The sequence below is a fragment of the Aurantibacter crassamenti genome, from assembly GCF_016811105.1.
Lineage (GTDB): Bacteria > Bacteroidota > Bacteroidia > Flavobacteriales > Flavobacteriaceae > Aurantibacter_A > Aurantibacter_A crassamenti.
In genome coordinates this window covers 1,117,812-1,175,482 of sequence record NZ_JAFBGM010000001.1, presented here as the reverse complement: position 1 = coordinate 1,175,482, position 57,671 = coordinate 1,117,812, and the positions used below count along the sequence as shown (strand labels likewise).

The 57,671-nt window shown below is 34.1% G+C and carries 41 protein-coding genes and 1 tRNA gene (2 of these 42 cut by a window edge); 18 read left to right on the top strand and 24 right to left on the bottom strand.

Annotated features, from left to right (window positions below):
* The 4 genes from JQC67_RS04855 to JQC67_RS04840 form a co-directional block, all read right to left on the bottom strand.
* On the bottom strand, positions 1-1,693 hold the 5' portion of the coding sequence (locus JQC67_RS04855) for a PVC-type heme-binding CxxCH protein (RefSeq protein ID WP_203251730.1). The gene continues 1,343 nt to the left of window position 1, outside the view; 1,693 of the gene's 3,036 nt are visible here — the first part of the coding sequence; it begins with the start codon at positions 1,691-1,693; its stop codon lies off the left edge, out of view.
* A 181-nt stretch (positions 1,694-1,874) separates the two neighbouring features.
* Positions 1,875-3,404: a RagB/SusD family nutrient uptake outer membrane protein gene (locus tag JQC67_RS04850; RefSeq protein ID WP_203251729.1), complete on the bottom strand. Its 1,530-nt coding sequence runs from the start codon at positions 3,402-3,404 to the stop codon at positions 1,875-1,877.
* Between the two features lie 40 nt (positions 3,405-3,444).
* Positions 3,445-7,065 (bottom strand): TonB-dependent receptor, encoded by a 3,621-nt coding sequence (locus JQC67_RS04845; protein ID WP_203251728.1) that lies wholly within the window; start codon positions 7,063-7,065, stop codon positions 3,445-3,447.
* 160 nt (positions 7,066-7,225) lie between these two features.
* Positions 7,226-8,359, bottom strand: coding sequence for a FecR family protein (locus JQC67_RS04840; RefSeq protein WP_203251727.1), 1,134 nt, complete (start codon positions 8,357-8,359; stop codon positions 7,226-7,228).
* Between the two features lie 285 nt (positions 8,360-8,644).
* On the opposite strand from JQC67_RS04840, the gene JQC67_RS04835 reads away from it, so the two are divergent.
* Positions 8,645-9,493, top strand: a complete 849-nt coding sequence (locus JQC67_RS04835; RefSeq protein WP_203251726.1) for a polysaccharide deacetylase family protein — start codon at positions 8,645-8,647, stop codon at positions 9,491-9,493.
* 196 nt (positions 9,494-9,689) lie between these two features.
* Positions 9,690-11,987, top strand: a complete 2,298-nt coding sequence (locus JQC67_RS04830) for a hypothetical protein (protein WP_203251725.1) — start codon at positions 9,690-9,692, stop codon at positions 11,985-11,987.
* A gap of 116 nt (positions 11,988-12,103) precedes the next feature.
* Here the strand turns inward: JQC67_RS04830 and JQC67_RS04825 are convergent.
* Positions 12,104-12,177: transfer RNA gene (locus tag JQC67_RS04825), tRNA-Asn, on the bottom strand.
* A gap of 77 nt (positions 12,178-12,254) precedes the next feature.
* Positions 12,255-13,613 carry an RIP metalloprotease RseP gene (rseP, locus tag JQC67_RS04820; protein WP_203251724.1) on the bottom strand — a complete coding sequence of 453 codons (1,359 nt, stop codon included), beginning with the start codon at positions 13,611-13,613 and terminating at the stop codon, positions 12,255-12,257.
* A gap of 157 nt (positions 13,614-13,770) precedes the next feature.
* On the opposite strand from rseP, the gene JQC67_RS04815 reads away from it, so the two are divergent.
* The 4 genes from JQC67_RS04815 to JQC67_RS04800 all read left to right on the top strand — a co-directional run bounded on the left by JQC67_RS04815 (position 13,771) and on the right by JQC67_RS04800 (position 18,962).
* Positions 13,771-14,457: an SCO family protein gene (locus JQC67_RS04815; protein ID WP_203251723.1), complete on the top strand. Its 687-nt coding sequence runs from the start codon at positions 13,771-13,773 to the stop codon at positions 14,455-14,457.
* Positions 14,458-14,581: 124 nt separating this feature from the next.
* Positions 14,582-14,824: a FeoA family protein gene (locus JQC67_RS04810; protein WP_203251722.1), complete on the top strand. Its 243-nt coding sequence runs from the start codon at positions 14,582-14,584 to the stop codon at positions 14,822-14,824.
* Positions 14,821-17,058 carry a ferrous iron transport protein B gene (feoB, locus tag JQC67_RS04805; protein WP_203251721.1) on the top strand — a complete coding sequence of 746 codons (2,238 nt, stop codon included), beginning with the start codon at positions 14,821-14,823 and terminating at the stop codon, positions 17,056-17,058. The genes JQC67_RS04810 and feoB overlap by 4 nt, the downstream gene beginning before the upstream one ends.
* Before the next feature lie 371 nt (positions 17,059-17,429).
* Entirely contained in the window at positions 17,430-18,962 is a 1,533-nt protein-coding gene (locus JQC67_RS04800; RefSeq protein ID WP_203251720.1) for a carboxypeptidase-like regulatory domain-containing protein, read from the top strand.
* A 104-nt stretch (positions 18,963-19,066) separates the two neighbouring features.
* Here JQC67_RS04800 and JQC67_RS04795 read toward each other — a convergent pair whose 3' ends face one another.
* Positions 19,067-20,971: a sensor histidine kinase gene (locus tag JQC67_RS04795; RefSeq protein ID WP_203251719.1), complete on the bottom strand. Its 1,905-nt coding sequence runs from the start codon at positions 20,969-20,971 to the stop codon at positions 19,067-19,069.
* Between the two features lie 221 nt (positions 20,972-21,192).
* A complete protein-coding gene (locus tag JQC67_RS04790; protein WP_203251718.1) occupies positions 21,193-21,579 on the bottom strand; it encodes a DUF423 domain-containing protein in 387 nt (128 codons plus the stop codon).
* A 140-nt stretch (positions 21,580-21,719) separates the two neighbouring features.
* Here JQC67_RS04790 and JQC67_RS04785 point away from each other — a divergent pair, with 140 nt between their 5' ends.
* Positions 21,720-22,109 carry a hypothetical protein gene (locus JQC67_RS04785; protein WP_203251717.1) on the top strand — a complete coding sequence of 130 codons (390 nt, stop codon included), beginning with the start codon at positions 21,720-21,722 and terminating at the stop codon, positions 22,107-22,109.
* 3 nt (positions 22,110-22,112) lie between these two features.
* Here JQC67_RS04785 and JQC67_RS04780 read toward each other — a convergent pair whose 3' ends face one another.
* From JQC67_RS04780 to JQC67_RS04765, 4 genes are all read right to left on the bottom strand, one after another.
* Positions 22,113-22,478: a nuclear transport factor 2 family protein gene (locus JQC67_RS04780; protein ID WP_203251716.1), complete on the bottom strand. Its 366-nt coding sequence runs from the start codon at positions 22,476-22,478 to the stop codon at positions 22,113-22,115.
* A gap of 139 nt (positions 22,479-22,617) precedes the next feature.
* On the bottom strand, positions 22,618-23,058 hold the full coding sequence (locus JQC67_RS04775; RefSeq protein WP_203251715.1) for a hypothetical protein: 441 nt from the start codon (positions 23,056-23,058) through the stop codon (positions 22,618-22,620).
* Positions 23,059-23,153: 95 nt separating this feature from the next.
* A complete protein-coding gene (locus JQC67_RS04770; protein ID WP_203251714.1) occupies positions 23,154-23,975 on the bottom strand; it encodes a ZIP family metal transporter in 822 nt (273 codons plus the stop codon).
* A gap of 2 nt (positions 23,976-23,977) precedes the next feature.
* Positions 23,978-24,634: a metal-dependent transcriptional regulator gene (locus JQC67_RS04765; protein WP_203251713.1), complete on the bottom strand. Its 657-nt coding sequence runs from the start codon at positions 24,632-24,634 to the stop codon at positions 23,978-23,980.
* A gap of 128 nt (positions 24,635-24,762) precedes the next feature.
* Between JQC67_RS04765 and JQC67_RS04760 the strand changes: the two genes are divergently transcribed.
* Positions 24,763-27,033 (top strand): TonB-dependent receptor, encoded by a 2,271-nt coding sequence (locus JQC67_RS04760; RefSeq protein WP_203251712.1) that lies wholly within the window; start codon positions 24,763-24,765, stop codon positions 27,031-27,033.
* On the opposite strand, the gene JQC67_RS04755 is transcribed toward JQC67_RS04760, so the two are convergent.
* A complete protein-coding gene (locus JQC67_RS04755; RefSeq protein ID WP_203251711.1) occupies positions 27,030-28,004 on the bottom strand; it encodes a polyprenyl synthetase family protein in 975 nt (324 codons plus the stop codon). The two genes, JQC67_RS04760 and JQC67_RS04755, sit on opposite strands and share 4 nt — an antisense overlap.
* A 150-nt stretch (positions 28,005-28,154) precedes the next feature.
* On the opposite strand from JQC67_RS04755, the gene JQC67_RS04750 reads away from it, so the two are divergent.
* The 6 genes from JQC67_RS04750 to JQC67_RS04725 all read left to right on the top strand — a co-directional run bounded on the left by JQC67_RS04750 (position 28,155) and on the right by JQC67_RS04725 (position 35,895).
* The gene (locus JQC67_RS04750) at positions 28,155-28,712 is read left to right on the top strand and encodes an RNA polymerase sigma factor (RefSeq protein WP_203251710.1); all 558 of its coding nucleotides are present in this window, start codon (positions 28,155-28,157) and stop codon (positions 28,710-28,712) included.
* A gap of 16 nt (positions 28,713-28,728) precedes the next feature.
* Entirely contained in the window at positions 28,729-29,136 is a 408-nt protein-coding gene (locus JQC67_RS04745) for a hypothetical protein (protein WP_203251709.1), read from the top strand.
* Positions 29,137-29,224: 88 nt separating this feature from the next.
* Positions 29,225-29,830: a TetR/AcrR family transcriptional regulator gene (locus JQC67_RS04740; protein ID WP_203251708.1), complete on the top strand. Its 606-nt coding sequence runs from the start codon at positions 29,225-29,227 to the stop codon at positions 29,828-29,830.
* Complete coding sequence (locus JQC67_RS04735; RefSeq protein WP_203251707.1) at positions 29,830-31,173, top strand: TolC family protein; 1,344 nt, start codon at positions 29,830-29,832, stop codon at positions 31,171-31,173. Before JQC67_RS04740 ends, JQC67_RS04735 begins: the two co-directional genes overlap by 1 nt.
* Positions 31,174-31,214: 41 nt before the next feature.
* Entirely contained in the window at positions 31,215-32,399 is a 1,185-nt protein-coding gene (locus JQC67_RS04730) for an efflux RND transporter periplasmic adaptor subunit (protein ID WP_203251706.1), read from the top strand.
* Positions 32,392-35,895: an efflux RND transporter permease subunit gene (locus JQC67_RS04725; protein ID WP_203251705.1), complete on the top strand. Its 3,504-nt coding sequence runs from the start codon at positions 32,392-32,394 to the stop codon at positions 35,893-35,895. Before JQC67_RS04730 ends, JQC67_RS04725 begins: the two co-directional genes overlap by 8 nt.
* A 60-nt stretch (positions 35,896-35,955) precedes the next feature.
* Here JQC67_RS04725 and JQC67_RS04720 read toward each other — a convergent pair whose 3' ends face one another.
* The gene (locus tag JQC67_RS04720) at positions 35,956-36,699 is read right to left on the bottom strand and encodes a DUF4184 family protein (RefSeq protein ID WP_203251704.1); all 744 of its coding nucleotides are present in this window, start codon (positions 36,697-36,699) and stop codon (positions 35,956-35,958) included.
* A 257-nt stretch (positions 36,700-36,956) separates the two neighbouring features.
* Between JQC67_RS04720 and aspS the strand changes: the two genes are divergently transcribed.
* The 3 genes from aspS (at position 36,957) to JQC67_RS04705 (ending at position 40,855) form a co-directional block, all read left to right on the top strand.
* Positions 36,957-38,711 (top strand): aspartate--tRNA ligase, encoded by a 1,755-nt coding sequence (aspS, locus tag JQC67_RS04715; protein ID WP_203251703.1) that lies wholly within the window; start codon positions 36,957-36,959, stop codon positions 38,709-38,711.
* Positions 38,712-38,772: 61 nt separating this feature from the next.
* Entirely contained in the window at positions 38,773-40,554 is a 1,782-nt protein-coding gene (locus JQC67_RS04710) for a chloride channel protein (protein WP_203251702.1), read from the top strand.
* A gap of 49 nt (positions 40,555-40,603) precedes the next feature.
* The gene (locus tag JQC67_RS04705) at positions 40,604-40,855 is read left to right on the top strand and encodes a hypothetical protein (protein WP_203251701.1); all 252 of its coding nucleotides are present in this window, start codon (positions 40,604-40,606) and stop codon (positions 40,853-40,855) included.
* Here JQC67_RS04705 and JQC67_RS04700 read toward each other — a convergent pair.
* The 10 genes from JQC67_RS04700 to JQC67_RS04655 all read right to left on the bottom strand — a co-directional run bounded on the left by JQC67_RS04700 (position 40,852) and on the right by JQC67_RS04655 (position 55,890).
* Positions 40,852-41,301 carry a nucleoside deaminase gene (locus JQC67_RS04700; RefSeq protein WP_203251700.1) on the bottom strand — a complete coding sequence of 150 codons (450 nt, stop codon included), beginning with the start codon at positions 41,299-41,301 and terminating at the stop codon, positions 40,852-40,854. The two genes, JQC67_RS04705 and JQC67_RS04700, sit on opposite strands and share 4 nt — an antisense overlap.
* Positions 41,302-41,410: 109 nt before the next feature.
* Entirely contained in the window at positions 41,411-42,778 is a 1,368-nt protein-coding gene (locus JQC67_RS04695) for a DUF5723 family protein (protein ID WP_238934474.1), read from the bottom strand.
* Between the two features lie 342 nt (positions 42,779-43,120).
* Positions 43,121-43,786, bottom strand: a complete 666-nt coding sequence (locus JQC67_RS04690) for a fibronectin type III domain-containing protein (protein WP_203251699.1) — start codon at positions 43,784-43,786, stop codon at positions 43,121-43,123.
* A 3-nt stretch (positions 43,787-43,789) separates the two neighbouring features.
* On the bottom strand, positions 43,790-48,790 hold the full coding sequence (locus tag JQC67_RS19135; protein ID WP_203251698.1) for a Calx-beta domain-containing protein: 5,001 nt from the start codon (positions 48,788-48,790) through the stop codon (positions 43,790-43,792).
* Between the two features lie 65 nt (positions 48,791-48,855).
* Positions 48,856-49,854: a hypothetical protein gene (locus JQC67_RS04680; RefSeq protein WP_238934473.1), complete on the bottom strand. Its 999-nt coding sequence runs from the start codon at positions 49,852-49,854 to the stop codon at positions 48,856-48,858.
* A 31-nt stretch (positions 49,855-49,885) separates the two neighbouring features.
* Positions 49,886-51,241, bottom strand: coding sequence for a DUF5723 family protein (locus tag JQC67_RS04675; protein WP_203251696.1), 1,356 nt, complete (start codon positions 51,239-51,241; stop codon positions 49,886-49,888).
* A 164-nt stretch (positions 51,242-51,405) separates the two neighbouring features.
* Positions 51,406-53,124 (bottom strand): hypothetical protein, encoded by a 1,719-nt coding sequence (locus JQC67_RS04670; RefSeq protein ID WP_203251695.1) that lies wholly within the window; start codon positions 53,122-53,124, stop codon positions 51,406-51,408.
* 296 nt (positions 53,125-53,420) lie between these two features.
* A complete protein-coding gene (locus JQC67_RS04665) occupies positions 53,421-54,185 on the bottom strand; it encodes a LuxR C-terminal-related transcriptional regulator (RefSeq protein ID WP_203251694.1) in 765 nt (254 codons plus the stop codon).
* Positions 54,186-54,361: 176 nt separating this feature from the next.
* Positions 54,362-55,105, bottom strand: a complete 744-nt coding sequence (locus JQC67_RS04660) for a LuxR C-terminal-related transcriptional regulator (protein ID WP_203251693.1) — start codon at positions 55,103-55,105, stop codon at positions 54,362-54,364.
* A complete protein-coding gene (locus JQC67_RS04655) occupies positions 55,105-55,890 on the bottom strand; it encodes an alpha/beta fold hydrolase (protein ID WP_203251692.1) in 786 nt (261 codons plus the stop codon). The genes JQC67_RS04660 and JQC67_RS04655 overlap by 1 nt, the downstream gene beginning before the upstream one ends.
* Positions 55,891-56,030: 140 nt before the next feature.
* Here JQC67_RS04655 and JQC67_RS04650 point away from each other — a divergent pair, with 140 nt between their 5' ends.
* On the top strand, positions 56,031-57,671 hold the 5' portion of the coding sequence (locus tag JQC67_RS04650) for a 1-deoxy-D-xylulose-5-phosphate synthase (protein ID WP_203251691.1). The gene runs 132 nt beyond the window's last position; 1,641 of the gene's 1,773 nt are visible here — the first part of the coding sequence; it begins with the start codon at positions 56,031-56,033; its stop codon lies beyond the right edge, outside the window.

Here is a 57,671-nt window from a genome sequence, read left to right as displayed (position 1 = left end):
CAAGCTTTGCCCATAATTCTGCAGCTTTACTATTATCTATGCCATGCAATCCTATTGCCAATTCTCTACATACTGCAATGCTCATATCGTTTGTAAGACCAGATGCAAAATTTAAAAAATTGACATTTGCTTGCTTAGCGGCCCTAATAGCAGTTATTCGGATATTTACATTTTTGTCTTTTGAAGCTAATCTTAAATAATGTTCTTCTTTACCTTTAATCTTTGACAACAACCATAAAGATCTTGCCCTTAGAATTTGATTTTTAGAATTGTACAAATCTAACAAAGCGGATTCCGCTGCCGCTCCCATAGAATGAAGCTTATTCCAACCTAAGTATCGAGTAGAAATATTTGGACTTTCTAGAGCCTGAATTGCTCCATCTATTGAGTTTATATCGATATTTATTACTGGATAATTTAAACTATGATTGGTAGCAGAAACTCTAAAAATTCTTCCTTTTGAAAAATCTGCAGCAGCCGCTCCACCAACTCCAGGATCATACCAATCTGCAACAAAAACTGAACCATCTGGGGCAGTGGCAACATCAACAGGTCTAAACCATTGATCGGCAATACTCTTTACTAGTTCCTTTGCATCTGCAGTAAAACCTGCACCATTTTTTTTGGGACTATATACTCTAACAACATTGGGGCCGGCATCTGCATGAAAAATTTTACCTTGAAAATTATTTGGTAATTGTACTCCTTCATACACCATTATACCTGCTGGGGAACCAGCACCTGTTACCAATAAATTTGGCACTACACCAGGATCATTTTGATGCCAATGACGGTCCTCAATTTTTTCTTCCATATTGGTTCTATAAATAGCCCAACTTTCTCTAGTCATTTCGTCTAAATATCCATAATTCCCTTGTTCTATAATATAATTTAATCTACAGGACTGATTGCCATCATCATCGTTATCCGATTGCCATATATTACCATAAGAATCTACTGCAACTTCATAATTATTTCTAAAATTATGTCCCAAAACTTCAAAATCACTACCATCTACGTTACATCTAAATATCATTCCACCAATATACTTATCACCATCAGGAATTACAGGATTTCCTAATTTGTCGTAAACTTGCTTGCCATATTTATCTTTTACTGGACCTCCATAATTTCCCATATTCCAATAGAGTTTACCATCGGGGCCAAATGTAATAGCATGAGCCGAATGATCACCGGGGTTACCTAACCCCGTAAACAATTTTTCTATTTTATCGTATTTATCATCCTCATTGTCATCTGTAAAAACTAGAATATCAGGACTCCTAGTGACATACACTCTGTTTCCTAAAACAGCAATACCAATAGCACTATGAATATCTTCTCCTTCATAATATACTGTACTTGAATCCGATTTACCATCAAAATCTGTGTCTTCTAAAATTGTAATTCTGCCCTTTGGAGGAGCTCCATTTACTACTTTCTTTGAATAATTTGGCGATTCTAAAACCCATATTCGTCCCTTATGATCAATATCTATATTAGTAGGATTTATAATAGAAGGCTCTGATGCAAATAGTGTAGATGAGACGCCATTTGGAGTAACAAATGACATTGATGCATTTATAGGATTTCTCCTTTCCTCAATTGACATTTCTACATATCTCTTTTTAATTGACTCCTCAGTTTCGGTACTTCGATTTTTATTTGTGTCGCAAGAACAAAAAATTGTCATTACAATAAATACAACAACTAGGAATATATTTCTAAACATGAAATTACAAGTATCTAAATGTTTAAAGAAGTAAATAAATATGATAGTTGTTAATATGAAAAGATTATTTCATTAGGTTAAGAGGAAAGTATTTTAAAGAACTTCCCTCTTTTGAACTAACTAATTACTCAACTTATCAACTTTAATAACCTGGATTATTTTCAGTAATCTCTAAATTTCTTTCAACTTCTGCCTGTGGTAATGGAAATAACAAATGTTTATTAACATCAAATTGAACTGGTGAAGCCAATTCTGTACTAAAATAATTTTCACTACCGTCCCATCCGGTAAGATCAACATCCGCTGATACATGCCAACGTTTTAAATCCCACCATCGTTGACCTTCTCCTGCTAACTCAACAAATCTTTCATCCATAATCCATTGCATAATTTGAGATGAATTAGTTTCCGAAATATCGTGGTCTGAAAGCATTGAGACATCTAAACTTTCGGATTGAGCCCATAATCTTGCTCTGGTTCTTATTTTATTTACATGATTTATAGCTTCAACAGTATTACTGGTTTTAAGATACGATTCGGCCACTAATAATTCTATATCCGCCATTCTAAGTACTCTCTCATTATTTAATGACCCTGTAAAAGGGTCGGTACTTTGATCTAATTCTTGCAATGTGTATTTCTGAAAAATTCGACCTTCAAATCCGTCATCCGCCTTTAGAAAATAACTAATTCTTGGATCCGTACCGAACAAGTTAAAAAGCTTATTTGTGATTACAAAACGCGTAAATGCCAACGACGCAAAACCACCATCTGGCCTACTCATTCCTCGAAATACAGATAAGTTGTCTGCACCCCTCCAAGGACCGTCATTATATAGAAAAATATTATCTTGATTACCATTGGTGCTTGCTTGAAACTCAAATAAAGATTCTGCATTATTTTCAGTAGCCGAATCAAAATTATCCAAAAACCGCTCTTGTAAACCTACTGAAATTGAATTGTACACCGAAATAGCTTCATTAAAATCATTGGCATCTCCAGTATAATTAGCCCTAAAAACTAAAGCTTTAATTAGCATTCCACGTGCAGAATTTTTAGTAATTCTGCCAGCATAATTTGATGGCCAAGCATCTGGCAAAATACCAATTGCTAGTCTCATATCATCAACTACCTGTGTTAGCACTTCTATTTTATCACTTTTTGGTATATTGGTTTTTTCTATTCCAAGTCTTGTGGTTATAATTGGAGTATCTCCAAACATATTAAATAGATTAAAATATGCATAGCCTCGTAAAAAAAGGGCCTCACCCTCCATAAATGATATTTCTTCTGCACCTTCATAAGCTGAATAATCTACAGTATGTACTTTTTCAATAAGGACATTCGCTTTCTGAATTATTTCATAAGTATTGTCATATACCCATTCAATTCTACCATTAGTTGGATTTAAACCACCATCAAATAATTCTTCTGGAGTACGAACGCCTTGTGTTTCCGATAAATCATCACCCGGTAAAAGCCATAAACTGGAAACCCAATTTCCAAAACCAGGTACATTAAAGAAATAGTAATCATGCAGCTTAGCATAAACACCTGTTAAAACTGTTCTAAATTCAGTTACATTAGAAAAATAAATTGCTTCGGTTGCTCCTAAGGGTTCTGTATCCACTCTTTCTGGATCACAACAAATTGCCAATGATAATGTTATCATTAAAACAAAAATTTTATATAATTTTTTCATCTTTTCTTAATTATAGTGAAACTTTTAAACCAAGCATGTAAGTTCTCGGTAAAGGAAAATCATCATTTACAGGATCCAGTCCCGACCATTTATTAATGTAGATATTATTTTGACCTCCAATGTATATTCTTAATGACTGAATTGCATTATCTAATCGGTCTATTAAACTATTTGGAAATGAATAGCCAAGTTGCCAATTATTTAATCTAAAAAATGCGGCACTTTCAACAAAACGATCTGAATATCTATTATTACCTGCTGGATCACCAACAATAGCTCTAGGAATATTGGTTTGCATATTAGAAGGTGTCCATCTATTTAACACGGATGTACTAAAATTACTTGGACCAGCTAAACTTTCTAATGCAGCTCTAGCAGCATTATAACGTTGTACATCACCCTCTCCATAAAATCCCAAGTTAAGATCAATACCTTTATAACTAGTATTTAAATTAATACCATAGGTGTAACCTGGAATTGTATTTCCAATATCCGTTTGATCAAAAGAATTAACTTGTCCATCTGGAGTAGATGAATAAAATGGCTCATCCTCAGTTGGGTCTCCTTGAACATCTTGAAAATACATATCTCCAGGTGCGACAAAATCTACATTGGAAACTATATTATCAGGAGTACTTGAATATGTGTCGGTAACTTGTTGTGGTGTTTGAAAAATACCACCTACTTTATATCCCCATATCGTACCTAATGGCCTTCCTTCTTCTACCCGATAAACCCTGCCGAATTGATTAGATGCAAACAAAGGTTGATTATTGTATAATTCAATTACCTCGTTTTCAAGGAAACTCAAATTAGAGTTTAAACTGATTTTCAAATCACCAAAATTACCCGTATATCCAAGTGATAAATCAATTCCTCTATTTTCTAAAACACCAATATTTCTTAAGGGATCGTCAGTACCTACACTTAAGGGTAATTGCACAAATTGTTGAATTCCATTTTGTCTTCTTCTATATACTTCCACAGCCGCATTTATTGAATAATCAAAAAGTGATGCGTCAAGACCAACATATGTGGTTTCTGCTACTTCCCATACCAATTGTGGGTTTGGCAATGCTGTAAGGGTGCTTGCAATAGTGTAATTGCCAATTGCATTCCCATTGCCAGATCCATAGCTATAAGAACCCAAATCAGAAACAGTAGATAAATATGCAAAATTACCCGCTGCTACTTCATCATTTCCTGCTTCACCATATCCACCTCTTAATTTTAAATCATTTATAAAACCAACATTTTTCATAAAAGGCTCACTGCTTATTCGCCAGGCACCTGCGACGGAATAAAAATTACCCCAACGGTAATCTTTTGCAAGCCCAGCACTTGCATCTCTTCTATAGGATGCATCTATATAATATTTACTATTAAAATTATAGCTTGCCCGACCAACATATCCAAACCAAAAACGCTGACCATAACCAAGAATTGAAGAGTTATTTGCCAAATCATTTGAAAAACCAACTTTTTTAAGGTTACTTAGGTTAGTTATGTTACTACCAGTCATATCCCTAAATTGTGTAGTTTGATATTGATCTTGCAATGCTACGGTTAGATTTAGATTATGATTCCCAAAGCTTTTATCATAGGTAGCTGTAAAATCATATTGGTAGTTATATATATTATTAACTCTAGTATTATGGCTTCCTAAACTATTTGGAGCAGCAGGTGAAGAAATAGCCGGATCTTGTCCATCAATTTTAAATATATTAGATCTATAAGTATCTGTTGTAATTCTATCTTGACTCACGAAATCCAAATTAACACTGGCTCTAAGCAACATCCCCTTAAAAGGTGTAACTTCAGCATAAATCTGCCCTAAATGTCGCATGTTTTGAAATAATCTTCTATTTAAATCCATAATAGCCAAAGGGTTTCCTTGTGAACCTTGACCATATCTCTTAACGGGTTGCCAGTTACCAGCAGTTGGATCTAGGACGGACTGAAAACCATATTGATTATTTAAATCATATAGTGGCTGCCAAGGGGTTACACTGGCAAGCTGCGTTAAGTTTGCATAATCTTCTAAACTCTGCTCTTGATAAGCAAACTTATAATTAACCCCAGTTTTAAGCCATTTTGCGACCTGTGAATTTACATTTATTGATGCTCTATAAGTCTTAAGCTCATTGCCCACTAAATTACTTTCTTGTTCATCATACCCAAGGCCTATATAAAAATCAGATTTTTCGCCTCCGCCAGAAAACCTTACATCATGTGACAATGTAAGTGCACTTTGTTTAACTAGTTCTTTTTGCCAATTATATGTTGCATTCGACCCAATGTAAAATTGACTTTCCGGATCATGTTGCGGTGAAAAATTAATTCTTCTAACATCATCGTCTGGGGCATTTCTACCATACAATTCATCTTCAATTGATATATCTGGATTACTATTATTTCTATATATTTCACTTACAACCTCTTTAAACTGTTGTGTGTTTAATACATCCCATGTATTTATACTTTGGAAACCAACTCTTGAATTATATTCAATAGTTGGCTTGCCTCGACCGGATTTAGTTGTAATTAAAATAACACCATTTGCACCTCGGCTCCCATAGATGGCTGCAGAAGAAGCGTCTTTAAGAACCGTTATAGACTGAATATCGTCTGGATTAATAAGGGTAAATAAATTGGGAGGTGGGGTTGCGCCATCCCTACTAATAACGTCAAGGTTACCAGCAGATGGTGGAGTAATAATCTGACCATCTATTACATACAAAGGTTGCGCATTGCCTTGCCAACTTCCAATACCTCTAATATAAATTTCTGGTGGTGCGTTTGGATCACCACTACTATTTATTACACGTACTCCAGAGGTATTACCTTGAAGTGCAAATTGAGGAGATGCAAAAGTTGAATTCTCAAGTTGTTCCGAATTTACAACTCCAACAGACCCTGTTAAATCTTTTTTTCTTTTTTCACCAAATCCAACAACAATAACCTCATCTAAATTAGAAGCAGATTCAACTAAAATCACATTTATATTTGATTCGTTTTTAACATCTATTTCTACAGTAGTATAGCCTATATACGACACAACTAATATTGCATTCTCATCATTGATAGATATAGTAAAATTCCCGTCAAAGTCAGCAGTAACACCATTTATAGTTCCTTTCTCTACAATGTTTGCCCCGGGTAGAGGGGCATTATTCTCATCCAAAATTCTACCAGTAATTGTTTGAACTTGATTTTTGCGATCTATTGATGTCTCTTTGTTTGAATCTTGAAAGATTGGTTTTTTTTGATGTACTTTTTTAAGAGTTATATGTTTACCCCGGATATGATAAACAATATTTGTATTATAAAACAATCTCTTTAATACGTTCTGAATACGCTCTTCCTTAAACCTTAACGTTAATGCTCTTTCTAGATTTACATCTTTGGTTTTATAAATAAATTTAAATTCAGTTGAGGTCTCTATATTATCTATAATTTCAATTAAAGTGGCATCTTCAACTTCCAAATTAATTTTGGCGCGTTGAGAATAGCTATCATTGGCTTTCAAGCCAAAAACTGCAATTATCAAAAGCAGCGTTGTTAGTTTCATTTTTAAATCATATTTCAACAAAGGCCTGCCCAATCCCCGTTGGTTCCATAGTTTTTTCATATTTTTGATTGTTTAGTTGTGGTTAGCGAATACAAGCAAAATCACATCTTATTGCCGGAAAATGCGCCAACATTTTCCGGTTTTTTATTGAATGTAATTTGCTCAATTATCAATAATTTATTCTTCTCATATACTATGTTTTTTATTAGACATCATTACACTATTTAATTAACACTTTATTATTTTCTATTACATACGCTATGGCATGGGTATCATTAAAAAAACTTAGAACTTTTTCGATTTCTACATTATGAAAACTTGCATTGAAAATTTCTTTACCCAATTCGGCATTTGCATTTTCAATTTCAACATTGTAATGTCTTTCTAATCTTTCCGTTATCTCATCAAAAGTTAAATTTCTAAATATCAAATAGCCATCTATCCATGATGTATAGATTTCTGTATTTACCATCTCTACAGCTATGTTTTTGGCTTGCGAATAAGAACCTTTTTCCCCTGGCTTAAGATTTACAGATTTTCCACTGGACAGATTACCGTTGTTTAGGTTTACACTTCCCTCAACTAATACAACATCAATATTTGATTCATTATCGTAAGCAGATACATTAAATTCTGTACCCAGAACTTTAACATTTAAACTATCACATTTAACAATAAACGGTCTTGATGAGTTCTTAGCCACTTTAAAATACCCTTCGCCCGACAGTTGAACTAATCTATTTGGGAAAGAAGAAAAATCTACTGGATACCTTAAAGAACTACCTGAATTTAAATATACCTGGGTACCATCGGAAAGCTCTATTTCTAATTTCTTACCATAAGGGATATGAATTTTATTATACACCAAACTACTCTTCCCTGTTGTAGTCTTAGAATATTTTAATCGATTTTTGTTTTGCTCTACTATAAGCCTACCATTACTATCCTTAACTTTTGTAGATTTAGAAATATCTATTTTTTTAATACTACCGTTGTCCAATTCTAAAGTTATGGCATCGTTTTTCGGAACAATCTTATTTGATGATTTTTCAAAGAAAAGACCATTTCGTAATATGTACCCAAAACCAATTATTAAAGCAATAGTTGCGGCATATTTTAACCAATTTGGAATTAATTTCTTTTTTGGTTTTTGTTGTAAATCAATTTCATTTAATACTTTAGAATAAGCCTTCTCCTCATCATTTTTCAATGTAGTAAGATTTAAATCATAATATATTCGGATATAGGATTCTAATTGACTTTGATTGTTAGGTTTATTCAACCAATTATGGAGTTCCAGAAGTTCTTTTTCCGAAATTGTACCTAATATAAGTTTGGTGATATTTTCTTTCATTAATTATTGTCCAATTTATAATGGTTTACAATCTATATTTTGAATATAAATTAGAATTCTACATATATTATACTTTCAAAAAATGGTAAACCCTTAAAAAAAATTATTATTTATTACGAAATTTTCATTTTAATAGTTTTTGGAAAGATTATCTTAAACATTTAAGTCTCAAAAATTGTAAATGATTAAAAGAACTCAAACATTTGCTGAACCACCACCTCTGACAAACATCTATTAATTAAAATAGTTTATTTATTACCTTACATTTTTCTAAAAGAAAACAGTATGAAAACAAAACTTTTTTTCTTCTTTATTATAGTCCATTTTTCTCTTTTAAATGCGCAGAAGAATGGACCTAAACTCATTGTTAGAGGTGATGATATGGGCTATTCACATTCGGGCAACTTAGCCTTATTAAAAAGTTATAAAGAAGGCATAGAGACTTCCATTGAAGTCATAGTTCCTGCACCTTGGTTTCCTGAAGCTGTAAAAATGTTGAATGACAACCCAAATGTTGACGTCGGTATTCATTTGGCACTAACTAGTGAATGGGACAATGTTAAATGGCGACCAGTTTCTGATTGCCCAAGTATAAAAAATGCCGATGGTTATTTCTACCCCATGGTGTTTCCTAATCCTAATTATCCAAAGGAGTCAATAAAAGAAAACCAATGGAATATTGAAGATGTTGAAAAAGAATTTAGAGCTCAAATCGAGCTTGGACTAAAATACATTCCTCGTATAAGTCATCTTTCTGCGCACATGGGCTGTGCTCATCTAAGCGAAGAAGTAAATGCAATGACAAAAAGGTTAGCAAAAGAGTATGGCCTGTTTTATGACATGAGTGAGTACAATGTTGAAAGACCATCATATGACGCCTCGCCCAAAACCTATGAGGGTAGATTGAAAAGTTTTATAACCATGCTAGAGTCTTTGCAACCCAATAAAACATACCTTTTTGTAGAGCATCCCGGACTCGACAACGAAGAGCTACAAGCTATTTCACATATTGGATATGAAGATGTAGCTGCTCATAGACAAGATGTTACCAATCTTTTTACCGATCAAAAAGTGAAGGATAAAATCTTAGAAAAAGGAATACAATTGGTCAATTACAAAGATGTATCTAAATAAGAAATAGGAATAATTTCTTAACTTGATTTCGATTCACAAACATCAATTTACTCAGCACTAGGCTTAATGTTTTAGTTAAATGTGAATTGAGCCGTTATAAAACCTTTTTTGCCAGAACGCGAATTTTGTTTCCCCACACAACACCAATATTCAATTATTAAAAACATAAATTAATTCCTATTTATTCGAATTCATCATGGAAAAAAAATGCAACGAGGATAATAAACGGTACTCTAAAATCATTTTTAACAACAATAAATTCGATTTAAAATTGAATATAGTTTTCATATTCCTTTTCGTTGTTCAAGTTGTTGTTAAAGCCCAAAGTCAACAAGAATCGCTACCAGAAATTAACTATCATTTAACCCATCCAGATTGGCAACCTTTAAATATATCTTCTAACAGTTATTTAGACGCTGTTGAGGGCATTGTAACAATTGCTGAAAAATTTCAAGATAAGTCAGGTGCAATAATCGACCCTTTTTTACATCGAGAACATCAATATACTACGCCCTATTACGCATTTGCCGTAGGCGCATTAATATCTGCAAATCGAAGTTTAAACAAATTACCTTCAGGCATTCGCGCCATGGAAAAAGCATTGACAGATTTTTCAAACGGCAGTGACAGCATTCCAGACCAGCACGGAGAATTTTTCATTGCAGCACTTACTGAGGCTATGGAATTATATAAAGAACATATACCAAATACTACATATGAAAAATGGAAAAAAATGATTTCCGTTCCATTAGATAAGGTTTGGAGCGGAATGGATGGACACCTAAACAATTGGCGCACCTACGCATTAAAAGGAGAATGGGCGCGGGCAATTCATGGGTTTGCGGACAAAGAAAAAACTATTGAACTTATTGAAGAAAGTTGGAAAAACGGCACACAATACGAAAGAATAGGGATTACCAAATGGAATCTTTATGAAGATTGGAGTAGTGACCCACAATCACTCGCTGTGGAAGCCGTGGGAAGAGGAAATCTTACCGCATTAGCAATGAGCGGGTATGATGGTCCTTCAGCAACTCAAATAAAAGAAAGTGTTCGAAAAGGTGCATTAACATCAATGCTACTTATGAGTCCAACAGGTCAAGCCCCGCCAAACGGACGAACTGACAATCATGTTTTTAATGATATATTATATCAACTCGTATTTGAAGTGATGGCAGAAGATGCCTTTCGTGAAAAGAAGTTTTATCTCGCAGGACAATATCGAAGATCGGCTCAATTGGCTTTTAAAAGTATTGCAAGATGGAAACGAACTGATGAAGATTGGAAAGATTCGTATTCAATTGCCAAAAATCATTTCAATCTTGATGATCGAACTGGGTATCAACCTTCAAGTCAATGGGGAAATTATAGTGGTGCCATGATGTTTCATCTTGCCGAAGCATATTTAACCCATAAAAGCGATATTCAAGAAAAGCCAGCACCAACAGAAATAGGAGGATATGCTTTACAGATAGGTGATCGCTTTTCGACTTTTACTGCCAATGCAGGAGGAATGCAAGTATTCATCAATTTACGTGGAGCTTCAGTTCCAAAATATAATATGTACTGGACGCCATTAGGTGGTGTTCGATTTTCAAAAACTAATTGGGATGATCGCCTTGGCCCTTCCGACGGAAAACGACTATTTGCCCAAAATGATTCCGTTTTGAAAAAAACATATATTGGAAATCCTGCCGATGCCATATACCCGAAAACCGGATTAACCTTTGGCCCTACTTGGATGCATAAAGGCAAATGGGTGAGAATTGCCGACATGGCCACACATTATCAAGGCACCGTGAATACAGAATTTGTTCATCCTTTACTAGTGAAATTTAGCGTTACCTACGCCCACGTTACAGGATTTGGGGGACCTTACTTTAAGCAAGAATTTATTGTTACGCCAGATGGAGTAATGACCTACCTTTCGAGTCCGCAAAATATTCCATTGGCAGTAACAGTCCCTTTACTAGCAAATGATGGTCAGCAGTTAGAAACTCAAATAGCAAATGGAATAGCAACAACAGGGTACAAAAATGCGGCAGATACCCAGAATTTTATTGGTTTAAATTCAGACATTAAGGTTAGTCAAGATGGTGAAGCCATTAAAAGTACATACGGAATGTTGTTGCCTATTAAATTTCAGTCACAGGAAAATAGTCAAATCGTTTTTGTGTATCCAAAGTCAAAATCAGGACCAGACGCCGAAAAAGTAAAAGAGAGTTTTGTGCTAGCAAAAAATGGATTTACATCAATTTTAGGTAGCGTAGAAGGCACAATTTACATTGGAGAAAAAATGGCAGGTGGTTATGGTAACGCGTTAGATTTAAACAAAGACGGTACACCTGAAATCACTTTTGACGCCGCTTGTAGATTTATCGTTCAACTTACTAACGGAAAAATCACAAAAGTTGAAACGGATAAAGCTGTGAACATTTCTTTGAAAGGCAAAAAATATTATTCTAAGGCCTTTGAACCTTTGGAAATTAAATAGCTTAACTCCAAATTATCGTCTTAATACATTGAAAATTAACACTTATAAAGGCATGTAGACAGAGTTCTATTACTCGTAAAAAACAAAAAAGCCAGTCTTACGACTGGCTTTTTTTGCTCCCCCTCTTGGGCTCGAACCAAGGACCCTCTGATTAACAGTCAGATGCTCTAACCAACTGAGCTAAGGAGGAATTTAATCCACTAAAATATTATTTAGCGGCTGCAAATATAAATGTTTTTTTATTCGCCCCCAACAAAAAAATGCATCCTATTTAAATAGATATTTATAAAGGTCATTTCCGTTGGCAAATAATAGCAATGCAATTAAGATGAAAAAGCCCGTCATTTGGGCATATTCCAAGAATTTATCACTCGGTTTTCTACCAGAAATCATTTCATATAATAAGAACATTACATGCCCACCATCTAACGCTGGAATGGGTAAAATATTCATAAACGCTAAAATTATTGATATAAAAGCGGTCGTACCCCAGAATACTGGCCAGTCCCAAGTATTAGGAAACATACCACCTATAGCAGCAAAACCACCCACTTCTTTATACGCGCCCGTATCAGGATTGAAAATTTTCTTCATCCCCTTTATATAGTCTGTCAGAGTTTTTACACCCTTATCCCAACCTGCAGGTATCGATTCTAATAGCGTATACTGTTTCGTTTCAATTTCAAAAGAACCAAACGCTGCCAAATCAGCCATGCTTCCACCAGCCAAAGCCACACCTAATTTTGCTTCGTTAGTTACACTAGCTATTAAGGTGTCAATTGCGCCACTTTCACGCTTCACGGCAATATTTACCTTCCGGCCTTTGTAATCTTCTAAGATAGCAGCTGCCTGATCTAAATAGGTAGCTGTAATACCATTTATTGAAAGCACCTCATCGTTTTTCTTAAAATCAACACCTACATTGGGTGAATCACCAGAAACTTCAGCAACAATAAAAGGTCTTCTAAAACTTATAAGATTCTTAACTTTATCTTTATTATCGGATAGGGTTTCAATAAAATCAACCGGTATTTGTTGGTCAAAAGTTCTACCATCTCTTTCAATGGTCATTGTCTCACCGTAAACAATTTCAGGTAACGTATGCCGCAACCATTCAATTTCATTACCGTCAATAGCTAGAATTTTATCGCCAGTTTGAATTCCTAATTTATCACCTAAAGTTGTATCGTTTACTAAGATTCCGTCTTTAAGGCTATTGGCAGGAATAAATTCTTCACCGTACGTAAACACTAATCCTATGAAAATTAGTACCGCGAGCACAAAATTTACGGTCACACCGCCCAACATAATAATCAATCGTTGCCACGCCGGTTTTGAACGAAACTCCCAATCTTTGGGTTCTTCTTTCATTGCCTCAGTATCCATGCTTTCATCAATCATTCCTGATATCTTCACGTAACCACCTAAAGGCAACCATCCAATACCGTATTCGGTTTCTCCAATTTTCTTTTTGAAGAGCGAAAATTTAACATCAAAAAACAGGTAGAATTTTTCAACTCTAGTCTTGAATAATTTTGCGGGAATGAAATGCCCCAATTCGTGAAGTACTATCAGAATTGATAGGCTTAGAAAAAACTGTAAAGTCTTGACAAGTATCGGACTCATCTCCATATATCAAATTTTAACGCACAAAAGTACTCTTTTAACATGGCTTAAAAAAAGAATCTACTAAGGCACCGTCTTTTTTAGGAAATTTTTAGCAAGCCCATGTCTGTTTTGACTTGATAGCCATAATTAGCTAGCTTATATTTGTAAAAAAAACATGCGCGCATTTTTAGCCAAATTCAAATTCTTTGCGATTGTATTTTTTTTTATTTCAGTGGTCATCGTGTATCTTTTCTACGATGCATTAAAACCCAAAGAAACATTGACAATTTACCAACCTTCAATGGTAAATTCAGAGTTGGTTGATAGTACTATTCAAAACATTAGAAAGTACCATACTATAGCAGATTTTAGCCTCATCAACCAAAATGGTAAAACGATTACCCAAAAGGATTACGACGGTAAAATTTATATAGCTGATTTTTTCTTTACTACCTGCCCTACAATTTGCCCTATTATGACTGAAAACATGGCCATCATACAACGAAAAATACAAAATGATAGCACCGTAAAATTACTTTCACATACTGTAACTCCTGAAATTGATTCAGTAACCCAACTAAAAAAATATGCTGTAGAGAAAGGAGTTGATGACCGCATATGGAACTTAGTTACTGGCGATAAAAAACAAATTTATGATTTGGCACGAAAGTCATATCTAGCTGTACAAACAGTGGGCGATGGTGGCCCATTTGATATGATTCATACTGAGAATTTTATTTTAGTGGATAAACAAAAAAGAATTCGTGGTTTCTATGACGGTACAAAACCTGAGGAAATAGATAAATTAATGGACGACTTAGAAGTATTAAAAGCAGTGTACGCAAAGCAATCGGAGCAATAAAATTGTTATTTAAGTATTTTTTAGAACCTCTTCTTTCTAAATTGGAATTTGATTCTTTAATATTGAAACATTTAGAATAATTTATCCTACTTTTGCCCTTACTTATAATCAATCTAAATAAAAATTGGTCACTACGGTCGCAAATCTTAAAAGAGGACAAAAAGGAATCATTAAAGATTTTGATGTTGAAGCGTTGCCAATTAAACTTTTAGAAATGGGATGCCTACCAGGCAATGAGGTTGAGATTTTACATATTGCACCCTTCAAAGACCCAATTTATATTAATGTCAATGGATCACATATTGCAATACGAAAATCTGTTGCAGCACAAATAGAACTGATCGTTGAAGATTCTATTGTGCAATGAGCAAGCAAATTAATGTAGCACTTATCGGTAATCCGAATACCGGGAAAACCTCTGTCTTTAATGCACTAACTGGCCTAAATCAAAAAGTAGGCAACTACCCAGGCATCACCGTTGAGAAAAAAGAAGGCATCTGCAAACTTCCAAGAGGTGTAAAAGCACACATTCTTGATTTACCTGGTACATACAGCTTAAACACGACATCATTAGACGAGAGTGTAGTTGTTGAACTATTGTTAAACAAAAACGATAAAGACTTTCCTGACATTGCTATTGTTGTTAGTGATGTAGAGAACCTAAAAAGAAACTTACTACTCTTTACCCAAATACAAGATTTAAAAGTGCCTACTATGTTGGTCATCAATATGGCTGACCGAATGATTAAAAAAGGCATCACACTTGACACTCAAGCCCTTGAAGCTAAATTAAATACCAAAATTGCTTTGGTAAGCACTAGAAAAGGTAGCGGTATCGATAGAATTAAAGAACTAATTGCTGATTACAAAAATCTACCGATTACTTCTAATATTGATACAGTTCAAATTGCACCAGATTATTTTGAGCGTTTAAAAAAAGTTTTCCCAAAAGAGGATATTTATAAGCTTTGGTTGGTCATTACACAAGATGTCAACTTTATGCCAATTGTAAAAAAAACAATAAATGACGACACAGATTTTGCTTTAAAAACTAAATCTGAACTTAAGAAAATGCAACATCGAGAAACGGTGTTACGATATAAGTTTATAAATGACTCTTTAAAAGAAACCCTTACAATTGACACGAATGCAGCCAAGGGTTTACGTGCTAGCCTTGATAAAATATTGACACATAAAGTCTTCGGATATTTGATATTTTTCTGCATTCTACTTCTCATTTTTCAAGCCATATATGATTGGAGTAGTTACCCAATGGATTTTATTGATGAATTTTTTGCAAGTGCCAGTGAATGGGTTAAAAACACGCTACCACCAGGTGCACTTACAAATTTATTGGCCGAAGGAATTTTAGCAGGTATTGGTGGTATCGTAATTTTTATTCCGCAAATTGCTTTTTTGTTTTTCTTTATTGCAATACTAGAAGAATCAGGCTATATGAGTCGTGTGGTTTTTCTAATGGATCGTTTAATGCGTCCTTTCGGGTTAAGCGGAAAAAGTGTAGTACCTCTAATTTCAGGCACTGCCTGTGCCATACCAGCGGTAATGGCAACTCGTAATATTGACAATTGGAAAGAACGCTTAATAACAATTTTAGTAGTTCCATTTACTACATGTTCTGCACGACTACCTGTTTATTTAATAATTATTGCACTAGTAATTCCTGAAGGCAGTTTTCTAGGACTTAGTTATCAGGCATTAACTCTTATGTCTTTATACCTTTTAGGTTTCGGAGTCGCCATTATTTCAGCAATGATTCTGAATAAGATTCTAAAGATTAGAAGCGGTTCTTTCTTTGTAATGGAAATGCCGAACTATAAATTACCATTACCTAAAAATGTAATCTATACGGTATGGGAAAAAACTAAAAGTTTTGTTCTTGGCGCTGGTAAAATTATACTGGCAATTTCTATTGTTTTATGGTTTCTTGGCTCAAATGGAATTTCAGATGATTATAAAAATGCGGAAACTATTGTTGAAAATAGAATAAAAAGTGAAGGCTTACCCGAAATCAATCAATTGACCATACAAACACAACTAGAAGACTACAAAAAAGAACTTCAATTTGGGATAACAAGAGGCTTGTATAAAATTAATCCTCAGGCTTTAAATGACTCTATTGAAATACACAAAGAATATCTTTATAAAAAGGCCATAGAACAAGAAATTTCAAGCTTTGAATTGGAGCATTCTTATATTGGTTATATGGGCAAAGCCATTGAGCCTATTGTTAAACCCCTTGGTTATGACTGGAAAATTGGAATAGCTGTTATAACTTCTTTTGCGGCAAGAGAAGTATTCGTAGGCACCTTAGCCACCATATATAGCGTAGGCAGTGATCAAGAAGAAACTATTAAAAATAGAATGGCCGCTGAAATTAATCAAGATAACAACAAACCGTTATTTAATCTTGCTTCAGGTATTTCTTTATTGCTTTTCTATGCCTTTGCTATGCAATGTATGAGCACTTTGGCAATTGTTAAAAGAGAAACCAACACTTGGAAATGGCCAATGGCGCAACTCGTATTTATGAGCATATTTGCTTATATTGTTGCTCTGATAGCTTATCAAACACTTAAGTAATTATGCAGTTTGCGCAATCTATTTTAGTTTATTTCATTCTCGCCTTGGCGGTAGCTTATTTATTAAAGAAATTTGTGTTACCTAAGAGACTTTTCACTGCTAAAAAAAATACCTCTAAAAGCTGTGGTGATGGTGATTGTGGTTGCCACTAGACCAGCAATTAACAAATCATCAATATTAATATTTCGATAAAAATAAATTCGGTATCTCTAATCATCGTTGTAACAATTTTTATAGATAAACGTCTACCAAATACCTGAATCTACAATTAGGTTCGTTAAATAAACAATAAAACCATCCTAAGAAAAACAAAAAAAGCATACTACTTTCATTTGCTATTCTTTGTTTTGTTTAAATCCAATTGTTACTGTATGCGTATTTATACTTTACTCGTATTTATTTTACTTGGTTTTGCTCCTATTTCTAAAATTAACGCGCAGGCCATAAGTTCAAAAATAATTGATTCGGTTACGCAAAAACCTATTCCGTATGTTACCGTACAATGGGCCAACAAAAAAGGCGCAATTACAAATGAAGAAGGTAGATTCAGCATTCTACTCGAAAAGAACGCAAAAGAAACTGACTCATTATTTATCTCATGCTTAGGCTATGAATTAATAGCCCGCCCTATCAACACTTTTGACGAAAAGGTAATTTACTTATCACCAAGCGCTATAGAACTTAAAGAGGTTTTAGTGAGTAACAAGCAATATACAGCTGATGAGATTATAGATCTTGTAAATGATAACATTGAAAAGAACTACAATTTTGATCTAACCAAAAAAAGATTATTCTTTAGAAAATCATCATTTCAGCGAATGCTTAAAAATGATTTTTCATTGAAAAAATCTACAATTGAGGCATTGAATAAAAAATTTCTTGATAGTATAATTAAAACCGTTCCGGAGAGTAATAGTTATTACACTGAGGTCTTAGGTGATCTTTATGGTAATTATGAGGATGAAAAACAGAAGCTGAATTTAATAAAGGCGTCTGAATTATACGATAAAAATATGGAACTTGATTTTGAAAAAGTGGAGAAAAAGTTCAATGAAATTCTAAAGAAAAATATAAAAACAGATTCTTATTTTAAAATTAAGTCTGGTTTATTTGGCACCAAAGTAGATACCGATGAAATTTTTGAAGAAGAGGTTGACTCTACTGATGTTGCTGCTGTAAATGAACAATTGGCAAAAACTAAAAAGAATGAAGAAGAACGCAAAAAGAATTTTACTAATTACCGTAGAAAAGCATTAGGTGAAATTTTAAATACCTTACCCATTACTGATGATACCGATTTGAACTTTTTAAACAAATCAGGCCGATATGAATTTACCCTTCAAGATTTTGTTTATTTAGGTGAAGATGCTGTTTACGTCATAGATTTCAAACCAAAACGATCGGAAGATTACAAAGGTACACTCTATATTAATTCTGATGATTTTGCATTAATTCGCGTAGACTATGAAAATGTAAAACCCATAAAAACCTTTAAATTACTTGGCGTTTCACTAAATCAATACTTATCTAAAGGAAAAATTATTTTTTCTAAAGGAAATGACAATCGATACGGATTACGTTATTTTGAATCAGAAAATGGAAATAGAATGGGTATAGACCGCCCCCTGAAAATTATTGAATTAAATAAAGTTGTTAAAGGAAGAAATAAACAAAACGAACTCTCAGGAAATATAGATTTTGCATTTAGAAATATTGACAAAAACGAAGTGGTGGTATTTGACACAGAAAATATCAGTAATTCGGATTTTGATGCTTTTGAAGAAAAAAAAGATATCCTTCCTACTTATATGCCATCATATAATGCAGAATTTTGGAGCGGTTACAATATCATTGAACCCAACCAGGCTATAAAAGAATTTTCTGCTACTGAAGAAATAAACTAATGAGACAACTTATAAAAATTCTATATGACTTTTAGTTAGAGAGTCATCAAAAAACGCATACACCTTATACCTTACTAAACCAATAGATCTATTTATATAGCCTATTAATTCAACTGATTGTCATCGACGTATAAAATATTTGACTTTTTAGAACTCGATTTGTTTGAAGCTATTTTCTTTTTATTTGAAATTGCTAATTTTAATTCAAAAGACACAATATTATGCTCTTGGTCGCCTGAAAATTTTAATTTAGAACCATACAATGCTAGTAACTGATTGCTAAGAATTAGCCCCAACCTCACACCTTTTGTAGTGTTCTTATCTTCAAAAACCAGCTTACCTCTTTCAACATAAGTTAAATCATCTTGACTAATAATACTTTCGTCATCTTCTACACAAAAGGTAAGTAAAGATCTACTTCGACCTAAATATCGCTCACTGACATTCACTTCAACCTGTGTAACATCATCTTTTTCAATTGCATTTTTTACCAAGTTATTTAGTACTAATGCCACTTTTGCCCTCTCAAAGTCGAATATATTGTTGTCGCCATTGTAATTCACTTTAAGTTGCACTTGATTGGCTATCAACATGGACTTGAAGTTCATATTTAACCCATCTAAAAGGTCTTTTAAATTTACCGGTCGATTAATTAATTCATCATTGTCGTTAAAATAATTCAGTTTAGAATACTGCAATGAATTATTAATAGAATGCCTTAAATTCATTAAAGAGTAGTTCGCCAATATCAATTCATCTTCTATTTCATTATCGTTTATAGGCACGGTTGCAATAAGTTGTTCTAAAGTATATAACGGAGTTCGAATCTCATTACTTACCACAGCTAAAAATCTATCACAATTTAAATACAACTTTTTTAAATCAACATCAGCTTGATCTAAAGATGCATTACTCTTCTTAATCTGAGAAATTGCTCGTTTATAAAAAACGACAAAGGATAATGCCAATAAAGTTAAAAAACCGAACAGATAACTAACCCTCCTGTTAAATTGAATCTCGTTGACCCTGTTTTCCGTTATCAATTTCAACCGTTCTACTTGGTTTTCACTTTCAATAGCTTGCGTTAAATAATCAGTTTTATACTGTGATGATTTCTTTAAATAATCAACAGCATTGGTGAAATATTCTTCTTGCTTAATCTTATAATACTGTATTGAATCAAAATTTTTAATTGGCAGATTTAAAAAGTACTGCTCTTTATAAGCAAATATCCTGTGGTAATTTTCATAAATACGAACACTCGCGTAAAGAATTTCTTCTAATTTTTTATTCTTATGTTTATTTAAAAGGCTATTTGCATGACTTACCACTTTATTGGTCTCAAAAAGTCCGTAAGCTAGATAGAGCTCAAAAGTCACCAATAATCTTTCATCCATTAATTCTCTCCAGTCATTTGGTATAAAATTTGGATCAGCCAATCTTTTATTTTTCTCAAACTCTAATTGCTTTAACCCTGCTTTTGCAACTGTAACAAGTGAGTCAAACATGCGTTGTTTGTATAATGACATCACTTTGGTTTCATACACATACAACCTTGTATTATATAGATTTTTATCATCTAATTCTTCAACTTTTTTTATGCTTTCATTACTATTATCAAAATCATCTAAAAGCATATATCTGTGGGCAAGGTTTGAATACCCGACAGTAAGAAGGCTTAGGTCTTTTATTAAAGTACTATGTTCAATTGATTTTAGTTGGTACGAAATAGCCGTTGAATAATTATACATATCAGTATGCGCTCCAGAAATGAGGTCTTCTGCCAAAGCCAAATAATATATTTCATTTGACTCAAGAGCTAACTCTTTTACGCGCTCTGCCAATTTAAATGATTCAAAGTAATTATGTGAGACTACCTTATCAAATGCCAATTTCATTATGGAGTCAAGCTCTTTGTTTGTAGAAGATTGTTTTTGAGCAGTTACAGAACAAAAACCAAATAATAAAAAGCCTATTACTAATTTTCGAAATTTATTGAAAAGTATCATAAGCTCACTAAATTAATAGTCAATACTTCGCTTAATCTTTAAAATGGCTGATTCCAACTTATTCTAATTGGGGGTAAGTTTGAATTAAAAGTTAGTCATAGTTAAAAAACAAACGATTTGTTAGCAGTCTCAATTATTTAAACAATTATCAGAAAACTAAATAAGGCATAATACTAAAATTGAATTAAGTTTCTAGCAATAATTTACGACTTTTCAACAGATCAAACTAAGTTTTTTATAAAAGTATATAATAACATACCCCAACCTGAAACTAAAAATAAACCACCAATTGGAGTTATAGGGCCTAGAAATTTCATTTTCTTACCTTTTGAAGCACTTATAGTAAGCCCATAAATACTAAAGGAAAAAAGAAAAATTCCTACAATAAAACTGTAAATCATTTTCTTTTCTAGCGCAGTATCTAAATTAAGGTTAAAACTTAAAATTAGCAGTAATAATGCATGATACATTTGGTATTTCACCCCTGTCTCAAAACTTTTAAGTTGATTTTCAGAGAACCTCTTTTTTAATGCATGCGCACCAAATGCTCCGAAAATCACAGCTAAAAGACCATAAAGTGCACCTATAAATTGAGCCAATAAAACCATAATTCTAAATTTTACTCTAATCTAATTATTCAAAAGGTTTCGCTAGCATAAATTCAACACACATAAAGGTGACAAACAAAAAATAGCGAACAAATTACCTTATATTACACTTTCAATTTGCACCTTAAAACTTATATAATATGAGATATCTAATTTTTCTTAGCATTGGCCTTACTCTTTTGAGTTGTAAGACAACTTCAAAAATTAATTCTGAAGCACCACAAACTGAAGAAACTTTTGAACAAAAGAATAGGGCTTCCGTCACATTACTTAGCCGTATCCAAAGATTACCAGGTGTAATATTAAAAAATGGCGTGCCAGTATTTACAAAAAGTGAAAGCTCAATTCAATCAAATATTGAACCACTTTATATTCTTAATGGATATGCAGTAGGTAATTCATTTGAATCGTTAACAGGACTTGTCGAAAGTGTAAATGTTAAAAAAATACAAGCACTTTCTAATTCAGATGCAGCATTCTATGGCGTAAGAGGAGCAAGTGGTGTAATTAAGATACTTACTTATAAGTAAACACTATTGCTCATCATAAAAAAATTGCTCTTTTACAATTTTACCATCTTTCACTTCATAGACCGCAATTTCAGATGTTGTTGAACGCATACCTGATGGTCTGTGCGTTGTATCCATCTCAAATTTTACAGCGAACCAATTTTCTGCGACCGTTGGCTCTGATACTGTAGTATTATGTACTTCAAAGTTCTCTGCCCACCATTCTCCTTTTTGTTTTATACCTTCAAAACCTTCTACTCGCCCACCTTCACTTGTACCGTCATTTTCAATGCTCACAATATTAGGGCTATACAATTCTTGATATGGTGATTGAAAATCACCTTCTTTACACCAAGCAACCAATTTATTAGCAACATCTTTCGTATCCATTTCTACTTTTTTAATTAATTTATTACGTTAATATTACAATTAATTATGCAAATGAACAAAGCATAATAATTGCCAAAATTATAATTATCTAAAAAACAATGAATCCTATTTCGAGAATATTAAATGCAGGATAAATGAATTACTCTGTGGAGTTAAGACCCTCCAGTTTTGATTGAAATAATAAAAATAACTGATCAGTTTCGACTGAATCCTTTAAATTAATAAAAAACTGAGAAGCATCTTTTTTCACTAATCGAATTTTTCTTCTCTCAAAATTATCAATAAAAACTAAAGCCTTTTTATCTGTAAGTGAATCCTTAAATTCTTGATAAACACCTTTACCAACTTCAAAAGCAGAAAAGCCATTTAGACGTTGCATTGGCGGAATACGCTCTACAAACTCAACACTATCTACTTCTGAAAAATTGAATTTCTCATAATAAATACCTGAAAGTACTCGAAAACTATTAGGCTTAATCTCTGTCCAGTTTTTATAGTGAGCTGTAAAAGCGAGAATACTTATAATAATCGTTACCACGATTAAAATATTCCATAACCAATTATTTTTCTTATTTGCCATCTATTTACAAAGTTACCGAACTCAATTTGTAAACGTTCAAATTTTTAATTTGTTCTATGCAAAGTATATTTTTAAATCTATTGTGATTTATGACATTACCCTAAACCAACATCTAAGGTCATCATAACAATAAAACCACCTATAAAACCCATAACGGCAATATCTGAGTGTTTGTCTTGCTGCGTTTCAGGAATCACTTCTTCAACTACAACAAATATCATTGCACCTGCTGCAAATGAAAGTGCATAAGGCAATATAGGCTGAAACGTTAATACAGCCCAAGCACCAATTACAGCTGCAATTGGTTCAACTAAGGCAGATGCTTGACCGTATTGAAAACTTTTCCACCGACTTAATCCTTGTCTTCTCAATGGCATGGCTACAGCGAAACCTTCTGGAAAATTCTGTAACCCAATACCAAGTGCAAGAGCGACAGCACCACCAATTGTTGCGCCATCAAAACCAGCAGCTACACCTCCGAAAAGTACGCCCACAGCTAAACCTTCTGGTATATTATGTAAAGTAATTGCTAGGGTTAATAGAGTGGTTTTGTGCCAGGGTGTTTTCATTCCCTCAGCATCGGCTTCTTTAAAATTTAAATGTAAATGCGGTAAAATTTTATCTAGTCCAAATAGAAAAAGCGCCCCTAGAAAAAACCCAACAGCGGCTGGAATTACTTTTACAAAACCCTCACCCGGACTCATTTCAATACCTGGCGCCAAGAGACTCCAAAAACTTGCTGCAACCATTACTCCACCTGTAAATCCTAACATTCCGTCCATTACAGAACGGCTTGGACTCTTAAACAAAAATACTAAGGCCGCCCCCGCAGCAGTTAAACCCCATGTAAATAAGGTCGCATAAAATGCGGCCAAAATTGGATTAATAGATTCAAAATATTCAATTATTCCTTGCATAATTATTCTGATATTTTCAAGTATAAATTACTTGCAATTTGATTAGAAATATGAATGTTCTTTTTATTTATTTGAATATTAAAAGAACCATCAAACTCTTCTTTATCTACTATTAAAATAGTATCACCTAAAGCAATTTTATTTTTATCTAAGAATTTGAGAAATGGAGGTGAAGAGTCTTTCACACCTACACAAATACCACTAGTACCCACGGGTATATCAATCAACAACTTCTTAATTGTCTTCTTAAACTCACCTGTTTTAGAGGGTATTGGGTCACCATGTGGATCTACTTGTGGGTACCCCAAATGCTTATCTAACTGATCAATCAATTTTTCACTTTTAATATGTTCTAATTGTTCAGCAACTTCATGTACCTCATCCCATGAAAAACCTAGTTTTTCTACTAAAAAAACTTCCCATAGACGATGCTTTCGAACTAGAGTAAGCGCAATTTTCTGCCCATATTCTGTGAGATTAACACCTTTATATGGCCTATAATTTACCACACCTTTATCTGAAAGCTTCTTAACCATATCAGTAACCGAAGAAGGTTTTGTTTCTACCATTTCAGCCACCGAGTTGGTTGACACGGTAGTATTATCACCTTTACCTAGGTGATAAATAGCCTTTATATAATCTTCTTCTGAAAGTGTCATTTGTTGATTTTTTCAATTAACTCTAAAAAGCACAAAAACTGTTTTGCAAAAATACATTTTTATTAATAAAATAAATGTTTTAGGTTTGTCTAAATATTTATTTATTACAGACCAATACTTTAATTTAGATGAAGCAAAATTATATTTATTATTTTACCCTTATTTTTTGTTTTGTCACCAACTCAATTTCAGCTCAAAATGGCGAAATTCAAGGATCTATATCTGATGACCTAGCTACAATTCCGTTTGCCAATGTGTATCTTGAAGGAACCACTATTGGTACTTCATCAAATGAAAAAGGACAATTTATTTTACAACATATTCCCTCAGGAAAATATACACTTATAGTAAAGTTCTTAGGCTATCACACACTTTCAAAAAAAGTTTCAATATCTGAAAATGAAAAGCTAACACTTCAATTAAATTTAAACGCCGCTTCTGAACAATTAGAAGAAACTGTTGTATCTGGAACATTAAAAGCAGTGAGTCGTTCAGAAAGCCCCGTGCCAGTTGAAGTATATAGCCCAACATTTCTTAAAAAAAATCCAACAGCAAGTATTTTCGAAGCCCTACAAAACGTAAATGGAGTGCGCCCACAAATCAATTGCAATGTTTGCAACACTGGTGATATTCACATCAATGGATTGGAAGGCCCGTATACTTTAGTTTTAATTGATGGTATGCCAATTGTAAGCGGCCTAGGTACCGTATATGGCCTATCTGGAATTCCAAATTCACTAATTGAACAAATAGAAATTGTTAAGGGCCCTGCTTCAAGCCTTTATGGTAGCGAAGCCGTTGGTGGATTAATAAATATAATTACGAAAAGCACATTAGAGGCTCCTGAATTTTTTGCAGATTCTTTTGTTACAGGTTGGGGAGAATATAATCTTGATATAGGAACAAAATTTAATGTAGGCAAAAAGGCTACTATGTTATTGAGTATCAATTATTTTAATTTTAATGAATTAATTGACAATAACAATGATAACTTCACTGACCTAACATTGCAAGATCGTATTTCAGTTTTTCAAAAATGGAGTTTTCAACGTGATAATAATCGTGTTTTTTCATTAGCAGGAAGATTCTTTTACGAAGACCGTTGGGGTGGTGAATTACAATGGACACCTGAATTTAGAGGTGGTGATGAAATTTATGGTGAAAGCATTTACACCAGAAGATGGGAGGTGTTAGGTAAATATCAATTACCAGTAAAAGAAAAATTACTTTTATCATTTTCTTACAATGACCATAGCCAAAATTCAGTGTATGGTGATGTAGCCTATATTGCAGATCAACGAATCGGATTCACACAATTAACATGGGACAAAAAAATAGGTGCACATGATATTTTGGCTGGCACTGCTTTACGTTACAATTTCTACAATGATAATACTACGGCTACTGTTAATGCTGATGAAGTTATAATTCCGAGTCTTTTTGTTCAAGATGAAATAAATCTCGCAAGACAACATTCGCTATTACTGGGTATGCGTTATGATTATGACAGTAGACACGGAAACATTTTCACCCCCAGAACCGCTTATCGTTGGAAAATAACCGACAATGATATACTGCGTTTAAATGCGGGTACAGGTTTTAGAGTAGTTAATTTATTTACTGAAGAACATGCTGCACTTACTGGGGCACGAGATGTTATAGTATCTGAAACACTTGAGCCAGAGCAATCTTATAATATCAATCTGAATTATTTAAAAAAAATATACACCAGCAATGGTAGCTTTGTAAATATAGACGCCTCGTTGTTTTACACCAATTTTAGCAACGCTATTTTACCTGATTACGACACCAATCCTAATCAAATTATCTACAATAACTTAGATGGAAAATCAGTATCACAAGGTGTTAGCATTAATATTGATGCATCGCTACCTTCGGGATTTAAATTTTTACTAGGTGGTACTTTTCAAGATGTACGACAAACTGAAAACGGAATTTCAAGTCGTCAAATTCTAACAGAAAGTTATACCGGAACATGGAGTCTTGGGTACAATTTTCATAGTCTTAAATTGGCTGTTGATTATACCGGAAACTTATACGGACCAATGCGATTGCCCACATTAGGACAAAATGATCCACGAAGTGATTTCTCTCCCATCTGGAGTATTCAAAACATACAATTCACCTATAAAGGAATTAAAGATTTTGAATTCTATGGTGGCGTAAAAAACTTGCTTAATTGGACACCAAACCACGGCAATCCATTTATCATAGCACGTGCGAATGACCCTTTTGATCGAAACGTAGATTTTGACAACAATGGAAATGCTATAGCTACTGCAGATAACCCATACGCCTTAACCTTTGACCCATCTTATGTTTATGGACCAAACCAAGGAATTAGAGGCTTTTTTGGGGTTCGGTACCAGTTGAATTAAACTTTACGCCGCATCAAATTCTCGCCAAACTCTTTAAGTAGATTTTTCTTTTCTTCTGAAATAGAAAGTTGATTGAGATCTGCAAAGGCATTTTTGGTATATCGTTCAATTTCTTGCTGTATAGCAGTTACAGCGCCCGATTCTACAAAAATACTTTTGGTCAATTCAATCTTATCCGAAGGGTTTTTTGGTTGAAAAGAAAATAAATCTTGAAGTTCTTTTTGTTGTTCAGCGGCGGCAATTTCTAGGGCTGTCAAATACAAAAATGTCTTTTTATTCTCAATAATATCACCCCCTATTTGTTTGCCAAAGGTTTTTGGATCACCAAATGCATCTAAATAATCGTCTTGCAATTGAAATGCAATGCCTAAGTTTCGTCCAAAATCATAAATACTATTCTGCAATTCTAATGAGGCATTTGCAATAATACCTCCCATTTTTAAAGCTGCAGCTACTAAAACCGCAGTTTTGTATTCAATCATTTTTAAATACTCAGGAATAGTTACATCATCTCGGGTTTCAAAATCGATATCATATTGTTGCCCCTCACAAACCTCAAGGGCAGTTTTACTAAACAATTGTGCCAATTGACGAAAAGTATCCCCTTCATAATTTTCAAATAATTGATAGGCCCCAATTAGCATGGCATCACCTGAAAGAATTCCTGTATTAATATCCCATTTCTCATGTACAGTTTCATTACCACGGCGTAAAGGGGCATCATCCATAATATCATCATGAATCAAAGAAAAATTATGAAAAACCTCTATTGCTAAGGCTGCATCTAGTGCTTTTTTGTAATCTGTACCAAATATTTCCGCAGACATTAATGTAAGTACAGGCCGTAGTCGTTTGCCACCTAACCCTAAAATATAATTAATTGGGTCGTAAAGATTTTTCGGCTCTTTGGTCGCTAATTGATTTTCAAGATATGTAATAAACGAGCTTCTATAAGCTTCAATAGTCTGCATTGCTGAAATTTTAACCAAAAATACATCCATTTTAACAAAAACAATGGTGAATGGTCAATCAACCTAAATTTTAAAAAAGTTCATTTAAAAATGCAATAGCTTTGAAAAGTTTCGTCTTTATCAGTGAAGTTATTTGCAAACCACTTTTGAATGCCACCGAATTCAGAAAATTATAAAAACTTAAGATCATTTTTCGATGATGAATATCATTCGTTAAAAGCGTATGCTAAATCGCGAATTGATGATACTACAGATCGTGATGCAGGTGATATTATTCAAGATGTAGCATTGAAATTATTTTCACGTGCTGACAGTCTATCACCAATAGATAACATAGCTGGTTTTGTTTATAATTCCGTTCGAAATAAGGTAATAGACCTAATGCGGAAAAAGAAAAATGAAACCAGTCTTGAAGAAGATTTAGAAAAACGCCTTTCTGATTTTACTGAGCTTTTATATGGAAAAATAGATAATAGCTATTCTGAAGACATGCAGTTAGCACTAAAAAAAGCAATTGGCAACTTAAAACCATTATACAGAAATATTATAATCGCCATTGACTTTGAAGGCTACACTTATAATGAAATAGCATTTGAAACAAACATTCCTATAGGTACGCTAATGTCTAGACGGCACAGAGCATTATCACTATTGTTAACTCAATTAGAATCGCGAGAATCAAAATCTAATACAATTAAAAAAATATAAATTAAAACTAAAAAATATGGATAAGTATATAGAGCATAAGGTTAAAACCAAAACTGAGAAAATTTTTAAAAAAGCTTTCAAAATCCTTTTTATGATAATTGCGGCAATACTTTTCTTATTGCTATTTGGATACTGTTTTATGTTATTATGGAATTGGCTTATGCCAGATGTATTTGGCTTACCCATCTTAAGCTATTGGAAGGCAGTTGGTATTTTGGTGATGGCAAAAATTTTATTCGGAAACCTTGAAGGAAAAGGTCATAAAAGCAAGTCTAAAAAATCGTTAAAACATGATAAAAAGAATCACTTTAAAGGTTGTAGAAGTGACTTCTCTAAATGGGAATTTTATGATGCCTACTGGAAAGAAGAAGGTGAAAATGCCTTTAACAACTATGTTGAGCGCAATCAACAAGAAAAACAATGATAAATATCAAAATAAATGTTAAAAAAACGTAAAACTTTGGAAACTTTAATTGTTTTTTAAGTTTCCTAAAGTATCTTTGTGCCCGATTATGAAAGAAAAAATTTTAGAAAAGGCAACTGACATGTTCTTAAACTTAGGGTTTAAGAGTGTTACAATGGATGATTTAGCCAATGAGATGGGCATTTCAAAAAAGACTATTTATTCACATTTTAAAAACAAAACACACTTAATAGAAGAAAGTACAACACAGCTATTTTGTACCGTATCAGAAGGTATTGATCATATTTGTTCTCTTGGCAAAAACCCTATTGAAGAGTTGTATTCCATTAAAAAGTTTGCTCTAATGCATCTTAAAGATGAAAAATCATCTCCACAGTACCAGTTGCAAAAATATTATCCTAAAATACATGAATCGATTAAAGAGCAGCAATACGAAAAAATGCAAGAATGTGTAGTTGTTAATATAAAAAGAGGCATTGAACTAGAAATATATCGGGAGAATTTAAATATTGACTTTGTCTCTAGAATTTATTTTTCTGGCGTAACTAGTATAAAAGATCAGCGCCTATTTCCAATTAGCAAATTCCCTATAGCTACCCTAATGGACGAATATCTAGAATATCACTTACGTGGTATTGTAACACCTAAGGGAAGAAAAATTTTAAATACAATTATCAATTCAAACCACGAATAATGAGAAATCATTTTATACTATTACTAACCTTTTTTGCAATTAGTTTTGGCTTTGCCCAAGAACAAGTTGTTAATACATCAAACTTTACCTTAGAAGAAGCGATTGCATTTGCATTAGAAAACAACTACAGCGCCATTAATGCCAATAGAGATATTGAAGATGCCCAAAAGCAAAAATGGGAAACCATTGCTACTGGTCTTCCACAAATTAATGCAGCAGTAAGCTATCAAAATCAGTTAAAACAACCAGTTTCAGTTATCCCTGCCGAGATATTTGGAGGTGAACCTGGCACATTTGCTGAAGTGGTTTTTGGACAACCCCAATCTGCAAGCGCCACTGCAACCTTAACACAACAAATTTTTGATGGCTCTTATATTGTAGGTGTACAAGCAACTAAAGCTTTTTTAAGATACAGTGCAAATAATAAAGAGAAAACTGAAATAGATGTTCGTAAAGCGGTTACCGAAGCTTACGGAAATGTTTTACTTGCTAAAGAAAGTGTTCAAATCTTTGAAAAGAACATAGAAGCACTAGAAAAAAATCTTTATGAAACCCAGAAACTTTTTGAAAATGGCTTGGGTGATGAAGAAAGTGTTGAGCAGTTACAAATTACACTTTCATCTGTTGATAACCAATTGAAAAATGCCATTAGACTTGAAGGTATCACCCTTCAAATGCTAAATGTTATTATGGGAATTGCAATTGATGCCCCAACAAAACTTTCTGAAAATCTAGACAATCTAGCTCAAAAACAAGTTGAGCCCGGTTTAGTTGAAACAGATTTTAATATTGCAAATAACGTTGACTACAAATTGGCGCTTAATTTAAATGAACAGCGTTTTTTTGAACATAAATTGGCAAAAAGTCGTGCTTTACCAACGCTCAACGCCTTTGCTAATTACGGCACTTCGGCTTATGCTGACAATTTCAATTTCTTAAAAAGCGAGCAACAATGGTTTGGCTCATCAATCATTGGGCTTGATTTAAACATACCCATCTTTAGCTCATTTAAAAGATCTGCTACTACCGCTAGAGCGAAAATTGCCCTAGAAAAAGCAAAAACACAACTTATTGAAGCCGAAGAAAATATAAGACTTCAATTAGAAGGTGCTAAAAGCGAATACACCTTGGCTATTGAACAATATGACACCGCAAAGAATAATCTAAATCTTGCTGAACGTATTGAAAATAAAAATCAAATAAAGTATACTGAAGGTTTAGCAAGCAGCTTTGAATTAAGACAAGCTCAAACTCAATTATACGACGCACAACAAGGCTACTTACAATCAATGATAGAAGTCATCAATAAGAAAACGAATTTAGAAACAATTATAAATAATTAATGCTTTTTACAACAATACATCAACATAAAAACAACCACAAAATGAGAAACATTTCATATTTTCTTATCGTCACAGTGCTATTGGTTTCCTGTGGAGGTAACCAACCAACATCGATAGATGATGTTATAGCAAACGGAAACCTTGAGTCATTAAGAGCTAAAAAATCTGAATTTTCAATTCAACAACAGCAACTTACTGCTAATATACAGTTAATCGATTCTGCTATTGCTTCTAAATCTGGTGAAGAGAAATTACCACTGGTAACTACTGTAATAGCTACTGCGCAAAATTTCAATCATTATCTTGAATTACAAGGTAACGTAAAAACAAAACAGAATGTTCTAATTTATCCTGAAATGTCCGGAACACTGCAACGCGTATATGTTAAAGAAGGACAAAAAGTGAGTAAGGGTCAAATTCTAGCATCCATTGATGATGGCGGAATGAGCAGTCAAATTGCGCAACTAAGAACACAAACTGAATTAGCAAAAACCACCTTTGAGCGTCAAGAGCGTTTATGGGAACAAAAAATTGGTTCTGAAATTCAATATTTACAAGCGAAAGCGCAGTATGAGGCTAACGAAAGCGCAATTAAACAAGCTGAAAGTCAACTAGGAAAATCAACTATTAGAGCTCCGTTTTCTGGCATTATTGACAATGTAATAAAGGATCAAGGTACCGTAGTATCTCCAGGTCCTGGTTCTGAGGTATTTCGAATTGTAAATCTTTCAGACATGTACATTGAAGTTGATGTACCTGAAACTCATTTAAGTGGCATTGTGAAAGGAAAAGATGCTGTAGTTTATTTTCCGGTTTTAGGTGATTCTGTTCATACAAAAATTCGACAAACAGGTAATTTTATTAATCCAAACAACAGAGCCTTTACTGTAGAAATACCTGTGCCGAACAAAAATGGAAATATCAAACCTAACCTAACTGCTAGGGTAAATCTTAATGATTACAGCAATGCTGAAGCTATTCTAATTCCTCAAAGTATAATTTCTGAGAATGCTGAAGGCGATCAGTATGTGTATTTAGCAAAAGCAAATGGCACTGAAAATCATGCTTCAGTTCACAGACAAATCATTGTTACAGGTAAAACACAAGGTAGTGTTGTAGAAATTTTATCTGGTATTTCTGATGGCGATCAATTAGTAAAAGAAGGTGCCCGTAGTGTAAAAGACGGTCAGAATGTTGAAATTCTAAAAAACAACTCCAATGAGTAGCAAACAGAAAAAGAATGCTGACAAAGAATTTGGTCTGTCATCTTGGGCAATAGATAACCCTTCTGTTGTTTATGTTATGATTGCTATTTTCTTATGGCTAGGTTTTCAGTCGTATCAATCTATGCCGAGGGAAGATTTTCCTGAAATAATACAAAACAACATTTATGTTAGTACGCCGTATCCGGGAAACACAGCAGAAGATGTGGAACGTCTTATTACAGACCCTTTAGAAGACAAGTTAAAAAACATCAGTAATGTCGTAAAAATAACATCTACCTCACAAGAAGATTATTCGATAATTACAATAGAATTTGATGAAAAACTTACCGTAGACCAAGCCAAACAAAAGGTAAAGGATGAGGTTGATGGTGAAAAATCTAGTGAAGACTGGCCTACATTTAACAACGCCAAGTTAGAACCGAATGTATTTGACCTTAACTTATCAGAGTCATTCCCTATAATGAATGTAAATTTTACAGGAGATTATCCTGTAGAAAAATTGAAGGAATTTGCAGAATACATGCAAGATGAAATTGAAGACCTTCAAGAAATAAAAGAGGTTGGCATTCGTGGAGCCCAAGATAAAGAAGTAGAGATTGCGGTTGATGTTTATAAAATGATGGCTGCCAAAATTAGCTTTCAAGACGTTATAGGCGCTATTGGCAATGGCAATACTACTATGTCTGCCGGCAATCTAAAAGCAGGCGATCAACGTAGAACCATTCGAATCTTAGGTGAAATAAAAGACCCAAAAGAATTAGAGAGTTTTGTAATTAAATCTGAAAACGGAGCTGTTTATCTTAAAGATATTGCCAAGGTAACTTTTAATGAAAAGGAAAAAACCACTTTCGCTCGTGAATATGGCGAAAGCGTAGTGATGCTTGATATTAAAAAACGTTCAGGCAGTAACATGATTGAGGCAACTACTAAGATTAGAGAATTAGTAAAAGAGGCCGAAGCCAACTATTTTCCTAAAGATTTAAATATTACAATAGCTAATGATTCGTCTGGAAGAACTTTAAATCAAGTTGATGATTTAGTAAATAATATCATTTTCGGTATTATACTAGTTGTAACGGTATTAATGTTCTTTTTAGGATTTAGAAACGCACTATTTGTTGGGTTTGCGATTCCTATGTCTATGTTCATTTCTTTTATGGTTTTATCGCTTTTAGGATATACCCTAAACACGATGATTCTTTTCGGAATGATTATGGGGCTAGGTATGCTCGTTGATAATGGTATTGTTGTAGTAGAGAATGTTTACCGTCTTATGAGCGAAGGAATGTCTAGAACCGAAGCTGCAAAAAAAGGTATTGGTGAAATTGCATTTCCTATTATTATCTCAACAATCACAACAGTAGCGGCATTTGTCCCTCTTGCTTTTTGGCCAGGTATTTTTGGGCAATTCATGAAATATTTCCCAATTACACTATCAGTTGTTTTAGGGTCGTCATTATTTGTGGCAATATTTATGAACTCGATGTTGGTTTCGCAGTTTATGGACATCAACGAAAAAGAACTTTCTAAAAAACAACTAATTCGACTTAGTATTATTTTCGGTGGTTTCGGTTTATTTATTCTAATTTTTGGTGGTGCCATGAGAGGTTTAGGTACAGTTTTATTAGTTACCGGTTCTCAATTTTGGGTATACAAATATGTCATTAAAAAATGGGCAACTAATTTTCAGAACAAAGCTATGGTGCGTTTTGAAAACTGGTATGAACGTAGAATTAAACACGCGCTAAGAGGTAAAAATGTATACTGGTATTTTGGAATAACTACAGCCTTACTTATTGCCGTATTCATGTTATTCGGCATGTCTATTGGTAGTGGTCGAACAAAAATAGAATTCTTCCCTGACAATAAGCCGAATGAAATCTATGCCTACATAGAATACCCGCAAGGCACCTCTATTGAAAAAACCAATGAGCTAACTAAAGCCATTGAAAAAAGAGTGTATGAAGTAGCTAATGCACCTAAATACAGAGATGGTGAGCATAACTATTTGGTAGAATCTGCTGTATCACAAGTAGGTGAAGGAGCCGGTAACCCTCAAACAGATGGTGGATCAACTGCAGAAATGCCACATAGAGGTAAAGTGACTGTTTCTATGCGAGAATTTAAATATCGTAATGGCAGAGATACAGAAATATTACGCGGTGAAATTCAAGAAGCTTTAACGGGTATTTACCCTGGTGTAGGTATTTCTGTTGAGAAAGAAGCCAATGGCCCACCAGCGGGTTATCCTATAAACATTGAACTACAAGGTAAAGACTATTCTGAAATCATTAATACTGCTGAAGACATCAGAAACTTCATCAACACTAAGAATATTGCCGGTATTGAAGAATTAAAAATTGATGTCAACAAAGGTAAACCTTCAATGGAAGTTGTAGTTGACCGCGAAAAAGCAGGTGAATTAGGAGTTTCTGTTGGGCAAGTCGGCCAGCAATTACGGCGTTCTTTATTTGGTGAGAAAGCAGGTGTTTACAAGGTAAATGGTGAAGATTATGATATAAATGTTCGTTTTAATGAAGATATTCGATATAACAAAAGTGCTCTTTTTAATCAGAATATCATTTTTAGAGATCCAGCATCTGGTCAAATTAAAGAGGTACCCGTTTCTGCTGTTGCTAAACAGCGAAATTCGTCAGGATTTAGCGCTATAAAGCACAAAAACAAGAAGCGGGTTGTAACTGTTTATTCGCAGTTAAAACCTGGTTTTAGTGATGCCGGAGCCATTGTAGCTGAGATTCAAAAAGAAATGGAAAACTACAAAGGGCTACCTGAAGACATTAAACTTGATTTTACTGGTCAAATTGAAGAACAGAATAAGCAAATGTTATTCTTAGTTGGTGCATTTTTTGGTGGCTTGGCTTTGATTATGCTAATTCTAATATTCCAATTTGGTGGTATTTCAAAACCACTAATTATAATGATTGCCATTTTCCTAAGCTTTATTGGCGTTTTTGGCGGATTAATGGTTACTGGCTGGTCATTTGTGATTATGATGACCATGATGGGTATAATTTCTCTAGCAGGTATAGTTGTAAACAACGGAGTGGTACTATTAGACTACACCCAAATTCTAATCGATAGAAAAAAAGTGACATTAGATTTAGAAGACAAAGATTTACTACCTATGGATGAAGCTACTGCTGTTATTATCAAAAGTGGTAAGGCAAGATTACGCCCTGTAATTTTAACAGCTATAACCACCGTATTAGGTTTAATACCTTTGGCTATTGGATTAAATATTGATTTCTTTTCACTCTTTTCAGAGTTCGATCCTAAAATATATATTGGCGGTGACAACGTAGTTTTCTGGGGACCGTTAGCATGGACGGTTATCTTCGGATTAATTGTGGCTACATTCTTAACTTTGATTATTGTACCGGTATTATTTAATATTACCTATAGAATAAAGACCAAGATGAGAAGTCTTAAGACAAACAAAGTGATAGAGACTCCAATAATAGAACCAGCTTCTTAGAAAAAAGAGTAAATATCTTAGAAAAAGCCCTAAATGTAGCATTTAGGGCTTTTTAACTTATTACTCTTTAATTAATGTAAAATTATTTTTAGAAGAAATTATTTTATAAAGAATCGAAATGATAATGAGTCCGGCTAAAAATCCAGCGCATAAAATAACTATCCTAGCACCAAATTCCTTAAAATCATCTACATCATACCTAACAATATAAATTAAAACCATTATTGCTATAACTAAAAACCAATAAAGCATCATATTTTTTATTGGTTTGTAATTTTTGATTTCATATGTATGCATTTTTGAAATAAATTTCAAGATTGCTATTGCTCCAATAAGACTAAAGGCGTATTGCAAAATATGATATAATGGAATTGGACCAATTTTTATATTGAAAAAGGATATTCTTGTTACAAAGAAACCATCGAAATGAGTAAATGAATCCCATAATAGGTGACTAAAATTCCCTATTAAAATGGAAAAAATTACCCTGAAAAAGTTCCCTTTTACATATGAAATCCAATTAAAATCTAAAAATATTTCAAATCGTTTTTTAAAATAATCAGGTAGATTTAGAATTAATTGATTTCGAACGACAACGTGAAATAGCGTTAGGCACAATAAAGCTACTGGTATATTCATCCAAAATATTCCCCAGAAGGTATGTCCGTGCGGCCCTTTTGCTTCCAATCTAATGAAAAACTCAAAATCTGGTATCATGCTACCCATTATCAATCCAGAAACTGAAAACATACCCCTTTTTAAAAGTGGTAATATTATTGCTGGATGAGATGCTGTAAAAGGCATATTATTATTTAACTTAATTAGATCAACGATAAAACCGAAGAAATATTTTAAGAATTTTCTTACTTATACTTTTTCTAATGTTCTTACGTGCCTTATTGTTGATTTAAAAAGTAATGAAGCAATCAAGGACTCCAATTATATAATTAAATGTAAACCATATCCATTTTTAGTTAGTCTATACGCATCAGCAAATATTAATGTAAATCAACCAGTACACTAATAAATACTTCTTAAATTTGCCTCTTTAAATTAATCAAATGTATCGAAGCCATACTTGCGGAGAATTAAGTGAATCTCACATTAACAAAGTAGTTACCCTTTCAGGTTGGGTACATAAAATAAGAGACAAGGGTTTTGTAACTTGGGTAGATTTACGTGACCGTTACGGCATCACCCAATTGGTATTTGACGAAGATCGCACCTCTAGCGCACTTATTGCTCAAGCACGTGATTTGGGTCGTGAATTTGTAATTCAAGTAAAAGGCACCGTAATTGAAAGAGCTTCAAAGAACCCCAATATTCCTACGGGAAATATTGAATTACTTGTAGAAGAACTTATCGTTTTAAACGAATCGAAAACTCCTCCTTTCACTATTGAAGACGAAACTGATGGTGGCGAAGATATTCGCATGAAATATCGGTATTTAGATATTAGAAGAAATCCCGTAAAAGACAGTCTTATCTTTCGTAGCAAGGTTTCTATGGCGGTTAGAAAATACCTTTCTGATGAAGGTTTCATCGAAGTAGAAACTCCATATTTAATAAAATCTACACCCGAAGGTGCACGTGATTTTGTTGTGCCTAGTCGCATGAATGAAGGGCAGTTTTATGCTTTACCACAATCACCTCAAACCTTTAAGCAGTTGCTAATGGTTGGTGGTTTAGATAAGTATTTTCAAATTGTAAAATGCTTTAGAGATGAAGATTTACGTGCTGACAGACAACCTGAATTCACTCAGATAGACTGTGAAATGGCCTATGTTGAGCAAGAAGATATTCTCAATGCTTTTGAAGGATTAACAAAACATCTTTTAAAAGAAGTAAAGGGAATTGAAATTGAAAATTTTCCTAGAATGACTTTTGATGATGCCATGAAAAAATATGGTAACGACAAACCTGACATTCGTTTTGGAATGGAATTCGGCGAGTTAAACGAAATTGCACAGCATAAAGATTTTAATGTATTTAATGCTGCGGAATTGGTTGTTGGCATTGCAGTTCCTGGAGGAAATAGCTATACCAGAAAAGAAATAGACAAACTTACTGATTGGGTCAAAAGACCACAGGTAGGTGCTTTGGGTATGGTTTATTGTAGATGTAATGATGACGGCACCTTTAAATCTTCAGTTGACAAGTTCTATGATCAAGATGATTTTGCAAAATGGGCAGCAGCAACTGGCGCAAAACCAGGCGATTTAATTTGTGTACTATCTGGCAATACAAACAAGGTGAGAGCACAATTAAGCGCCTTACGTATGGAGATGGCAGAACGCTTAAAACTTCGAAACCCTGAGGAGTTTGCACCATTATGGGTCATAGATTTTCCATTGTTAGAATTAGATGAAGAAACTGGCCACTATCATGCCATGCATCACCCATTTACTTCTCCAAAACCAGGGCAATTAGAATTGTTAGATACAGACCCAGGTGCTGTAAAAGCCAACGCCTATGATTTGGTTTTAAACGGAAATGAAATCGGCGGAGGTTCTATTCGTATTCACGATAAAGAAATGCAAGCTACAATGTTCAAACATTTAGGTTTTACACCTGAAGAGGCGAAAGCGCAATTTGGCTTTCTTATGGATGCCTTCCAATATGGCGCACCACCTCACGGCGGATTAGCTTTTGGTCTAGACCGTTTGGTAGCCATTTTAGGTGGACAAGAAACTATTCGTGATTTTATCGCTTTTCCAAAAAATAATAGTGGTAGAGATGTGATGATTGATGCACCTGCCGCAATTGACGATGCACAGTTGAAAGAATTGAATTTGAAGTTAGATATTCAATCTTAGAAGGGTATGCAGTGAAATAGCGTGATTTTTTAATACTTTTAAGAAGTAAATCGCCCAATAAATGCCAACCCAAGCACAAAAACTATTTGTCAAATTTTTAAAATGGCGATACAAGAATATCTCACACAAATCTTTTGTGTATATCATGAGTATTGTTGTGGGTTTGTTAGCTGGCTTAGCTTCAGTTACCCTTAAAAACGTCACCTACTTTATAGAATCAATTCTTGAAAAAGGTATTCTGCTATCAAATAGCCTTTACTTCATTCTACCCATTATCGGATTATTTATAGTTTTTCTTTATGTCAAATTTGTACATAAAGAAAAACTACAACATGCTATTTCATCCATCTTATTTTCATTGTCAAAAAAGAAGGGTATTATAGCTCCAAAACAAATATACACTCAACTCATTGCTGCTCCTCTTACTGTTGGTTTCGGAGGTTCCGTTGGGTTATTGGGGCCTGCCGTAGCCTCCGGTGCAGCCATAAGCTCTAATTTGGGCAGGGCATTCCGTATTAACGCCAAAACCCGCTCATTATTAATCGCTTGTGCATCAACAGGTGCAATTGCATCGATTTTTCAATCTCCTATTGCTGCTATTATTTTTGCAGTTGAAGTCTTTAGTTTAGACCTGACGATGTTATCTGTATTACCTCTTTTACTAGCCTCAATTTCGGGTGTACTTACTTCTTATTTCTTTATGGGTAATGAAGTGCTTTTCAAATTCTCTTTGGTTCAAAGTTTTGAAATAAAAGACACCTTTTTTTATGTGTTATTGGGCGTTGGTACCGCTGTGGCCTCAATATACTTTACGCGAATGTATTTTGGCATTATCAAATTATTTGAGCCGTTAAAGAGTCCGAAATACAAATTATTAGTTGGCGGTTTAGCTATTGGTATTATGCTTTATTTTATTCCACCTTTATATGGTGAGGGTTTCGGATTTATAAATAATTTATTAGAAGGCAACCATACTGCTGCATTAGGTAAAACCCCTTTTGACAAGTACATAGATAATATTTGGGTCGTTATCGCACTTTTATTTGGTATAACAATCTTTAAAGCGGTTGCAATGACTACTACACTTGCTGCGGGTGGGGTTGGCGGTATTTTTATACCCACATTGGTAATGGGCAGTGCTTTGGGTAACGTAATGGCTAAGGTTATTAATAATTCTGGATTGGGCTTTGCCGTATCAGAAAGTAATTTTACGCTAATTGGCATGGCCGGTCTTATTGCCGGAGTACTCCACGCACCACTAACTTCCATTTTTTTAATCGCTGAAATAACTGGTGGTTATGAACTCTTTGTGCCTTTAATGATAACTGCTTCAATTTCATACTTAGCCACAAAACAGGTAATGGACCATACGATTTATACGCGCGAGCTGGCAAAACAGGGCGCTTTATTAACCCATGATAAAGATGAAAATGTACTAAACGTAATGCAACTGGATGATGTTATTGAGAAAAATTTCAAAGTTGTTCGCCCCAATATGTTGTTAGAAGAAATGCTACATGAATCCGTATCAAAATCTACTCGAAACATTTTTCCTGTTGTTGATGAAGAAGAACACTTGGTAGGTATTATTTTATTAGATGATATTCGTGAATTTATGTTTGATCGTTCTCTTTACAAAACCACTATTGTTGCGGCTTTTATGCATGATCCACCAGCTACAATTTTCTATGAAAAACATTCAATGCAAAAAGTGATGCAAATATTTCAAGAAAGTGGCGCTTGGAATTTACCAGTAATTAAAGACGGAAAGTACTTTGGTTTTATTTCAAAATCAAAACTATTAACTGCATATAGAAAGGAACTTCTTAATTTTACAAACTAATCTCGATTGTCACTTTAAGTAGATTGCGCACATAATTTTAGTCAAAAACATGAGATACTTTATTCTTTTTCTAGTACTAGTTTCTATTGGGTTAATTACATACGGACTTTCTTTAGATACTACTTTAGAATCTTTGGCTGATAAATATATTGGTGCAGGAACGGTCTTAATTTTTTTAGTTGCAATGCCATTGTTTTTGTTTAAAGAAAGTAAAGGCAAAAACTTTAAAGATTACATGTTAACCGATGAAAGTGTGCGACGTATGCAAGGTAAAGAACCTAAAAAACCAGAAGACTCTTAGTTTAGATGTCTTTTCTGAATAAAGAATCTTTTTAGGATAGCCGAACATTCTTCTTCCAATACGCCTCCAATTATTTCAGTTTTCGGATGTAATTTAGCTCCTACTGCTCCACATCCACGTTCTGCATCAGTTGCTCCATATACTATTTTTGAAATCTGACTCCAATACAAAGCGCCGGCGCACATTTGACAAGGCTCTAGCGTTACATAAAGTGTACAATTCTGCAAATATTTTCCTCCTAAAAAATTTGCAGCAGCCGTTATTGCCTGCATTTCAGCATGCGCAGTAACATCATTTAATAATTCGGTAAGATTATGGGCTCTAGCTATGATTCGATCCTGAACTACAATAATAGCCCCTACTGGAACCTCGCCCTTATTAAATGCTTCTTCAGCTTCTTGCAAAGCTTTCTTCATAAAATAAGTATCATCAAAAGGTAAAATCATTATGCTATTTTAATTGACAATATTACCAAATATCATTCATGGGCACAAAAAAACCCGCTTTTTCAGCGGGTTCTTTTTTATATTAATTTTATTGGGGTATAGCATTCTACTAATCGAATACAATCTTTTTGTATAAAGGAACTTTTAAACCAATATAAAAATCTGCATTTTTGCTATTATCAGAAAGTAAATTTGTGAATATTGAACCAGATCCAACCGTTAGCGGACCTAATCTAAGACCAAGACCCCAAGCTAAATCACCGTATTGACGTAAACCTATTGGTGAATAAATACTAAATAATTTAGATTCCCATCTTGGTGCTAATGTTGCTGTATTGATGACATTATTGGTTATACTATTACCTATTTTACGCATTGAAAGTGACGTATGTAAACCTACATAGAATTTTTGACCGATATAATAATCTGCCATAATTTGCATTGCTGTTGGCAACATAATTTTTTGATCACCTGTGGTGGTTGATCCTGTATAATTATCATCTAAAACCTCATCTAGGTCTTTCGTTTCAAACTCTAATCCATTTACATTTCCGTTTAAATTATAATCTGTACGCTCACTATTTGCATAATTAACACTTCCTATATCCGTAACAGCTACTGCCAATTTTAATTTATATTGTTGCTGTCTTTTTCCCTGTACGGTATCATCAATAATTCTTTTTCCAAATTCATAAACAAGCCCTAAGTCCATACCAAACCCACTTTGTAAATCACTAAATTCTATAGAATCTGTATCAAAATCTGATGTATTACCATAAGCAATAGAACCTTGTGTAGTTAATATGTTTGTAGTGCCATTAAAGTTTCCTTGTAGTTCTGGTGAATCAGCAAAAATACCACCAGCACCCATCAAATATTTAAATGTAACACCACCCTTTAAAAACTGAGTTTGAGTTTTTAAAATTTCTCTACCATAGGTAAGCCCTATTTCAGAAAATACATGAACTGTTGTGTTTAAATCTTTAGAGTTAATATCAAAATTGTTTCCTATTTCAAAACCCTCAGATATACTCTCATATAAGTTACCATCTATATTATTCAAATTAAATAAACCTCTAACTCTAGTAGTCACCCCAATACTTTGTTTTTCTCCAATATTGAACATAAATGAAGGACCAAGTACATCTACATTTGCAAAGAAATGGTTGTTTTCTAATGGATATCGACTGGCGTCTTCATCAAAATCAAATTCGCCACCTGAAGAAATCATGTCAGAAATAGACAGACCAACATAATCACTTCCTAAATAACTACTAGCTGAAACTAGATTGATGTCGGTTCTAAATGGAGAATCAAACACATTTGCTGGGTTAATTAATAATGAGTGAACACCTCCATAATTATCCATTGCACTACCTATATAGCTTTGAGCTTTTAACCCACTGTGAAAAAGTGAAGCCACTAAGGTCATCGTCATACTAAAATATAGATTTTTAATTCTATTATTTTTATCCATCTTTTTGATTTTATTTGGAAGAAAACTAATTTTTTGTTCATTGACCAAACGGATAAAATTGGATAATAGTATCAATATTGCAAGAATTTGACTACGTAAAATTTAATTGATATTAGTGGTTACAACATACTTTAATGTTGTAATGTAATTTTCTTCAATATTAGAAAACATCATGTATTGTCACAAAAAAACCCTTTAATTTCACTAAGGGTTTTTCAAATATGAATGTGATTGATTTATAAGACAATCCTTTCCAAAGAATGTAGCTTTGCTTATATCTGTATTTACATCGGCATCAAAACCATAAATTGTCTTTAATTGAAAGTTAAAGCCCAAATTATGCTAGCGTGCGACAAAACTTTTCTTTGAAGCTGTACTATTACCAAGTATATCTTTAGATTCTACAACAATATAATACTGCATACCACTTGTTACTGTAAAATTTAAGACTTCTGTGTTCTCAGTATTTTCCAAATACGTACTAGGTGGGTTTTCATTTGAAATAAATACATTATAGGTTAAGGTTTCATCATCAAGGTCTTTACCCTGCCATGCAATATCAACATTACCATTACCTCGGTCAGTTACGGTTATGATAGCTGGAAAAGGAGCATAATTATTTACCAAAGCTCCTTGCGAATAAAAACTTCGAGTATCACTTTTTGATTCTTCTTTACCATTATTAGAAAATACCTGCCATGTGTACATTGTACCTGCCTCTAAATCTAAACTAGCCTTTGTATCAGTAACTTTAAGTACAATCTCATCTTCCGACCCTGAGGCCTTTGCAATTACACGATAATCAATTGCGCCATCAACTGCTGACCATGAAAATGGAATGTTAATTTTATTTGATTCTAATAAAGTTCCTGCTAGACAAAGCTCTTTATCAATAGGAAATAACAATTCAGCAGCGGCCATTGAAGGATTTTTCGGTTCAAATTTACCTTCACAAGCAAAAACAAAAGCTAACAATATTAAAACAAGAGGAATATGTATCTTTTTCATCTTTTATTTTTTTATAATTTTAAACTCGATTACTTCCTTATCTGTCCTCAAAAAAATCACATAAAGTCCCTTGCTAAGTCCTTCAAAATCGACTTTTATTTTTGCATTAGAAATTGGAGTTATTACCTTTCTTGCAACATTACCTGCAACGTTAGCCACAACCACCGTGGCATTTCCACTTCCCAAAATTCCTTCAAAATGAAGTTCGTCTAAAACAGGATTCGGGTAAGCTGTAATATGACCTATGACTATTTCATCAGTAAAAATACCTTGACAATCAGAGATACCGGTAATATGAACTTTATTCATACCTGCGTCAAGAGGTACTGATATTAGTCTTGTTTTTGTGGTTTCAAAATCATGTGTAAAAACTTTATCATTCACTGTCACCTTATATGACCTACTACCTTCTACTTCATAAACTGCTGATTTTCCTGCAAGGTCGACACCTTGTGTAGCTACAACTAAATCTTCATAAGTCAAAACATTGAGCTTATAGCATTGTTCAAAATTTGGAAACTCTGTTAGTGTTACGCAAACCTCGTATGTACCAACCGCTAAATTTTCGACAACACTTACTGTATTCATATTTAAAGCTAATATGGTAGGTTCTGCTAAACTTGCTCCACTTACTTTAATCATGCCATTATAATCTTTGAATAGTTCAACAGCAATTATACCATTTGATACCCCGGAACAAGTTGCATTTTGCACTTGAACATGAATATCTTCAGGACCTATTTCAGAGTTCGATTGTGATGGGCATCCGCTGTTTTCAGCGGAACCAGCCTCAATGGGGCAAACATCTTGAATATTTAAAACACCGTCTCCATCTATATCATCATCACAAACATCACCAATATCGTCGTTATCTAAATCTGCTTGATTTGCATTAGGATTGTCACTACAATTATCTAAATCATTTAGAACACCATCACCATCATTGTCATTTGCTGCGGCAGCGCTATCGCTGGCTGCAATTGTCACTGTAGCTGAAGCACCTGTACTCGTCACTAAACTTAAGCTTGGATTACTAATAGTAGCAGTAAAATTTTCTTGTGGTTCTTCATCAGTATCATCAATTAATGGCACATCAATAAAAGCTCCTGCTGCGCCATTACTAATAATCAACTTAGTATTTGGAGCTAAATTAACAAAGTCTGCTGATGAGGTAGCTGTACCGTTTGCTAATGCAAAATCAAAAGTAATATCACCGCCGGTATTGTTAAGGATAGGAACTCCTGTGCCATCTCGTAAATTAACAGTGATACGAGCATCACCACCTTCTGCTCCGTCTAATGCAGACAATTCGGCATTTGCAGTTTCATTATCTACAATGGTCACTAAAAATTCTAATACTCCATTTACGTCTGCATCTTTTAATGTTACCCTTGAATCTGAAGGATTACTAATTCGGATTCGTAATTGCTCATTACCCTCTAACAAATTATCATCTAAAATACCAACATTATAAACCGTTTGACCGTCGTTAGAATATTCGTAAGTCAGTTGTGAATTTTGGGGTACATTATCGAAATCTTCTCCACTGGTGGCAGTCACACCTATTACCTCAATATCGAATTCAACAATTAGATTATCAGTATCTGCATTGGGTATCGACATCTGAATTTCAACATCCCGTAGGCCTTCATTGATATTAGATGTATTTAGTATGTCCGTAATAATTTCAACCTCTGCTACAAAAGAAGTAACTGGGTTGCAATTTTCACTAAAGACATCTCTACTATTTGTCAACCAGTCACCAGAATCAAAAAGGTTTTGAGCTTCTACCACATTATCTACTTTAACACATTCTAAGGGGTTTCCATTAGCCGTGAACAAAGCAAGATTCTGAATATCTGAAACATCTAAGTTTTTAATCGCATTGTCAAACAAATAAATATCCTCAAGATCGGGGTTGTTTGAAAAATCAACGCTCTGTAGGTTATTATTGGCTGCTTCAAATACCCTTAGTTTGGGATTTGAGCTTAAGCCAATTCCATTCAATTGGTTACTGCCCAAGCGTAAAATTTCAAGGTTGACAAGATTTGAAACGTCAATTGTCGTTAATCCATTGGCTTCTGCTTCTAAACTCACTAATGCCGCGAAGGCTTCGATACCTGTTGCATCGACTATATCTAAACCCTGAATTACCAAAATTTGTACTGTCTCGATCGAAGCCGTTAAGACTTTTTCATTGTTGGGGATACCATCTCCATAACCCAATCGCTCTAGTTCTGTCTCAAAGTTGGAATCGGGAATTCTGGTGGTAGCTTGAACTGCCCCATCATTATCGTTTATCAATCCTACGGCCTGGTCATTATCAACAACAAAACCTAATGCAAATACCTGCGTATCTGGGGAGACCGAGATTGCGGATATAAAGTTCTCCTGATTTTCTAAATCGGTATCATTGATAACCTCTATCTCAAAAGTTACCGAATTCTGGTTATTTTGAATGAATACAGTCTTGTCAGCGTCATTTTTAATACCGTCGATAAAATCAGTCCCCAACAAAGCGGCATCTGCTCCTGTGCCTGGCAAAAATCCGATGTCGAATCCAATATCGATTGACGTGTCATTAATAGCTGCAACACCGTTCTCATCGCTAAGTTGTATAGTGAAAGCAACATCATTACCACCTTCTAATCCCACCTGTGTTGATGAAAATGAAATTCGGTCATCATTGTCCAAAATTGAAAAACCGGCTGATGGGGTACCATTATTTAGGTCTAAATAATAACCATCACCATCCGTAATTTCTAAATCGATAAACTCGTCATCTTCAAATAGATTATCGTCTGATAGATCTACCGTTAAGATAGAAGAATTCTGAGCATTGTTTATAATAACGGAGCTATTGCCCGTAGACCCTAAAAAGACAAAATCCGTGTTTTCCAAGGCATTACCCTTATTAGAAAAGAAAACTTCTATATTGCCTCCACTGGAATTGTTTACCGCATTCCCATTATCGTCAACAAGAGAAATAGTAAAACTACCATTGGATCCGTTTTCAGCAACGGAGGGGCCGGCAGAAATATCTATCCTATAATCGTCTTCTAGAATATTATAATTGTAGAGAAGGGTACCCGAACTGAGGGGAGCATTATCGGCGGCATTTACCAATTCTGTCGAATTCGAAGAAGCTTCCAAAACGATCAACTCGTTGTCCTCGTAATCCGTATCGCCAAAAATGTCTAAATCCGTCACCGCCAATGGGTTGTTTGCGTCATAAGTACCTGCCGGTATTGGTATTACCAAAGGCGAACCACTATTGAACTCATAATCTATTCCCGCTATGGCAAGATTGGTGGAAGCAGAACTACTCGTCACATCAGTAATACTTATGGTGGTGGCAACGCTTACCGTACCGACCAATACCAACTGCGGTGTAGGAACCGCATTATTTTCTAGATTCTCCTCGTTGGCAACTACAAACGATACAAGAACAGGAGCAGCAGAAATACAACTTTCTGCATAGACAGTCTGGGAATCTTTTACCCATCCGGTAGGTGAAGTACCTACCGTACCGGCATCAACTTCAACACATGTTAGTTGAGAATTACCAAATAAATTAAACTCGGTTAGGATTATGTTCTGACCATTTTTTACACTCAACCTTTTTAAACTTCCTGTATTTGAAGGTGAGCTTACGCTTATTAATTCCATATTTGGATTATTTGAAAAATCCAATTCCTCAATTCTTGTATCGGTAGATTCAAAAACTCTGAGTTTACTTGGGTTAAGAGGGTCAACGCTCATTTTAGTTAAATCCAAAATATTGAGATTGTCATTCCCAGTAACATTTAATTGTTCTAAATCTTCAAAACCGTCAACATTTAAATTGATTATGTCATTTCCCAATAAAGAAATTCTATCAACTGTATTGAAAGTACTGCGTCTAAGACCATCCAAAACTTGGAGATTGATATTGTCTTCTATTTCAACATCTATAAACTGTAAATTATTTCTGAAATCAAATGAAGTCAACTGGGGGTTATTTTTAATCTTTAACTTTGTAAGGTTATTTACATGCTCATCTATAATCAATGAAGTTAAGCTCGGAAGATTATCAATGATTATTTCATCTGAGCCAGAATTCCATATTATGATAGATTCCAATTGGGTTCTATCTTTTATTTCAAAAGTATTGGTAAAGTTTGAACTATCGCGAATTTCGAATTTCGTTAAGGGAGAATTGTCTGGTGGCAATAAAAAACTAGTTAAAGATGTATTACCGTCTAACTTAATAGTTTCAAGAGCAGTATTCGTAGACAGTATCAAAGATTGAACACTGCTATTTGTCATTTCAAAATAGTTTAGATTTGAATTATTGGCTACTTCCAGTGTTACTGTTCCCAAATCAGTTAAACCAAGGAGCTCAATACGCTCCAAACCGGTATTAATAGCTACAAAACCTGCCAAGGAACTATTTACTGACAAATCCGACAAATTAGTTAATTGTGGCATATCGGTTAATGCCAAAAATTCTAACTGAGAGTTGTTGGAAACAATTATTGTACTTATGGAGTTTTGATAAACTGCAAGAAATTTTAGATTTAAGTTATTTGTCACATTGAGGTTTGTTAACTGATTCCCTCTTTGAATTGTCAATTCCTCTAAGGCATCTGTACCATCAACATTGATATTAGCCAAAGGAGCCCCATCTATAAATATAATTTTCAAGTTTTTATTTTGGCTGAAATCGATACTTGTGAGCACCGTATTGCCCATGTTTATTCTAAACTCCTCTAAAAAACCAAATGCTTCTATACCCGAAAAGTCGTCTATTTCTAAGTTATCTAAATCTAGAGTTGTGACTGCCGGATTATTAATTGCCGCCGTATTCACAAACCCATTTCCCGCAATTCCGTCGCTAGCGTTTATGCCATTTGCTGGGTTTTCTAGATATTCTTCAAAAATTGGGTTTGGAATCTCTGTTGTTTGCCCACTAACAAATACTGAAACTAGACATATGAATAACAAAAGTATTTTTCTTTTCATGATGGTATTTTTTTTTGGCTTGCTCGTATGACTTTTAAATATGCGTTTGTTGGTTACAAGCTATATTAGTCATCAATTGGTCTTTTATAGTACTCTGTGATTTTATCTTCTATACCCATTCCATTATCATCAGCTTCTGCAACAACCAATTTCATATTTACAGGTTGAAAATCATCATCTATTGTTATTTCTTGAAATACAATGATGTTACCTTCACCTAGTTTCAAGTTTTCATCTGTAACCAGAGCTTCATTCTTTAATAGTTTGTTTCCATAAACAACTAGATACAATTGGTTTTCGATGTAGACCCACTTTCCCTCAAGGATGTCTTCGAAACGAATCTTATCTGCATCGCTATCTCCGTTTTCATACTCATATGAAAGACTTTGGAGCACGAATGTTCCGTTATCTTTCACATCCAAAAATTTATGTTTTAATGAAAAACAGGGGTTTTCTTGCCCATCATCGCAGTATACTTCTTCTAAGTTTCGAGTTAAAAGTTGGTCATTTACATGCTCTTCATAATATTGAAGTTCCCATGCCCTAGCAATTGCCCCGTCATTTCCCCAGCCGATAAGATCAAAACAGACATCTTGAGGTATACTTATATTGCCGTCTCGATCATAGGCACGAACCTCGTAACAAATAGAACCAATGGCAACTCCGAAATTTGTACCATCACCAAATTCTGAACTTAAATCTGTATCAACTTCTATTTTAGTGAATTCTTCTAGAAATTTAATGTCAATATATTCTTTTGAAATCGCATCACCTCTTTTTACGCGTAGCTGAATTCCACTGATATTTTTATTCGCTTCGAGTATTATATCAAAGCCTTCATCAAAGAGACCGAAACTTCTTTCTGAACTAACAATTAAGGAGAGGTTCCCCTTTTTCTCGAGGGGCAAACCTTGGGTTTTAATACTATTTTCAACAATTAAATTATGAACGAAGTTATCCGTTAATTCTTGGTCAGACTCTTCAAGAAGTTCATCACAATTTTTGCAGCATCCGTTCAACAGAAGTATGAACACCATTAAGAAAAACAGTTTAGTTATTTTCATTTGCGCGATTTTTATATTGTTGACAGCTATCTTATCTTCTTCGTTTTCTTTGTTTAGATTTTTTTCCATGGTACATAGGCACTTTTAGCCCCACATAGACATTTGCTAAATCTGGTTTTTTTGAAAATAGTGTTGAGAACAAAGTGCCTGAGCCCACTATTAAGGGGCCGATTCTTAGACCTGCCCCAAAAGTTAACCCACCTAAATTACTATAGTTCATTGGAGTGTAAAGACTCATGAATTTAGACTCAAATCTTGGTGCAAAAGTGATTACGTTTAAAGTATTGTTATTATAAAGCCCATTTCTTGGGTTTAACGATAATGAGTAGTTGACACTTGCGTATATGTTTTTGGTAAACCTGTAATCTCCATTGATTCTCAAGGATGTAGGTAGTGCTGCCGTAACATTGCCAACAATGGTATCTTTGACGTAATTATCATCTAACTTTTGTTGAAATTCACTGTCAAAATCATTCGTATTTACTGAAGCATCTAGGTTGTAATTGTTCTGCACAACATCTTCGTATTTTATAGTCCCAAAATCAACCAAAGCAACTCCAACTTTGAATTTGTATTTATTAGCGCCTCTAGGGTCTGCATTACCCGATGAAAAATCTGAAGACCTAGGTCGGTATTCATAAACAAATCCAATATCCATTCCGAAACCAGGTTTTAATTTATCAGAATTAAATTCTTCATCAGCATCATAATTAATCAAATAAGAGAATGAACCGTTTGTATTCAATGTACGTTGCGTAGCATTATAATCACCACTTAAGGTTTCAGAATTTCCTTGTGCAAAGATTGCTCCCCTTAAATACTTGAGCGTAATACCCCCTTTTAAAAAATGATAATCTTTTTCAAAAATAGTACGCCCATATACTAGGCCTATTTCGCCCCAAACATGAGTGGTGCCATTAAGATTTGACATATTAAAATCATAATCTTCTGAAGGAAAACCATCTGCAAAACTTTCTAGTAATTGCCCGTTTAAATTATTATAATTATTAACTGTTCGCACCCTTGAAATTAGCCCAATACTACTCTTTTCATTAAGGCTGAACATAAAAGACGTGCTAAGTAGGTCAGCATTTACATTAACTTGATTATTATCTGTAGGAAACCTTTCTATTGCATTTACCGAATTCGAATCTTCAAATAGAATTTTAATGTTGTCTAATGATAACGGAGTGTAATCTGTGCCAATTAATGCATTTGCTGAAAAAATGTTTACATCTATTTTAGAACGAGAATCGGCGATATTAGCTGGGTTAAAAATAGCACCATGAATACCGCTGTAATTGTCCGCTTCCATACCCAAAAATGATTGAGCGGAAAGGCAACTAATAAACAATAAGGCTATTATTAATGGTATGAATTTTATCATTTTGGTCGGTTTAGTCATCTATTCTCTTTATTTGGTATTGGCTCTATTTAAATAGTATGTAATTCGCGAATAGGCAATTCTAGCACACAAATTAAAAGCGTTTCATATATAAAAATTAGTTTAATCGTCGTCATAAACATTTCACTTTAAATAGGAACAATACTTTATTCTAAAGGTGCACTTAGTACTTGCCATCGAACGACTTCATTCCAAACATGTTCGCCGTAAAGAATATAAATTCTGCCTTTAACAATGGCCATACCCTCTATAGTTTCACTATTTGGGCTGTTAAGATTTGTGCTTAGCTGGGAAAATGCACCGCTTTGTGTGTCAAATACAGCTAAATAGGGTTCCTTATCTTCTACTGTGCGATCTGGTACAAGTTCTTCTGTATGACTACCTATATATATTAATTTTCCATAATTCTCGGTATGACGGAAGAATGGAACCCTATCTGAAATTTGAGAAACGTTTAATTCTAGCTCATTACTATTTACATTGTAAACATCAACTTCAGATCCTAAAAAGTAAATCTTGTCATCAATAGATACAGGGTCAGAAATACCACCAAAACTTCCCTCTTTTATTTTTGAATACGTATTACTGCCCAAATCCCAAGCATAGAGGCCTTTATCATCCAAAAGCCAGTATGCGTTTTGATCGGGCGTTTCTTCTATATAATTTGAAATGCCAGTCCAGTAGAGCGTGTTATTAACTATTTCGGTATACAGATAGCTAAAGCTTTGTGTTTTTTCAGGAAAAATTTGAAAAGTTTCCGGTGGGCCGGTTAAGTCTAAATCGTACTTATTAATATTGTTATCGAATCCACTAATAACCCAAAGATCAGTACCTGTCGCAAGTACGCTTTTCTCATAGCCAAGCTGCTGGTAATGGATAGATTCTTTAGAATTTTTGCTACCAATGTCGAACTTAATTATACGCTCGGGTACGACTCCGTTTTCCGTCATTGATTTTTCTGCTGTTGCGATATAAAGCGCATTTTCTGAATCGGAACCTGTCATATCAGCTTCCCAATAAATGGTATTTGAAAAAAATGAAAACTCTTCCTCAAACACTAAATTGGCGGCAAGATCATTCGTGTAATCCTCAGGTAATTTTTCACGTGAACACAACCGTAAGCGTTCCTGCCTTTTGGCCTCAGCGGTCATCCACAACCGACTTAGATTCCAAGTTGCCAAATCATTACAATCTCTTGGTGGGAAAAAAAATGGGCTGGTCGACCTAGCTATATATTCTTCCATTGAATCTACATTACCATACCAATACTTCCAACGCCATACCGCAGCTGACTTGCCAGAATCAACTCGTTTTCCGCTCGTGTCCGCCAATGTTGATTCATCAAAAGATATTATGAATTGATTGGGTACCGTACGTTTGCCTTCTGAGGGCAGGCCTATTTCAAACTCAATGGTCATTGATTCAGTATATAAACCAACACCCAAGTCTTCAATCGTGGTTGCATCTTCAGGTATTGAAAGACCAGGACGCCATTCAACAATGCCCCTGAATTGATTTTCTTCAGAGTCATCGATTTTACTGAAGATGAACTCATCATCCCTTATATTTTTTAAGTTAGACGCATCTTCTGTACCTGTGTCACTTTCAAAGGTAGCTGAATGAAGAAACCATGTTTTCGAAGAACCTCCTGTAATTGTATTCCTCATAAAAATTCTGAGATTTACAACTTCTTCCTCGCTAAATTCATCTTTAAGCGTGTCTTGACCATTACCGGAATCATTGTCAATATTAGAACCCGATCCATTATCTATAGGGTCAACTCCATCATCTACAGGGTCAGGACCTTCTGGCACACAAGAAAACGTAAACAAATAAACGAGCGCGTAAAGCAAAGTACGTTTCATATCTAATTGGTTTGGTATACTAATTATAATTAAGCTACTTATTTTTCTAAAAAGAACAATGCCATACTCCGCAGCATCACAGGCCTTTTCTCATTTTAGCAGAAGTAATCTTGAAAAAGATAAAAATGAAAAGTTCAAGTTTTGGGAAACTATTATGACAAATTTAACACTACACTACACACCAAAAAATACCCACTAGTGGGTATTTTTTGGCTATTTATTTTGTTTTGTGTAGCAATTCCGACGTTAAAATTTATCAATTTCTGTCAGAAATTAAATTCTATAGCAATAACCTTTTAAAACAAATGATTCTCGTTGCAGTAATTAATAATCTCAGAAGAGGAATTAAATTTTAATTTTGACAATATATTTTTTCGGTGTGTAGCGGTAGTATGAATGCTAATGTTCAATTTAGTAGAAATTTCTTTAGTTGTATTTCCCTTAGCCAACAATCGAACAATGTCTAGTTCTCGATTGCTTAAATTATCAATCAATAAGGCCTCAGAATAATTTTTATAGAATAGGGTCTCATATTCATTATTGGAGTTTAGTTTTTTACACACCCCAATCATCGGCTGTTTTTTACTGTTTCCTAAAATCGTGTTTTGCGAATACCCTAAAATTGGCTTTCCTTGTTCATCAAAAAATAAAGGCGTCTGGTGCACTTGAATGTTAACATATTCACTCTTAGCATTCTTTAACCTATAATTCCAATAATAAACACAATTTATCCGATCATCTTGATTTACATGAGTCATGGTATACTGCATGAGATCATTTAATATTTTCATCCAATTAGGAATATCTTCGGGGTGAATTTTAGTAAAATGAAATGCCATGCCCTGCTCAACTACTTCTTGTTTATTATAACCCAATAGCTTTTCATAATTATCGCAGACGTATTCAAATGTTTGATTTACAGTGTCTTGAACCATAATAAAAGACTGCAACCTAGGAAGGTACTGATCTAGTTCTTCTAATTTTTCAATATGCTTTTTTAAAACTGCTTTTTCAACCTTATGATCTGTACTAAAAATGTTCGCGTAAAATTCTAAATCCATATTTCTTAAATAAATTCAACAAGACTATGCTCGGCCGAGTGGTATTTAAACAACCACAGGTCGAATTACAATAGCATTTTCAAAAAAAAAGGGTAAATAGTTCGAAATGAGGGAAAAAACATGTGTACAATATAAATATATAAAATAATTAACAAAATACCCTCTAGAGGGTATCTTTAAAGTATACCGTTTTTCTTGCAAAAGAAAATAAGGTCAATACCATTACTTACTCCTGCTTTTTTTAATATTTTCTTTCGATGTGTAGCCACAGTATGAATGCTAATAAATAACTTTTCAGCTATCTGACCACTAGTGTAACCTTCTGCAATAAGTTCAATAATTTCTCTTTCACGCGTGGTAAAATAATCTTGATAAACGGTGTAAACTATGTTTTTAAAATTCTGAAGATCTAGTTCATTAGCCTCAAAACTCCATTCCACACGATTACTACTATCAATAAATGAAATATCCGTCAATAAAGAAAAGTTACTTACCATTCTCCCTTCTTTATCCAGCTCAAAAGAAGATGATTGTCTTAAAAGCTTAATATATGTGCCATCCTTTTTTCGAAACCGAAAGGATAGAAATAAATGGGCTGGGCCTTCACTTAAATTAACATTTATAACATGTTTTACTACTTCCTGGGTAATATTCTTAACAAGTTCTCTGTCTTCCGGATGAATGTGATGAACTAAATCTTCCATATTAAATTCTTCCAATGTATATCCAGTCAAATTTTCAAGTCCTCTTTGGTAAATGATACCATCAGCATACCAATGCGCCACATACAAACATTGTTTACTATTTAATGGGAATGTTTCTAAAGGCTCATAACTAACAGGCTCATAATCATATTTCTTTACAATTTTTTCAATTTTTTTTCTGAAATGAAACATCTCATTTTTATGATCTTTCTTCATTACAGATTTTCTAAAAATTTTAAAAGCAAACGATTGAACTCTTCTGGTTTCTCTAGATGCGGACTATGACTGCTTTCAATTATGTTTATTTTATTACGCCACAGATTGGGAATTGATAATTGTTTCAAATACTCTAAATTCACTAAGCTATCGTTTTTGCCATGAAGTATAGCAACTGGCATCTCCGTTTTAGCAAGGATTTCTACTTCATTGGCTAGTTCACCGTTTGCAAGAGACAAACCAATATCTTCTCTAAATTTAGCGTCCGTATTATGAATGCGCTCTTTAAAATTATAGGGAACCAAATCAGATTTTTTGCAAATAAACCTTGTAAAATCTTCGGTTTCGTTAGGATTCAAATTTTTCTGAAATAGAAGAGGCATTCGTTCATCTGCCAAAAATGCTTCATGCATATTCACAGGCTTTTTTACAGGTGCGGTTCCGAAAACGAAAATGCCTTTACAATTATTTAAAAAAGGTAAGGTTTCAATGGCAAAATGCCCTCCTAAAGAGTGCCCTACTAAAACAACATTTGAATATTCTTGTATTGTAGCGGCTAAAATCTTGACAACATTAGGAACAGAATAACCATCACATTTAGTTGACTTACCATGCCCAGGAAGGTCAATAGCTAGCATTCTATACTCAGAGAATAAAGAAGAATTTAATTGATTTTGCCAAATTTCTGAATCAACAGAATTACCATGTATATAAATTATGGTGTATTTAGAATCGGCATTCTTCTCATGCAAGACTCCAAAGGTCTTGTGGAGGGGGAACGTCATATCATTGTTTTGGTTGGTGCTTCAATTTAAAAAAAAGTGATGAACATTAAAAACTTAGTGCTGTTAATGAGGTGAAATCCATATTTAACAGGTTAATTCGTAGTGTAATTAGTTATACATGCTAAATTTGCAGTTTGTAAATGACTCTATTATCACAAATTAGCACACCAAATGAACTTCGCAATCTAGAACAAAGCGAATTAATTCAACTTGCTCAAGAACTTCGTGATTATATTATTGACATTGTAGCTGCCAAAGAAGGACATTTAGGTGCAAGTTTAGGCGTAGTAGAATTAACAATTGCCCTACATTATGTTTTTGACACCCCAAATGACAAACTTATTTGGGATGTTGGCCACCAAGCCTATGGTCATAAAATTCTAACTGGTAGAAAAGAAATTTTCAATACCAATCGCCAATTAAACGGTATTAGTGGCTTTCCAAAACGTAGTGAAAGTGATTATGATTCTTTTGGCACAGGGCACAGTTCTACTTCAATTTCTGCAATTTTAGGCATGGCAATAGCCGCAAAACTAAAAGGTGACTACAATCGTTCTCACATTGCCGTTATTGGAGATGCTTCTATAGCAAGCGGAATGGCTTTTGAAGGTTTAAATCATGCAGGTGTTACCGATGCCAATATTCTAGTTGTACTTAACGATAATGCTATTGGAATAGACCCAAGTGTTGGTGCCTTAAAAAAATATCTTACTAATGTTAAAAAAGGTACCGCTAAGGATGAAAACATTTTTGAATGTTTAAATTTTAAGTACTCTGGCCCTATTGATGGACATGATTTAAATGCACTTTCAAAAGAGCTAGAGCGATTAAAAGCAATTAAAGGTCCGAAGCTTTTACATGTCATAACCACCAAAGGAAAGGGTCTTAAAAAAGCTGAAGAAAATCAGGTTACCTATCATGCTCCGGGAAAATTTGATAAAAATACAGGTGAACTCACACCAAAGTCTACTGAAGGGCTTCCTCCAAAATATCAAGATGTATTTGGATATACTTTGCTTGAACTTGCTAAAAATAATACTAAAATAATCGGCATCACCCCAGCTATGCCAACAGGTAGCTCAATGAAATATATGATGCATGCGTTTCCTGAGCGGGCTTTTGATGTTGGTATTGCAGAGCAACATGCAGTTACTTTGGCAGCTGGTATGTCAACTGATGGTCTTATTCCTTTTTGCAATATCTATTCTACTTTTTTACAACGGGCATACGATCAAGTAATTCATGATGTAGCTTTACAAAACCTTCCAGTAATTTTTTGTTTGGATCGTGCTGGTTTTGTTGGTGAAGATGGCGCTACACACCACGGAATTTATGATATTGCTTACTTGCGCTGTATACCTAACCTTATTATTTTTGCACCTATTAATGAAGAAGAGCTACGAAATATGATGTATACAGCTCAAAAAGGTTTAAAAAACCCCATCGCAATTAGATACCCTAGAGGTAGAGCAACTACGCCAGCATGGGAGACACCTTTTAAAGAAATTTCAATTGGCACTGCCCAAGAATTAAAAAAAGGTTCTGACATTGCTATTCTTTCAGTGGGTCATATTGGCAATACAGTTAGCGAAGTAATTTCTGAACTAACTGACCACAAAAGCATTGGTCACTATGATATGCGTTTTGTAAAGCCTTTAGACACCTCACTTCTAAGAGCTATCTTCAAACAATACACTCATATTATCACCATAGAAGATGGTTGTAAAATTGGTGGTTTTGGTACAGCAATACTTGAATTTGCAAATAAAAGTGGATTTAAA

Bases quoted from the DNA above. Each gene is read 5' to 3' on its own strand.
- JQC67_RS04850 (WP_203251729.1), bottom strand. From the start codon at position 3,404: ATGATAACATTATCATTGGCAATTTGTTGTGATCCAGAAAGAGTGGAT.
- JQC67_RS04845 (WP_203251728.1), bottom strand. From the start codon at position 7,065: ATGAAAAAACTATGGAACCAACGGGGATTGGGCAGGCCTTTGTTGAAA.
- JQC67_RS04840 (WP_203251727.1), bottom strand. From the start codon at position 8,359: ATGAAAGAAAATATCACCAAACTTATATTAGGTACAATTTCGGAAAAA.
- JQC67_RS04835 (WP_203251726.1), top strand. From the start codon at position 8,645: ATGAAAACAAAACTTTTTTTCTTCTTTATTATAGTCCATTTTTCTCTT.
- JQC67_RS04830 (WP_203251725.1), top strand. From the start codon at position 9,690: ATGGAAAAAAAATGCAACGAGGATAATAAACGGTACTCTAAAATCATT.
- rseP (WP_203251724.1), bottom strand. From the start codon at position 13,613: ATGAGTCCGATACTTGTCAAGACTTTACAGTTTTTTCTAAGCCTATCA.
- JQC67_RS04815 (WP_203251723.1), top strand. From the start codon at position 13,771: ATGCGCGCATTTTTAGCCAAATTCAAATTCTTTGCGATTGTATTTTTT.
- feoB (WP_203251721.1), top strand. From the start codon at position 14,821: ATGAGCAAGCAAATTAATGTAGCACTTATCGGTAATCCGAATACCGGG.
- JQC67_RS04800 (WP_203251720.1), top strand. From the start codon at position 17,430: ATGCGTATTTATACTTTACTCGTATTTATTTTACTTGGTTTTGCTCCT.
- JQC67_RS04795 (WP_203251719.1), bottom strand. From the start codon at position 20,971: ATGATACTTTTCAATAAATTTCGAAAATTAGTAATAGGCTTTTTATTA.
- JQC67_RS04790 (WP_203251718.1), bottom strand. From the start codon at position 21,579: ATGGTTTTATTGGCTCAATTTATAGGTGCACTTTATGGTCTTTTAGCT.
- JQC67_RS04785 (WP_203251717.1), top strand. From the start codon at position 21,720: ATGAGATATCTAATTTTTCTTAGCATTGGCCTTACTCTTTTGAGTTGT.
- JQC67_RS04780 (WP_203251716.1), bottom strand. From the start codon at position 22,478: ATGGATACGAAAGATGTTGCTAATAAATTGGTTGCTTGGTGTAAAGAA.
- JQC67_RS04775 (WP_203251715.1), bottom strand. From the start codon at position 23,058: ATGGCAAATAAGAAAAATAATTGGTTATGGAATATTTTAATCGTGGTA.
- JQC67_RS04770 (WP_203251714.1), bottom strand. From the start codon at position 23,975: ATGCAAGGAATAATTGAATATTTTGAATCTATTAATCCAATTTTGGCC.
- JQC67_RS04765 (WP_203251713.1), bottom strand. From the start codon at position 24,634: ATGACACTTTCAGAAGAAGATTATATAAAGGCTATTTATCACCTAGGT.
- JQC67_RS04760 (WP_203251712.1), top strand. From the start codon at position 24,763: ATGAAGCAAAATTATATTTATTATTTTACCCTTATTTTTTGTTTTGTC.
- JQC67_RS04755 (WP_203251711.1), bottom strand. From the start codon at position 28,004: ATGCAGACTATTGAAGCTTATAGAAGCTCGTTTATTACATATCTTGAA.
- JQC67_RS04750 (WP_203251710.1), top strand. From the start codon at position 28,155: ATGCCACCGAATTCAGAAAATTATAAAAACTTAAGATCATTTTTCGAT.
- JQC67_RS04745 (WP_203251709.1), top strand. From the start codon at position 28,729: ATGGATAAGTATATAGAGCATAAGGTTAAAACCAAAACTGAGAAAATT.
- JQC67_RS04740 (WP_203251708.1), top strand. From the start codon at position 29,225: ATGAAAGAAAAAATTTTAGAAAAGGCAACTGACATGTTCTTAAACTTA.
- JQC67_RS04735 (WP_203251707.1), top strand. From the start codon at position 29,830: ATGAGAAATCATTTTATACTATTACTAACCTTTTTTGCAATTAGTTTT.
- JQC67_RS04730 (WP_203251706.1), top strand. From the start codon at position 31,215: ATGAGAAACATTTCATATTTTCTTATCGTCACAGTGCTATTGGTTTCC.
- JQC67_RS04725 (WP_203251705.1), top strand. From the start codon at position 32,392: ATGAGTAGCAAACAGAAAAAGAATGCTGACAAAGAATTTGGTCTGTCA.
- JQC67_RS04720 (WP_203251704.1), bottom strand. From the start codon at position 36,699: ATGCCTTTTACAGCATCTCATCCAGCAATAATATTACCACTTTTAAAA.
- aspS (WP_203251703.1), top strand. From the start codon at position 36,957: ATGTATCGAAGCCATACTTGCGGAGAATTAAGTGAATCTCACATTAAC.
- JQC67_RS04710 (WP_203251702.1), top strand. From the start codon at position 38,773: ATGCCAACCCAAGCACAAAAACTATTTGTCAAATTTTTAAAATGGCGA.
- JQC67_RS04705 (WP_203251701.1), top strand. From the start codon at position 40,604: ATGAGATACTTTATTCTTTTTCTAGTACTAGTTTCTATTGGGTTAATT.
- JQC67_RS04700 (WP_203251700.1), bottom strand. From the start codon at position 41,301: ATGATTTTACCTTTTGATGATACTTATTTTATGAAGAAAGCTTTGCAA.
- JQC67_RS04695 (WP_238934474.1), bottom strand. From the start codon at position 42,778: ATGGATAAAAATAATAGAATTAAAAATCTATATTTTAGTATGACGATG.
- JQC67_RS04690 (WP_203251699.1), bottom strand. From the start codon at position 43,786: ATGAAAAAGATACATATTCCTCTTGTTTTAATATTGTTAGCTTTTGTT.
- JQC67_RS19135 (WP_203251698.1), bottom strand. From the start codon at position 48,790: ATGAAAAGAAAAATACTTTTGTTATTCATATGTCTAGTTTCAGTATTT.
- JQC67_RS04680 (WP_238934473.1), bottom strand. From the start codon at position 49,854: ATGAAAATAACTAAACTGTTTTTCTTAATGGTGTTCATACTTCTGTTG.
- JQC67_RS04675 (WP_203251696.1), bottom strand. From the start codon at position 51,241: ATGATAAAATTCATACCATTAATAATAGCCTTATTGTTTATTAGTTGC.
- JQC67_RS04670 (WP_203251695.1), bottom strand. From the start codon at position 53,124: ATGAAACGTACTTTGCTTTACGCGCTCGTTTATTTGTTTACGTTTTCT.
- JQC67_RS04665 (WP_203251694.1), bottom strand. From the start codon at position 54,185: ATGGATTTAGAATTTTACGCGAACATTTTTAGTACAGATCATAAGGTT.
- JQC67_RS04660 (WP_203251693.1), bottom strand. From the start codon at position 55,105: ATGAAGAAAGATCATAAAAATGAGATGTTTCATTTCAGAAAAAAAATT.
- JQC67_RS04655 (WP_203251692.1), bottom strand. From the start codon at position 55,890: ATGACGTTCCCCCTCCACAAGACCTTTGGAGTCTTGCATGAGAAGAAT.